Origin of the sequence: Rhodococcus sp. NPDC079359 (assembly GCF_040702585.1) — a bacterium.
Taxonomy (GTDB): Bacteria; Actinomycetota; Actinomycetes; order Mycobacteriales; family Mycobacteriaceae; genus Rhodococcoides.
Genome location: NZ_JBFBLH010000016.1, coordinates 1 through 55,926, shown reverse-complemented (window position 1 = coordinate 55,926; position 55,926 = coordinate 1). Strand labels below are relative to the sequence as shown.

Below are 55,926 nucleotides of genomic sequence, written 5' to 3'. Positions count from 1 at the left end.
GTTGCCCGATCGAGCCCGTCAGGTGGTCGACGGCATGGTGTGGAGCGACATCGTCAAGGTGTATCTGCAGACTTCGAAACCGACGTGGCTCGATTCCGGTGTGCGGGGTTGGCCCGTGGCAGCTTCCGACCGGCCGTGGGAACGACTCATCGACATCACCGGCAACGAGCCGGGCGGGCGCGGGAACGCGTTCTTCTACCTTTCCGGTGCCAACGCAACTGCCTATCTCGCGCAGCCGAAAGAAACCCGCGCACGAGATCTCGTGAACACCTTCAACGCCGACATGTCCGGAATGATCGAGGACGTCGTGGAAATCGGCGAATTCTCCTGGCCCGATCAACCCTGGATCAAGGCCGCCTTCGGCGACACGCCTCTGGACGGCGGCTGGATGCTGGACGAGATGAAGAAGCCCGTGGACCGGCTGCACTGGGCCGGCGACTTCACCACGTTCAAGTCGGGCTGGGTCGAGGGTGCGATCGAGGCGGGCTACGCGCCGCACGCCACGTCGACCCCATGGCACCGGCCGAACACGAGGTCGTCTGAACGAGACCACGAGCCCCCATCCGCGATGACATACCCACTCTTTCTCTCGAACAAGGACTTTCGACGAGGAATCGACCACCACTTCCGGCGCGCCACGATGGAGCCACGCCGAAGTACGCCGCCTGCGGCGAGCAGTCATGACCGGAAGCACGCTTCCCGATACCGGTCACAATTCCTGGAGGCGAGGCCGACCGACGTGGGCGGCGTTGGACGCAGAGCCGTTGATCTACGGCACCGTGATCATCATGACCGTCATGGTGGTCGGGGCCGACGATACCGACGTCGATTTCGGTGACGCGACAGGAATGGTCCTCGGGCCGATGGTCGCGACCGCCGTCGCGCACCTGTTCTCGTCGTGGTTGGGGTACGTGAACAGCCACCACCGCATGCCCGACGGTGCCGACAGACGTCATCTGCTCTGGCACTCAGCGCATTTCCTACTGCTGACGGTGGTGCCGCTCATCATCATCGGGCTCGGACGTGTGAGCGGTCTGTGGTCGGCCTACGGCGCACTCGACACCATTTCCGATCTCGCATTCCTGTTCCTGCTCGTCCTCGGAGCCGCCAGCGGCTGGCATGCGAGCAAGAGACGATGGCGTGGGGCAATCCTCGGAGGTCTGGTTGCCATCGTCGTCGGTTTGATCGTCACAGTTCTCAAGGTCGTACTCGAGCATTGACAACCGAGGAAGAGGATCCGATCATGGTTCTCCGCTCCGCCACTGCGCCCCGCCGGCGCTGGGCCACAATGGCTTTCGCAGTCGCATTCGTGCTGACGGCGTGTTCTTCACCTCAGGAAGGGTTCACCGAGATGGACCCAGGCTCGGGCACGCTCGTGGCCTCGTCCGGCTTCGACGTCCGGCGGGACGGCTTCTCCTTCCCCAACTGGGGACCGCCGACAGCGGAGCATGGCCAAGGGCTCACACCGGCCTCGATGCAATCGCTGTTCGGGGATGCGGTGTGCACTCCGGGAACCGAGAGCGACCGATGCGTTCTCTCGCCGATGGGACGGGTGACCTCGGAGGTGTTCGAGAACGGAATGAACGGTGGTCATTGCTTCGGAATGGCCGCAGTCGCAGGGTTGGCCTACCGCAACTCGATCGACACCTCGTCCTTCGTCGCCCCCGGAGCAACACTGTTCGATGCACGTCCCTCCCCCGCGACCGATGCCGTGATCGCGCGCTACTTCAACACCCGGGAGGTCGAACCGACGGCCGACTCCGAGATGTCCGCACCTGTGGACGAGGTGATCGATCGACTCACGACCGCGTGGGCCGAAGGGCTGGACTATCTGCTCGCCTTCTACACCGAGGACGGAACGTCCGGCCATGCCGTGACACCGATCGCGATACGCGATCTGGGCGACAGCACACGCGGAATTGTCATCTACGACAACAACTATCCCGGCGTCGAGAAGATGATCGTCACCGATACGGCCGCCGATACGTGGTACTACACCACCTCGGCAGACCCCGCCGACGACAGCTACCTGTTCTCCGGTACCCCGGACAATCAGCTGAAGTTGTTTCCGCTGGCCGAGATGACCGGCGTTCATCAGTGCCCCTCGTGCACGGAGGTCGGTGCGCAGGACCAGGACTACCTGGTGCTGGTCACCGACAACACCAACGATCCGGTCGATCTGACCGATGTCGAATGGAGCTTGTCGGTGTCCGACAGTGACCGGGTGCGACGGTCCGCGTTCATCAACAACGACAACACAGCGTTGCTGGAGGCCTCGATCGATACACCGATGCGGCTGACGCTCTCCGACGTCGCGGACAACGAGCGCGATGCCTCGATCGACATCTCCATCCTGTCCGACGGTTGGGTGGTTCGATCGACCTCCCTTCGCCTGCCTGCGGGCGCGTCGATCGTCGCCGAGATCAGCCCTACCGAGCGATCGATGACGCTCACGACCGACACCCCCACCACGAGTGATTACACCGCCGCCACCGAGGATGCTCGGGGATCGCGGTCTGCATTCGTCAGCACCATCGACCTACCCGTCGACGGCGAGCTCGTGGTCGGCCCGACGGATACCGATACGTTGCGCCTCACCGACGGTGCAGGACAGGTGCTGCGGGAGGTAGCGATGACCTGACCACGAACTCGAAGTTGTGGAGTCCATAACTTCGAGTTCGCAGTTGTGCAGACGAAAACGCCCATTTCACCTACGTAACCGCGAACACGGCGCAGACACGACAACGCCGCCGGCTCCCCAGGGGAGCCGGCGGCGGCGTGCAGCGAGATCTAGCGGGAGCTGACGTCCTGGTAGTCGCGCTCGGTGTAGCCGGTGTAGATCTGGCGCGGACGGCCGATCTTGCCGGTCGTGTCCTCGTTCTGCTCGCGCCAGTGCGCGATCCAGCCCGGGAGACGGCCCATCGCGAACAGCACCGTGAACATGCGCGGCGGGAAGCCCATCGCGCGGTAGATCAAGCCGGTGTAGAAATCGACGTTGGGGTACAGCTTGCGCTCGACGAAGTAATCGTCGGTCAGCGCGGTCTCCTCGAGCTTGAGCGCAATTTCGAGGAGTTCGTCGCCGTTGCCGAGCTTGCCGAGGATCGTGTGCGCGGTCTCCTTGACCAGCGTCGCGCGCGGGTCGAAGTTCTTGTACACACGGTGTCCGAAGCCCATGAGCTTGACGCCGTCTTCCTTGTTCTTGACGCGACGCAGGAAGTCCGTTGCGTCGCCGCCCTCGGCCTTGATCTTGTCCAGCATCTCGAGCACGGCCTGGTTGGCTCCGCCGTGCAGCGGGCCCCACAGCGCGTTGATGCCGCCGGAGATCGAGGTGAACAGGTTTGCCTGCGAGGATCCGACGAGACGCACCGTCGACGTCGAGCAGTTCTGCTCGTGATCGGCATGCAGGATGAGCAGCATGTCGAGAGCCTTGACGATCTCGGGATCGACCTCGTACGGCTCGGCCGGGAAGCCGAACGTCAGGCGCAGGAAGTTCTCGACCAGGCTCTTGGAGTTGTCCGGATACAGGAACGGCTGACCGACGGACTTCTTGTAGGCGTACGCCGCGATGGTCGGCAGCTTGGCCAGCAAGCGGATGGTCGAGAGCTCGACCTGCTCCGGGTCGTTGGGGTCGAGCGAATCCTGGTAGTACGCCGACAGCGCGTTGACGGCACTCGACAGCACCGGCATCGGGTGCGCGTTACGCGGGAAGCCGTCGAAGAACCGCTTGAGGTCCTCGTGCAGCAGAGTGTGCCGACGGATCTTGTCGGTGAACTTCTCGAGCTGATCCTCGGACGGCAGCTCACCGTAGATCAGCAGGTAGCTGACCTCGATGAACGAAGACTTGCCCGCGAGCTGTTCGATCGGGTAACCGCGGTAGCGCAGGATGCCTGCGTCACCGTCGATGTAGGTGATGGCCGACTTGGTCGACGCGGTGTTGACGAACCCGCCGTCCAACGTCGTGTAGCCGGTGGTGGCCAGCAACTTCCCCAGCTCGATGCCGTTGTTGCCCTCGGAGGCCTCGGCAATCGACATGGAGTATTCGCCACCGGGATAGGTGAGGGTGGCTTTGGCATCATTCTCAGCGGGCACGAATGGTCCCTCTCGAACTCGTGTAACGGACACGTACTTGAAGCGGACAGTTCTAACGTCGATAGTGAAACTAGTCTCTCGACGCCTCGGACGCCCAGGGAGGGTCGGCACCGGGTCGAGAAACCGTGATCGCCGCTGCTTTCGCGGCGAACTCGAGCGCTTCTCGCCAATCTTCCTTGCTCATCTCTTTCACCGCGTTCGATGTGATAATGGTCTCCTCCTGCAGAAAGCTGAGCAGAGCTCCGTGCACGGTGTCACCAGCGCCGATCGTGTCCACGACGTCGACCGCGACACCAGGGACCGTAATTTCCTCGGATGCGGTGAAGACCGAGATGCCGTCGCCGCCGCGGGTCATGACCACCGCGGTGACCCCTGCCGCGAGCCAGTCGTCGACGGTGGTCCCCTGCGTTCCGAGGCCCAACCAGAACGAGTCGTCCTCGGACACCTTGAGAATGTCGATGCTGGGCAGCCAGGAACGGAAGCGGTCGCGAAACCCGTCGGCCGTGATGTCTCCGCTCGTGCTGTCGATGGCAGCGGGCCGAATGTTCGGGTCGAGCATCGTGAGCTTGCCCGCCGCCCGGGCCCGGTGCAGCAGGCCCGCGTACATCGACGCGCCGGGCTCGTACAGCAGCGACAGTGTGCCGAACGAGAGCACGCTGATCTCGTCGGGCAGATCGCCGGGATCGGCGACGAGGCGGTCGGCTGTGCCGTCGGCGTAGAACGAGTACTCGGCGCTGCCGTCCTCGGCGAGCGTGGTCATCGCCAACGTCGTCGGTTCGTCGCCGCGCTGCACCCACGTGGTGTCCACTCCCGCATCGCGCAGGCTCGCCAGGATCTGCTCACCGAACGGGTCGCGGGAGATCCTCGAAAGATACGCGACGGGCGAACCCAGTCGACCGATCGCGACGGCGACATTGAACGGCCCACCGCCGAGTTTGGGCGAGAGCAGCGGGCCCTCGTGCACCGGAACCAGGTCGACCAACGCCTCGCCGCACACCAGAATGGTCACTTCTCGTACCTCATTCCCCAGGTGCCCGACCAGGATTGCCCCGGATCCAGCACGATCAGATCGATCTCGGAATTCAACGCATCGGGTGGACAGGTCATCGGCTCGATCGCCAGTGCCCGCCCTCGATCGGGATAGGCCTGATCGTTGGCGGGATCGGCGGTGAACACCTGCACCCAACCGAAGCTGCTGTCGGTCCACAGCACCGTCGCGGTGCCGTCGGGACCACGCAGAACATGGCTCGCTCGGCCGTCGGCCTCGGGGAGCGACGCGCTGAACGGGGTGTCGAGCTGCACGCCCTGCAGCGTTCGCGGCTGCCGGAAGTCGTACTCGGTATCGGCAGTCGGCACCGAATTGCCCACGGGCAGATTGCGCACCGAGTCGAGCGGCAGCCGCGTCCCGGCCGAGAGCTCGAGCGTGCACTCGTCGAGCGGCGCGTCTCCCACCCTGACGAACGTGTGAAAACCCATCCCGTACGGCGCGGGTGAATCACCGGTGTTCTTCGCCGACGCGGTGACGGTGAGACCGTCCGCCGACAGCTCGTGCGCCACGGTCACCGTCAGCGAGAACGGCCAGCCCTGATGTGTCCCGACGTCCACGCTCTGCTCGACGCGAGAGTCGGTGTGCTCGTTCAGGGTCCACGCCACCCGCCGGACGAAACCGTGACTGGCGTTGTTGCGCGAAGGCTCGCTGATCTCCATCCGATGCTCGACGCCTTCGAACGTGAACGTGCCGTCGGCCGTTCGATTGGGCCACGGGGCCAACACCAGTCCCGCCGACAGCGGCGGCTTCGAACCCGCCTCCCAGGTCTCGGTGAGCGGTGCGCCGTCGTATTCGAGAACCCTCAGGCCCGCTCCGACGGCAGCGATGTCTGCCCGATACTTACCGCTCGTCAACGAGTAGGTCTGTGCGTCAGCCATGAGTGCCATTCTTTACCACCACACCCACTCGGTATCGGATGAATGCCGGAAGAGCCAACGCGGCGATCGAGACACCGATGACGACCAGCACGCCGCCGCCCGCCGCAGCGGCCGCCGTCCCCACCGACGCCGCTGCGGCACCGTGCAGCACGTCGCCGACGCGCGGACCTCCGGCGACCACCACGATGAAGACACCCTGTAGCCGACCACGCATCTCGTCGGTGGCGACCTGCTGCAGCATCGTGCTGCGGAAGGCCGCCGAGATCATGTCGGCTCCGCCGCCGAGGGCCAAGAACGCCAATGCGAACCACAGGGCGACGGTGGTGGCCCCGTCGGTGGCCGCGCCGACGGCCAGACCGAAGCCGATCATCGCCACGCCCCACACGACGATGCAGATCAGCACCGCCAGGCCCTGCCTGCGCACTCGTGGCAGCCAGCCGGAGAAGACTCCACCCACCACCGCGCCCGCGGACATCGCTGCGAACAGCATGCCCAGCACAGGACCGCCCGACGCCGGGTCGCCGAAGCTCTCGTGTGCGATCTGCGGGAAGAGCGCACGGGGCATACCGAACACCATCGAGATGATGTCGACGACGAACGAGGCCAGCAGCACCTTCTGCGTCGCGAGGTAGGCGAAACCGTCGAACACCGAACGCAATCTGGCGCGCTGACCCGACTTCGCCGGTGGAATCCCCGGCAGCCGGATCACTGCCCACAGTGTGGCGAACAGTGCGATGGTGTCGATCAGGTAGAGGGTCTCGAGCCCGATGTAGTAGATGAGGATGCCTGCGCTGAGCGGTCCGGCGATAGCGCCGAAGTTCATCACCGTCATGTTCAGTGAATTCGCGGCGGGCAGCTGCTCGGCGGGCAGGATTCGCGGGAGGATCGCGCTACGCGTCGGTTGATTCACCGCGAAGAAGGCCTGCTGAACGGCCAACAGCACCAAGATGATCCACACGTTGTTCAGGTCGAGGAACGCCTGCAACCAGAACAGGGCGGAGGTACCGATCAGACCGCAGGTGGTGATCATCAACAGCGTGCGGCGGTCCATCACATCGGCCAGCGCTCCGCCCCACAGACCGAACACGATCAGCGGCACCAGCGCGAAGACACCGGTGAGACCCACATAGGCCGAACTCAGCGTGATCTGGAAAACCTGTTGCGGCACAGCGACGATGGACAGCTGCGCCCCGATGACGGTGACGATGTTCGCCAACCACAGCCGCTTGTAGGCGGGGGTCCTCAGCGGAGTCGTATCGGCAAGAATGCCGCGCAATCCGCTCACGGCTGCAGACGCTCGATCACACCGCTTGCCACTCTCAGGCGAATTCGGTTGTGCATGCGGCTCGTTCGGCCCTGCCAGAACTCGACCGTCTCCGGTTCGACGCGAAAACCGCCCCAGTTCGGCGGAACCGGCACCTCGATGCCGTCGAACGTCGCGGTGACCTCGGCCAGTCGCGCAGCCAGATCCTCCCGCGAGCCGATGGGCCGCGACTGCTCGGACGCCCATGCCCCCAGCTGGGAGCCGCGGGGCCGCGTGCGCCAATAGGTTTCGGTCGTCTCGGCGTCGACCCTCGCCACCGGGCCTCGGACGGTGAGCTGGCGGGCAATTCCGATCCACGGGAACGTGATCGACGCATACGGCGTCGCGGTGAGCGCACGGCCCTTGTCGGAGTCGTAGTTGGTGTAGAACACCACCCCGTCCGCGTCGAAGTCCTTGCACAACACGGTGCGGGTGGCGGGTCTACCCGCCTCGTCGACCGTCCCCAACACGATGGCGTTGGGCTCGGGCAGATTCGCGGCTATCGCGTCGGACAACCACTGCTGCGCCAGCGAACACCACCCGTCCGCCAGAGCATCGACGTCGAGGTCCTCGGGCTCTCCGTAGTCCACCCGCATGTTCGCCAGGCGCTGTTCATCTGCAGACACAAGCCCAGACGCTACTCCCGCGTAGATCCCGGCTATGGTTCTGACGAAGTACGCCCGGATGCGGCGCAGAGCCGGGTGCAGTTGCGACGAGGGAGTCCACAGGCCATGGCTGTTCAACGAGTTCCCGAGGATTTCGTCTCCGGCCTCGAAGGTGTCGTCGCGTTCACCTCCGACATCGCCGAGCCCGACAAGGACGGTGGCGCACTGCGGTATCGCGGCGTCGACATCGAAGAACTCGTCGCACAGAACGTGACCTTCGGTGATGTCTGGGCACTGCTCGTCGACGGCGAGTTCGGTCGAGGACTTCCACCGGCCGAACCGTTCCCCCTGCCGATCCACACCGGCGACGTCCGAGTCGACGTCCAAGCCGGACTGGCGATGCTCGCGCCCATCTGGGGCTACCAGCCACTGCTCGACATCGACGACTCGACCGCCCGCGACAACCTCGCCCGCGCCTCGGTGATGGCTCTGTCCTACGTCGCTCAGTCCGCTCGCGGCATCTACCAGCCCGCTGTACCGCAGAGCCGCATCGACCAGGCCGCCACCGTGACCGAACGCTTCATGGTCCGGTGGAAGGGCGAACCGGATCCCGCCCATGTCGCTGCCATCGACGCGTACTGGGTCTCGGCCGCCGAGCACGGGATGAACGCCTCGACGTTCACCGCACGTGTCATCGCCTCCACCGGAGCCGACGTCGCCGCCTGCCTCTCGGGTGCCATCGGTGCAATGTCCGGTCCCCTGCACGGCGGCGCGCCCGCTCGCGTCCTGCCGATGATCGAGGAGGTCGAGAGAACCGGTGACGCACGCGCTCTCATCACCGGCATCCTGGACCGCAAAGAGAAGCTCATGGGCTTCGGACACCGCGTCTACCGCGCCGAGGACCCCCGCGCCCGCGTGCTGCGCGCCACCGCCAAGAGACTGAACGCACCGCGCTACGAGGTTGCCGCCGCGCTCGAGCAGGCAGCGTTGACCGAACTGCGCGAGCGCCGCCCCGACCGCGCCATCGAAACCAACGTCGAGTTCTGGGCCGCGGTGATCCTCGACTTCGCCGAGGTGCCGGCGCACATGATGCCCGCCATGTTCACCTGTGGCCGTACCGCGGGCTGGTGCGCGCACATCCTGGAGCAGAAGCGCCTGGGCAAGCTCGTCCGGCCGGCTGCCCTCTACACCGGCCCCGAACCCCGCAGCCCCGAGTCCGTCGACGGCTGGGACCTGATCCGGTAGTCGACGGTGTCATGGCACCCGACTAGCCTGTGAGTGCCATATTCCATCGACGCTAGGACGCGCTACTCCATGGCCGATTTGCCGATCATTCCCGCCGATCTCCTGCCCGCCGACGGACGCTTCGGGTGTGGCCCGTCCAAGGTTCGCCCCGAGCAGCTGCAGTCCCTGGTCGACGTCGGCGCTTCCGTGTTCGGCACCAGCCACCGTCAGAAGCCCGTCAAGGACGTCGTGGGACGCGTGCGCAGTGGCCTGAAGGATCTGTTCTCGCTGCCCGAGGGCTACGAGGTCGTCCTCGGCAACGGTGGCACCACCGCGTTCTGGGACGCTGCTGCCTTCGGCCTCATTCGCGAGAAGTCGCTGCACCTGACCAACGGCGAGTTCAGCTCGAAGTTCGCGTCGGTGGCCAAGAACAATCCGTTCATCGGTGATCCCATCGTCGTCAAGGCCGAGCCGGGCAGCGCGCCCGAGCCCACCTCCGACCCGTCCGTCGACCTCATCGGTTGGGCGCACAACGAGACCTCGACGGGCGTGGCCATCCCGGTCAGCCGTCCGGCCGGCTCCGAGAACGCCCTCATCGCGATCGACGCCACCTCCGGTGCGGGCGGTCTGCCGGTGAACGTCGCCGACTCGGACGTCTACTACTTCGCGCCGCAGAAGTGCTTCGCCGCCGACGGTGGCCTGTGGGTGGCGCTGATGAGCCCGGCCGCACTCGAGCGCGTCAGCGAGATCGCTGCCACGGATCGATGGGTCCCGGACTTCCTGTCGCTGCCGATCGCCGTCGACAACAGCAGCAAGAACCAGACGTACAACACCCCGGCCGTGGCGACCCTGCTGATGTTCGCGGACCAGATCGAGTGGCTCAATGCGCAGGGCGGCCTCGATTGGGCCACCAAGCGCACCGCCGATTCGTCCTCACGTCTGTACGACTGGGCCGAGAAGAGCGAATTCGCAACGCCGTTCGTGACGAACCCGGATCACCGCAGCCAGGTCGTCGGCACCATCGACTTCGACGAGAAGGTCGACGCAGCCCAGGTTGCGAAGATCCTGCGCGCCAACGGCGTCGTCGACACCGAGCCGTACCGCAAGCTCGGCCGCAACCAGCTGCGCGTCGGCATGTTCCCGGCCATCGAGCCGGACGACATCACCGCACTGACCAAGAGCATCGACTGGGTCGTGTCGACTCTGAGCTGATCAGCAGCAAGCTCACAGCTACGGCGCTCCCTTCGCGGCCTACACTTGCTATCAAGTAAGCAAGCGTAACGACCTCGGAGGGAGCGCTCGTGTGTACAGGCTCCTGACATTCGCGCTGCGCATTCGCGTGACCCTGCTGTACATCGCTCTTGCGGTGGCGGGCACCGTCGCACTGGGCCGGATCGGCCCGCACGATCGCTGGCACGTGCTGCATGCGGCGAGTACCAATCTGCACAATCTGGGCGACGGCCACCTCGCCACCCTCGTCACGAGCGTCTTTCTCACCGAAGGACGGGTGAACTGGTTGTGGTTGGCGGCGGTCGCACTGCTGTTCGCCGTCGCCGAATGGATCTCCGGTTGGCGACGCTTTCTCGTCACCTTCAGCGCGGGACACATCGGTGCGACGGCACTGGTGGCCGTCGGCCTGCTCATCGGCATTCACAACGACTGGCTCGCGGACTCACTGGCGATGGCCGTCGACGTCGGTGTCAGTTACGCAGCAGCAGCGGTAGCGGGGTCGATGATCAGATACCTGCCGATGCCGTGGTGTGCGGGCTGGGCCGCACTGTGGATCGGCGTCGTCACGATCAGTGGGGTATCGGACCCGACCTTCACTGCCGTCGGGCACGCGATTGCCCTGAGCATCGGCTTCGGCCTGGGCGCACTGTACCGTCGCGTCGATGCATCGACGTTGTCCCACAGGACAATTGACGCAACATCGACCGAATGGGTGCAGCCGAGCCCGCAGCTGTCTACCCTCTGATAGGGAAACGATCGTCGGCAGAAGCGATGCGTGTCGGACACCCGCCGAATACGGCAGGTGAACTAGGCTCGAATTCGACGGTATCGCGAGCCGGCGCGATGAGGAGGTCAAGGTGCGGGACTTACGTGTGGTGGGTCTCGAGGCCGACGGAAAGTTCGTCGTGTGCGCAGATCCCAAGACCGGCGACAGATTCCGGCTTCCAGCCGACGACAAGCTCCGCGCGGCCTCACGCGGCGACATCGCTCGACTAGGACAGATTGAGATCGAAATGGACAGCTTGCTTCGGCCCAAGGAAATTCAGGCCCGTATCCGCAGCGGAGCGACCATCGAACAGGTTGCCGCCGACTCCGGAATGGCCATCAGTCGCGTCGAGGTGTTCGCTCACCCGGTGTTGCTCGAACGCTCGCAGGCCGCGTCGATGGCTCAGGCCGGTCATCCGCTGCGCCACGACGGCCCGGCCGTGCAGACCCTGCTCGAGATCGTCACCCTCGCTTTCCGCGCTCGCGGCCACAATCTCGACGACGCGGCGTGGGACGCCTGGCGCGACGAGGACAACAAGTGGGTCGCGCAGCTCAAGTGGCAGGCGGGCCGCACCACCAACAAGGCGCACTGGCAGTTCCTGCCCGACGGCCACGGCGGCACCATCAGCCCGCTCGACGACACTGCTCACGAGCTGATCGATCCGGACTTCGGACGCCAACTGCGCGGTCTGGCACCGGTGCGCGCACTGACGTCCGCCGAGGACTCCGACGACGACGAGACCTCGCAGCAGAGCTTCGACGAGTACTACGGCACCACCGCCGACAGCGAGATCGACGCCGAGACCATCGAGGTCGAGGTGGACGATGCGCCCACTCCCGAGCCCGAACAGCCGCGCGAGACGGTGACCAGGGAGCCCAGGCCCGCACCCAAGCCTGCAGCCGGTCACACCAGCGGCAAGGACAAGCGCGGCAAGCCGGCCATGCCGTCGTGGGAGGACGTCCTGCTCGGCGTTCGCAGCAGCGGTCACAACTGAGTTCTGCTGTGACCGATGTGCCGCGCGGTGCAGAACCGCCGACGCTCACACCGTAGGCTTCCCAGGAAGTAACGGAGAGAGAGGTGCCGGTAGTGGGGGCCAAAGCATCAACCATCTGGTACGTGGACGCACCGGATCCCATTTCTGTACTCCGAGAGGCCACCACCTCGGATTGGAACGCTGCGACCGCACTCGTCGGACGTCTGTACCCCCACCTGACGGCAGTGCCGCTCGGACAGGGCCCGATATCGACCTCGGCAGGCGTGGACGACGATCACGTCTTCATCGGTTGCTACCCGGGCGTCACCGTGGTCTGCGGATCCAATCTCGCGGTGCCCACACCGTCGACGCTTCCCGAATCCTTCACTCGCCCGCTGGCGTCCGAGCACACCTACCTCGTCGCCTCGGATCCCCAACACGCCTGGGGTGCGTTCGCGTACTGGGAACGCGGCGAATTCCGCCGATCCTTCAGTGCCACTCCGGTGTACATCTACGAGGACGCAGGCCTGCCACTGGTGTGGGAGCGATCGTTCTGGGCCGGTGAGCATCCGCTGATCTATCCGCCCGGAGTGATGCCGGATCCGCAGTCGCTGCCGTTCCACCCTCAGGAATTCGCCGAGGCAGCCAACGCCGAGTGGCTCGGGTTCCGCTACACCGGCGCACCACACGCGGACGAATTCGATCCGAACACCCTGCCGGTCTGCGGCTTCACGATGTACGTCCCGGGGCAGGAACCACCGCCACCGAACCAGCAGAACCGAAGCTCGAACGGCCGTGGCGCACAGGAACCGATGCCCGACGCCCCCGACGAGCAGGCCCCGCGACCGAAGAAGCGTTGGTTCTCGCGCAAATAGTGGCTCGGGTGGGCACAGTTGCACGCAACCACCGCTGATCGACGGGATTCCGCCGAATGTCGCCGGTAGTGCGCATCTGTGCCCGGTGTCGGAGACCGACTGCTAGAACGCCAGCGCCGCCAGTGCCACGAAGCTCAGCATGGAACCGATACCGGCTCCGTACACGGCCCAGCGCCACACCGGTATCGCGAGCCATCGCATGACCGTCGGTGCCGCACCCGCGACGACGATGATGTTCAGACCGATCGCGAGCAGCGGGTGAATTCTGGCCAGTTCCAGACCGAAGGTCGTCAGTGCCACCCCGACGAGCGTCGCCGAGATCATCGCGATCGGGATTCCGGTCCAGCGGACGTCCGGGTTGTGTTCGGTCACGTCAGACGCACACGTTCGTAGAACCCCATCGCGGCGGCGGTCGCAACATTGAGTGAATCGGTACCGGGAGCCATCGGAATGCGCGCGCGAATGTCCGTGGCGCGCATGGCATGTTCGGTCAGACCCGGCCCCTCCGCGCCGAGCAACAACGCCACCTTCTCCCCCGTCATCGCCGCCGCCAGCGACACCGCCGTCGGATTGGGCGTGAGCGAGATCAGCTGAAAGCCGTGTGCGCGAACGCGATCGAGGCCGCGCGGCCACTCGGGCACCTTGGCGAACGGCACCCGCAGCACATGCCCCATCGATACCCGCACCGACCGTCGATAGAGCGGATCCGCGCACGCGGCCCCGAACAGCACGGCATCCACGCCGAGGCCGGCCGCGTTACGGAACATCGACCCGAGATTCTCGTGATCGTTGACGCCCTCGAGAATTGCCACCGTCTTCGCGTCGACCAACACCTCGTCGAGATCGAGGGCAGGCGGCCTGTTCGCCGCCGCCAGCACACCACGATTGAGATGGAACCCGACGACCTCGGCCATCACCTCAGCAGACGTCCGATAGAACGGGACGTCGGAACCCGCCAGATCGTCGCGCAACGCGTCGAGCCGTCGATCCACGCCCAGCAGGCTGATCATCGGGAAGCGCGAGGTCAGCAGTCGCTCCGCAACCAACACACCCTCGGCGATCACCAATCCCTTGCCCTCGGGCAGGTCGGGCCGCCGATCCGACGAGTTGAGATCGCGAAAATCGTCCAGCCGGGGGTCGGAGGGGTCGTCGACATCGATTACATGAACCACCCGCTCATCTTGTCACCCGGCATTTCTGGCAGTCCGTCGGCGAAGGCCTCCCTCTGTATGGAAAAGTAAAGAGCGATGACTACCGACGAATCGATCACCATCCGCACCGCCACCGACGACGACTGGGATGCCGTCGCGCTGCTCGACGCACACGCATTCGGCGAGCACCAGAACGCCGAGGACCTGGCCGAGACGCAGATCCTGACCCAGTCCGAGCACGTGTACCTGGCGTGGGACGGCGAGACCCCGGTGGGTGTGGCCATGCATTTCCCGATGTCGGTCACCGTTCCCGGTGGTGCGCAGGTCGAGGCGTCCGGAGTCTCCTGGGTGTCGGTTGCGCCGACGCATCGTCGACGCGGCATCCTGCGATCGATGTTCACCCAGCAGCACCGCGCTCTGAACGACGCGGGCGCACCGCTGTCCCTGCTCACGGCCAGCGAGGCGACGATCTACGGACGCTTCGGCTACGGGCCGATAACCGAGGAGATCAGCGTCTCGATCGACCGTCGATTCGCGCAGTTCCGCAAGGATGCTCCCCCGGCGACCGGTGTGCGGCTGATCGAATCCGCCGAGGCCGCCGAACTGCTCCCCGACATCTACCACCGCTGGCAGCAGCAGACCGCAGGCGCGCAGCCCAAGCCGCCGATCCGCTGGGAGCGGTTCTTCGCCGACCGAGAGAACCGACGCGGCGGACTGACGGCTCTGTTCTTCATCGTCCATCCCGACGGTTACGTCGCCTACCGACGCGGACGCAACCCGAGCCGGGTGGTGGTACAGGAATTCATCGCGGTGACCGATGCCGCCTACGCCGCGCTGTGGCAGATCCTCGTCGGGGTAGACCTGGTCGACACCATCGAGGTGCAACAGTCACGAGACGAAGCCCTGCCGTTCCTGCTGACCAACAACCGACTGCCGAAGGTCACCGGACACCACGACGCACTGTGGGGCCGCATCATGCACGTCGAGGCAGCGCTCGAGGCACGCACCTACGCTCTCGACACCTCGTTGATCATCGCTGTGCGAGATCCCTTCCTCGATGCGGGCGGTACCTATTCGCTCACCGTGACCGACGGCCGAGCCACCTGCACCCGGGTGGAATCCGAACCGGACATCGAACTCGACATCGACGTGCTCGCGAGCATCTACTTCGGCACCCATCGCGCCCGCTTGTTCGCCGCGGCCAACCGCCTCACCGCACGCAACGACGCGTCACTGCACGCATTGGACCTGACGTTCGGAACCGCGCGCCCGGCCGTCATGGGTTGGGGTTTCTAGACCTACCTGTTCGGCGCATCGAGTGCGGTGGCCGAGCCGCCGTGCATCCAGAGCGCCGCGCCCAGGGTCACCGAGAGCAGCACCGTCACGTAGGCGATGAACTCGACACTGCCGCCACCGCTGGTGGCGTGATAGATCAGCGGTGCCGTACCTCCGAAGAGGGAGTTCGCCACGGCGTAACCGAAGCCGACGCCCAGCGCACGAATGTGCGCTGGGAACACTTCGGCCTTGGCGATGCCGTTCACCGACAGGTAGCACGTGAGGACGAAAAACGCGCACACCAGGATGACGAAGACCGCCGGCGGTGACGTCACTTTCGTGGTGGCCAGCACCAGCACTCCGGTCGCCGGTATCCCCAGTGCCCCGAATACGACGAGGAGCGGCTTTCTTCCGATGCGGTCGCTCAGTGCGCCGCCGACCGGCTGCAGCACCATCAACACCACGAAAGCGGCGAACACGAGACCGGTCGCAACGAGCTCTCCTCTGGCACCGTCCGCAGCGAAGAACGTCTCGCGAACGACAGAGGGCACCGTGACGGTGTAGGTGTAGAACGCGGCACTCCCGCCTGCGGTCAACAAGAACACCCAGACGAGCGGACGCCAGTGATCGCGGAACAGCGCCCTCATCGTGGCGTCTCGGTCCGCGCTCGGTGCTCCCGGTTCACGAGGCGCACGATCGAGTCCGCGAGCCCACCACAACGAGGCGAGGCCCGCCGCGCCTCCCGCGGCGAAGGCGAGGCGAAAGCCCCATTCGGAGATCGCCGCGCGGTCCGTGCTCGCGAGGAGTACGAGCAGACATGCCTGCGCGAGCACGAGGCCGCCGACGATGGTCGCGGCCTGGAAGGAGGCGAAGAACCCGCGATGCCCTCGCGTGCCCGATTCGGAAAGCAGCACCGTCGCCGCCGCGTACTCGCCGCCGGTTGCGATGCCCTGGACGATGCTCACGACGGCGAGGATCACCGCGGCCCAGGCCCCGATCGCGTGGACGGTGGGAGTCAGTGCCAGAGCGACCGATCCGGCCGACATCAGCGTGACCGCAGCGACGAGCGCGAACTGTCGGCCTCGCACGTCCGCGAGCCTGCCGAACAGCCACGACCCGAGCGGCCGCACGACGAAGGTCAACGCGAAGAGTCCGTAGACGTACACGAGTGAATTGGTCGAAGCCGGATCGAAGAACTCGGTCCGAAAGTACGGCGCGAACGTCGCGTAGAGGTACAGGTTGAACCACTGCACCAGGTTCGGTACCGAACCCGCCAGAATGACGCGTACCTGCGTACGACGGTCGGGGCTCACCGGCTCGGTGCGATTCACGTGCTGAAAATACCCGAACTCCCGGCATACCGGGCGCTGTCGAGAGCACATGACTTTTGTCATGGCCGGACCGTGACGGTGTCACCGCAGATGATGATGCGCTGCACTGTTTTCGGTGATCCCGGCCCAGCAGACTTCTAGTCATGAAGCAACCAGACGAAGGAAACCTGTTCACCGATCTGATGGAGCTCGGGCCGGCTCCGACGATGGCACGTGAGATCGTCGTCATCGTCATCAGCATCGCGATCGTCGCGGTGCTGTTCGCAATAGTCGGTACGTCGCTCCCGGCGTTCGTCGCTCTCGGCGTCATCGTCGCCTTCATGGGCGTGCGGTTCGTCATCGGACTCCGCCACTGGGAGAAGCAATCATGACCATCATCGAAGTCGATGGCATGACTCGCCGCTACGGTTCGGGCAAGAACGCTTTCGAGGCCGTGAAGGCGCTCGATCTGAAGGTCGCAGAGGGCGAACTGTTCGGCCTACTGGGTACCAACGGTGCCGGCAAGACGTCCACTCTCGAAGTGATTCAGGGACTTTCACGACCGAGCGAGGGCACGGTGCGGATTCTGGGAATGGATCCGGTGTCCGACCGCCGCAAGGTCCGACCGTCGCTGGGCATCATGCTGCAGAAGGGCGGACTGCCCCAGGATCTGACCACCGCGGAGAGCCTGCGAATGTGGGCGGGCACCTGCAGCAATCCGCTGCCGACGGACGAGGTGCTGGGGCGCGTCGACCTGGCCGACCGCGCCGATACCCGGGTCAAGTTTCTCTCCGGCGGAGAGCAGCGCAGGCTGGATCTGGCGTGCGCCATCATCAGCCGCCCACGAGTGCTGTTCCTGGACGAACCGACCACCGGACTCGATCCCGAAAGTCGCCGCAACACATGGCATCTGATCCAGGAGCTGAAGAACTCCGGCGTGACGATCATGCTGACGACGCACTACCTGGACGAGGCCGAGTCGCTGTGTGACCGGCTGGCGATCATGCACCGCGGCGCAGTCGTTCGCAGCGGAACGGTCGACGAGGTGGTCGCCGACCATCCGGCGAAGATCGAACTGAAGGCCCCGGGCACGGCGTTGCCGTCACTGCCGGGTACCGACATGGACGTCTCGGGAGACACCGTCTCGATCCGGACGTCCTCGGTACAGGACACGCTCACCGACTTGTTGGTGTGGGCGCGCACCAACGGGGTGACCCTGCAGGGACTCGATGCCCGGGCGGCGTCGCTCGAAACCGTATTCCTGTCCATCGCAGACGAATTCGACAATCCAGACTTCACAGACCAGAAGGTGATGAGCGCATGAGCACGATGACCGCCCTGTCACGAGCAGAGTTCACCCTGCTCGGACGCAACCGAGTACTGCTGTTCAACGCGATCGTCATGCCGTTGATTTTCCCCATCGCCCTGCTGATCGTGGGCAGCCGCAGCGACGACGGATTGACCGACGCAGGCGTCGGAGCCGCACTCGAGATCTTCGCGCTGTTCCTACTGGTGTTCATGGTCTACTACAACATGCTCTCGGTCTACGCCACGCGCCGAGACGAGTTGGTACTCAAACGACTTCGCACCGGAGAGAGTTCGGATGTGCAGATCCTGCTCGGACCGGCCATCCCCTCGCTGATACTGACCGTCGTCCTCGGCCTGATCGTCGGAGCAGTGGTGCAGGCCTTCGGCGGACCCGTTCCCACCAACGCGCTACTGGTCGTGGTCGCCCTGTTCGGCGGTGCTGCGCTGTTCGCCGCACTGGCGTTGATCACCTCTGCCTTCACTCGCAATGCGGAAGCGGCGCAGATCACCAGCCTCCCGGTCATTCTGATTGCCATGGCCGGCTCCTCACTGCTTCGTGACGCCCTCCCGGACTCGTTCAGCAGGGTCATCGAATTGACTCCGATGGCCGCGGTCTCGGACCTGCTGAACCTGGGCTGGTTCGGTACCACCACGCCGGGCGACGCGTCCATCGGCTTCGCCGCCACGTTCACCGAAGCCGGAATGCCGCTGCTGGTGATGCTCGCCTGGATCGTCGGCAGCCTCCTGATCGCCCGCACGCACTTCCGGTGGGAACCGCGGTCCTAGATCTCATCATTCGTCGACCGTCTGCAAGGCTGGAGATCATGAAGCTGCACCAGTACCTCAATCCACTGCACGGCTGGAACGACAGCAGTGCAGTGGACAAGGTGCGCGTCTACACCCGCCAGTCGTTCCTGCTCATCTCCGTCGGTGTCGCCGTCGGTGCGATGCTGACATCTCTGCAGTACGACGACTATCGGTCGATGGCGGCAGCAGCAGTGTGTGCCGCCGCCACTTTCGTGGTTGTGCAGCGCACCCCCGCACTCGGCGGCGAGTCGACGGCCGACCCACGAATCCCGTTGGCAATCGTGGCGGTCGCCGCCGTGGTGCTGGTAGCCGGAGGGACCACGAGCAACGCAATCTGGGCCGCCGTACTCGTCACCACTGCGGTCGCGACCCTGATTCCGTTGCGTTGGTCCCTCGCGGCGGCTGTGGCCGCTGCTCTGCTCGCGGCGGCTCTGGGAACCCCGGCGGTGGACACCGTGATCCTCGGCATCTTCATCGCCTTCATGGCCTTCACGGTGCAACTGTCGGCGTGGCTGCTGCGCATCGTCACCGAACTCGACGCCACCCGCGCCGCCGCTGCCGCACTCTCGGTTGCCGAGGAGCGTCTGCGATTCTCGCGAGATCTGCACGACGTCGTCGGACGCGCACTCTCCGCGATAGCGGTCAAGAGCGAACTCGCCGCAACGCTGGCTCGCCGCGGTGACGATCGAGCGGCGGGCCAGATGGACGAGGTTCGCATCCTGGCCCAGGAATCCATGGCCGACGCTCGAAAGCTGGTTCGCGGCTACCGATCGGTCGATGTGGCGTCGGAACTCGACGGGGCTCGATCCCTGCTGTCGGCTGCAGGTATTTCCACCGAACTGGTCGGTGAGACCTCGGTTCTGTCCGAGCGCGCGGCCGAGGCGGCCGCCTGGGTGGTCCGTGAGGGAGTGACGAACATCCTGCGCCACTCCACCGCCACCTATTGCCGAATCGAGCTGACCGACAACAGCATTCGCCTGACCAATGACCACCCCAGTCCATCGTCCGGCCGCGACGACGGCACCGGCCTGAGCGGGTTGCGCGAACGATTGGTCGCAGTCGGAGGATTGCTGAACACGGAGAAGACGAGCGAGGAATTCACCCTCACTGCGACGTTACCGACATCGCCCCAGAAGCCGAGGACCACGCCATGATTCGAGTTCTACTGGCCGACGACGAGAATCTCATTCGTTCGGCGCTTGCGACCATGCTCGACCTGGAGGACGACATCGAGATCGTCGGGCAGGCCGACTCCGGCGAGAAGGCGTTGACCGTCGCGGCCTCTCTCGCCCCCGATGTGGCCGTGCTCGACCTGCAGATGGGCGGGATCGACGGCATCGAGACGGCCCAGAAGATCGCCGAGACGCTGCCCGCGTGCGCGTCGATCATCGTCACCAGCCACGGTCGGCCGGGCTACCTCAAGAAGGCGCTCGAAGCGGGCGTGCGCGGGTTCCTCCCCAAGACCACCTCGGCTGCCACCCTGGCCGAGGTGGTGCGCACCGTGCACGGCGGCGGGCGCTACGTCGACCCCACTCTGGCCGCGGAAGCCATAGGAGCCGGAGACTCTCCCCTCACCCCGCGCGAGGCCGATGTGCTCGAGTTCGCCGCCGACGGCGCGTCGATCGCGGAGATCGCACGGCGGGCCCATCTTTCACCTGGCACCACCCGCAACTACCTGTCCGCTGCCGCTGCGAAACTGGGGGCAGCGAACCGGCACGAGGCATGCGCTCTCGCTCGACGCCACGGCTGGATCTGACTCACCCTCACACCTTCGTGCTCACGGCGACGGTATCGAGGGTGGGGAGCCGATGACCGTCAGCGGGCCGTACCACGGTGATCCGCAAATTGTTGTGCCGCAGTAGATACACGGCCGCGAAGAGGCCGGTCGCCAGAGAGATGGCCCCGCCGAACAGCAACGGTGCCCGCGGATCCAAGGCGTCGGCGAGCCAACCGAGAACCGGACTGCCCAGCGGAGTGCCGCCGAGGAAGCACAGCATGTAGATGCCCATCACGCGTCCGCGCATGTCGGACGGCACCGACATCTGCAGAATGTTCATCGCCGACGTCGTGAACGTCAAAGTCAGGGCACCGGTGGGTATCAGCAGCAGCGCGACGAGCAGGTAGTTGGGCATCAACCCGACGATCAACTCGAAGGCACCGAATGCGATGACGGCACCGATGAAGAGCCGCAGTCGCGGCGCGCTCGCCCGCCGGGCAGCCAGAGTCGCTCCGGCCAAGGTACCGACCGCCAGCGTCGTCGAAAGCAGTCCGTAGGCGTCCGCTCCGCTACCGAACGTGTTGCGCGCCAACACCGACAGGCTCAGCGGAAAGTTGAGGCCGAACGTCGAGACCATGAAGACCGTGGCCAGCAGTACTCGTAGATCACCGCGCCCCCAGACGTACCGAAACCCCTCGCGCACCTGCCCTTTGGCGCGTGGGGTCGGTTCGACGCGGAAGAGCTGACCGACGTTCATCGCCACGAGGGCACCGAACACCGCCGCGAACGACACGGCATTGATGAGGAACACCCAGCCGGTGCCGACGAGGGTGATGAGCACTCCGGACACGGCAGGCCCGACGATGCGCGCCATGTTGAAGGTCATCGAGTTCAACGCGATCGCATTGGCGAGGGTCTCTTTGCCGACCATCTCGATGGTGAACGACTGCCGCACCGGAGCGTCGATCGCGGACGAGCAGCCGAGGATGAACGCGATGACGTAGACGTGCCACAGCTCGACCATCCCCCCGACGTCGAGCACGCCGAGCACGCCGAGCACCAGACCGCATACCGCGGCGAAGACCTGGGTGATCATGAGCAGCTTGCGCTTGTCGTATCGGTCTGCCAGGACCCCACCCCAGACCGAGAGGAACAGTGTCGGCCCGAACTGCAGGGCCATGACGATACCGACGGCGAAGCCGTTGCCGCCGGACAGCGTCAGAACGAGCCAGTCCTGAGCAACCCGCTGCATCCACGTGCCGACCAGCGAGACGATCTGCCCCGACGCCCACAATCGGTAGTTGTGAGTCTTCAGGGCGGCGAACATCGTCGAGCCGGAGGTACGGGAAACAGGGGCCACCGTTCAGATAATAAACCTAGGTAACTACTCGGAGTCGCTCACGAGGGCCCCGATGATCGTCACCGCGTCACGGAGTGTGTCGAGCTGCTCGGGTCCGAGGCCTGCGAGCTGCGCGGTCATCCACGCTTCACGGGCGCTGGCCTCGTCGGCGATCAGTTCTCGACCGGCCGGTGACAGCGAGACGATCACCTGCCGCCCGTCGGTGGGATGTGGGGTGCGCGCCACCAGGCCGAGTTCGGCCAACGATGCGATCACCCGCGTCATCGACGGCGGTTGTACCTTCTCTCGCGCGGCCAAAGCACCCGGCGTCATGTCACCCTCCCGACTCAGCGTGGCCAGAGCCGACAGCTGAGTGAGCGAGACTTGCGAGTCCACTCGCCTACCCCGAAGGTGGCGAGTCAGCCTCACCACCGCAAGCGACAGGTCGCTTGCCAATTCCCGATTGTCCTTCATTACATTTCCCGACGTCACAGCGCAGAGAATACGCCCTGGAACCGACCCTGCATCATGTAACCGCCTCGGTGATGGGTCCGACGGCGAAATATGCGACGAACAGCAACGCCACGATCCACAACAGGGGATGGACCGACTTAGCCCGACCGGAGCCGACGGCGAGTATCACCCAGGTGATGAAACCGACGCCGATCCCGTTGGCGATGGAGTAGGTGAAGGGCATCACCACGATGGTCAGGAAGGCAGGCAACGCGTAATCGAAGCGCCGGAAGTCGATGTCGAGAACCTGCCCGATCATCAGCGCACCCACCACGACCAGTGCCGGAGCGGCCGCTTCGATCGGAACGACGGCCGTGAGAGGGGTGAAGAACATGGCCAACAGGAAGAGCAATCCGGTGACGACGTTGGCCAGTCCGGTACGCGCACCCTCGGCGATTCCGGAAGCCGATTCGACGAACACGGTGTTCGACGACGCCGACGCACCACCACCCACGATGGCTCCGGCCCCTTCGACGACCAGGGCCTTGCCGATGTTCGGCAGTTTCCCGTCCTTGTCCAGTTTCGCTTCCTTGCCCAGACCGGTCATCGTGCCCATCGCGTCGAAGAAGTTCGCGAGCACGAGCGTGAACACCAGCAGGCTGGCGGCGAGCACGCCGATGCGCGTGAACGCTCCGAACAGATCGACGTTGCCCACCAACGACAGATCGGGAGACTGAATCAACTCGGTGGGCAGCTGCGGAACCGACAGGTTCCAGCCCTTGGGGTCGACGCCGTTCGACGGACCCACGTCGGTGACGGCCTCGACGATCGCCGCCAGCACCGTCGTCACCACGATGCCGATCAGCAGACCTCCGCGCACCTTGCGCACCACCAGCACACCCATCAGCAACAACCCGAACACGAAGATCACCGTCGGCCACGACGCGATGGACCCGTCGATGCCGAGCCCGACGGGAACCGTCGTGCCCGCGGCGTCGGGGATGCGGCGAACGAACCCGGAGTCGACCAGTCCGATGAAGGCGATGAACGCGCCGATGCCGGCGGCGATCGCAGCCTTGAGCTCGGCCGGGATCGCGTTGAACACCGCGGTGCGGAATCCGGTCACCGCCAGAAGAACGATGATGATGCCGTCGATCACGACCAGCCCCATCGCCTCGGGCCACGTCACCTGCGGTGCGATCGTCACGGCGAGCAGTGTGTTGATACCCAGGCCTGCTGCGATGCCGAAGGGATAGTTGGCGATGATGCCGAACGCGATGCTCATGAATCCGGCCACCAGCGCTGTCACGGCGGCGACCTGGGCGACCGGCAGGATGTTGCCGAGCACGTCGGTCTTGGCGGCCGCGTCGTCGGCGGAGAAGCTGCCCAGGATCAGCGGATTGAGGACGACGATGTAGGCCATGGCCACGAAGGTGACCACTCCTCCTCGGACCTCGGATCCGACCGTCGAGCCTCGTTCGGTGATCTTGAAGTAGTTGTCGAGTAGCCGCGACGACAATTGCATGAGCGAACGATAAAGCACACCGAAGCACTTGGGTAACCGCAACGGCGCAGCCGAGACACGCAGCAGTGGCGTAACTTGAGTTTCGTGGCCGACCTCCCCCAGATTCCGCGCAGCCTCACCGATCCGGTGCCGGTGTTGGCGATCGGCATCCTCGGCTGGATCCTCGCGCTGGTGGTGTTCACCGCCACCGGAGGTGGGGGCGGCGACGCACTGGCCACGTGTTGGTGCGGCATCGCAGTCGGTGCCGTAGGGTTCGGAATCTTCCTGATGCAGAGAGCGGCGTCACGTCGCGGGAGCAAAACCGCCCAACGCGGCCTCGATTGAGATCAGAATCACGTTAGCCCGGTCACCACAGGTCTCTGACGTGGGCAAACTAACCCCTCAACCGGTTGAGTAACACAAAGTTAACGTGGACCATGGGTTATGTCAGATAAAACAACCTCTTGATCCACGAAAGCCAGGCCATGAAGCTCGTCTCTCAGTACCGCACTCGCCGCAACCACGTCCGCTCGCTCCGCGCCCTCTACGCACGCGCCAACGCTGTCTCCAGCCCGGCCATGCGCGACGAGCTGCTCGTCATCGCACAGCGCTCGGATTTCTCGCGCTGATCAGCCTGACGGCATAGATCCAACCCAGCCCCCACAGGGCACCGAACACCCAGCCGGCCAGCACATCCGTGGTCCAGTGCGCACCCAGGTAGATCCGAGAGAATCCGATCAGCAGGGACGCGACCACAGGTAACACGAGCAGTACCGGCCGATGCAGCCACGGAGTGGACGATCGCAGCATCACCGCGATCGCCACCGTGGCAAGCACCATCGACATCGTCGCGTGGCCCGACGGAAACGAATGGCTCGCAATGTCCACCAGCCGCTCCGGAAGCGGTGGACGCTCCCGCGCGAACGCGAACTTCAGCGCATTCATCAGACCCCATCCGGTCAGCATCGCGCCCGCGATCACGACGGCATCCGATCTGCGTCCGACGCGAAGCAACGCAACGACGCCCACCGCGGACAGCAGAAACATCGACACCGTGTTGCCGAGCGTGGTGATGATCCAGAACATCGTCGTGACCCACCCGACTCGATGCTCGACCATCCAGTCCAGGATCACACCGTCAAACCCCACGAGGTCGCTCCCAACTTTCCGTGCAATGGACCGTTCCATCAGCGGTCACCCACCACGGGACTGTCCGCTCGCCGCTCACGTCACCGGACAGCCGCACCACGAGTTCGCGATGCACCACCACCCCGCCGGACGGCAGCGGTAATCCCATGACCGCACAGGCCGATACGGCTCCGGGTTCACGATCCCAGGAGCTGACCCGTCCCACTCCCAGCACTTCTCCGCTGATCGCCTCCGACGCAGACCTGATGTCGAGAACGTCGGCCAGGGCCGCAGCGGTGTCCATGTCCGAGAGCACGGCGACCTCCGGTGGTACAACGCTCGCCAGCCACGGGGCGTCGATCACCAGCGCATCCGATGCGTCCACGACTGCGCCGCCGAGCGTGCGGACACGATCCGGGGGATCGATGTCCGAGACCTCGATGCGCCGCTCCACCACAGCGGTGGCGATGAGCGTGTGGGTTCGCGCGATCACCGCAGGGGTCGGACTCCGCTGTGGATCCGACAGCGCTGCCAGCAGCACGCGAGCAGTATCGGCGCTGTCGCAGATCGACGCGCTGAGCACCGCCTGTAGTTCGTCGGCACGCGGATGATCCAGTGGATCGAGCAACCCGGCGAACGTCTCGTCCGACGGTGCCCGAAAGCTCATCGGACGCGAACCATGCACTCGCGCATGGCGTCCGATCCACCACGCGGTGTAGCCGTCCCGATCGGCCAGTGCCGCACGGGTGCTCGGGTCGTCCAACAGTACGGTCAGCGCATCGAACCAGCCGTCCGATCGAACGAGGTCGAGATCGCGAACCGCGAGGAGTGTTTCCGGCTCCTCGGACAGACTCGACCACCATGCGGACTCGTCGTCGAGATCGTGATCCGGCCCGGTCGGCAGTTCGTCACGCACCACCGAGAACCCCCACCCGACGCCCACTGCTCGCAGCGCCCGCTCACCGAACCTGGCCACCACCGCAGGCGCGAGCACACCGAACGGCGAATCCTGTATCAGCAGATCCGCCAACGGCGCTCCGGGAAGCAACAATTCGTCGGCGCTGCGCAATTCACCCTCGTCGTCTTCGAGGGGCAGACCGCCGAGCCAACCGGGTAGTTCGCCCGCCTCTGCCGCCAGCGCGAGCACGGCCGAGACCAGACCGTCGACCTCCTCGCTCTCGTCCCAGTCGAGATCGTCCAGCGCAGCCTCGAGCGCCGGGTCGGTGAGCAGCTCGGTCGCAGTCGCGTCGCGGGCACCCAGACGCGACAGCAGCGGACTCACCGACTCCGGGTGCACCAACCTGACCCAGGTGACCGCAGCCGAGGCGTCGGAGCCGATCGCCGTCGTCCGCGGACCGGTCACCGTGCGACCGTCCGCGAGTGGAACAGGCAGCGCAGCAAGCTCTTCCGCAGCCACACCGTCGACCACGAGTGGGGCCAACGCGTCGAACAGTCGCCGCCACCAACTCGGCTCGCGATCGAGCCCACCGACCATCTCCGCCAGCCTCGCCAACCCGATTCGGTGCACACCCACTGCCGCGAGCGCCGACGCATGTCGTGCACCCGACAGTGATGCGTCGACCAGATCGGGTACGACACCTGTCAGCACCTCGGTGAGTTCCTCGGTGGCGTCGGCGACGACGTTCGCCCGCTCGGGCACCAGATCGCGGGCGTCGACACCGGGAAGCCATGGTGCGCAGGACAGTCGACGAAACACGAGTTCACGCAGTGCGCCGTCGACCTCACTGCGGGCGAATCCGACCTCGGGCACGAACGACACCCTGGATGCGGCAGGTAGCGAGGCCACGAAGTCCACGTACCCGTGCGCTACCGCGTCGAACGAGACACCTGGCAACACGCGTCGCCGATCGGGCTGCATCGGCACATCGGCAATGACCAACGCGGGCAACGACAGTAGCTCGTCCGAACGAGTCGGAGCGCGTAACACATCGGGCGCCGCGGGAACGGGCAGACCGTCGACGACCGGAGCGAGCCAACGGGCGGCCGGGGTGGTGAACTGCCGCCAGGTTCGCGCACCGATCGTGATCTCGGACGAATGGTCGTCCAATTCGGTTCTGCTGCAGTCGATCACGACGCCGTCGATCTCGATGGAGTTCAACGCCTCCAGTTCGAGCAGCAGGTCGACGGCCTCGTCCACAAATCCTGCCGCGAACGAATCCGCCGCCACATCGGCTCGCAATGTCAACACGATCTCGGTGTCGAAGCCGTCGGCCGGCGAATCCACGACCGGCCATGCGAGCCGCAGCACCGGCGCGCCGGTGTCAGGCAAGGGCATGCCTCGCTCGGTCATCGCCTCGAGCGTGCGCCGTGCGCTGAACGCCACGCCGCCGCCACGGGAACGCAGCTCGATCTCGTCGGACACCGAACGCACTGCGGTGAACCCGACCCCGAACTGCCCGACGCCCGGGTCCGTCGAGCCCTTGGCCGAGGCCCGCAGCGCCGTGAGGGCGTGCACGCCCGAGACATCGAGCGCTGCACCGGTATTGGCGACATGCAGAGCACCGAACTCATCGGTCCACACGGCCAGCCGACCCGGGACGCCGGCGCGCTGCGCGGCGTCCGCCGCGTTCTGCGCCAGCTCGGTCAACAGACGATCGCGGTAACCCCCGCGCACCAGATCGGACTCGGACGCCGAGTCCTCCCGAAGCCGGGTGGGAGAAGAACCCCACGCCGCGAGAATCGACTCCCGCAGCGACCCGGTGTCGAACGGATCGATCAGCTCGGAGATGCCGAAGCTTCTTCCTGCGCAGCACGATCGGTCGTGCTCGACGCATCATCGGCGACGGGTTCGGCCTCGTCGACCGCAACGACCTCGTCAGCCGGCTCTTCGGAGGCAGTCTCTTGTGGAGTCACCGACGCCTCCGGGGCAGCCTCGTCCGTGTCGGCCGTCTCGACGCCGTCGGTTGTCTCGGCAACAGCAGCAGGCTCGACCGGAGCGACCGGCGACGCGATGACGTCGAGTGCCGCGTCGTCGTACGGCTCGAATTGCGGCGATCCGGCTCCGGTGGGGAGTTCGGTGTCCGAATGAGCTCCGCAGCCGTACTCGGCGTGCACCACGTGTCCGTCGGCCGCGAATTCGTTGCCGCACACCCCGAATGCGGCGGACATCGACCCGGCGATGGGGAGGTAGAAGCCACACAGCCCGCAGGTCGACGGCGCAGCCTTGGCCATCTCGGTATCGGGCCCGAAGTCGCCGTCGTGCCAACGCTGCGCGGCGTCGAGGCGTCCTTCGAGGCTGATGACCTTGCTTCGGCCGAGGCCGATCTCGCCCGCCACCTCGTCGATGGCGGGGTCACCGGATTCGACGTACCCGGGAACGAGCCGGGGATCGTCCTGGCGCGGAGACAGCAGATCGCCGGGGCCCAGGTCGCCGGGACGGATGCGCTCGTCCCAGGGCACCCAGGTCGGTGCCACGAGAGCGTCGGGGCCCGGCAGCAGAACCAGCTCACTGACCGTGGCGTGATCCGCGTCCTCCGGGGCGGCGACCACGACGGCCCACTGCCATCCGCGGTACCCCTCGAGATCGCTGGCGAACCGGTGCGTGGCCGCGCTGGCGTCTTCGGCGGTGACCCCGAGGTACTCGCCGATACCGCCCTCTCCCAGGTCGAGCAGAGCCTGCCGCGCGAGGTCCACGGCATCGGCCAAGACGGGGCGGATGGAATCGAGCTCTGGAGAAGATACGAAACTCACACATTCAGTTTGCCGCATCGGCTCGGTGACGCCCAGTTCGGGCTGCCATCATGGGTGCAATGACCGTCCGTGCTCGCACCTACGCTGCCCTCGTGGCCTCGCTGCTGGCCGTGTCCGCCTGTTCGTCGACGACGCAGCCGACCCCGGTGACGTCCGACTCGGTTCCGACACTGACCACCGAGATCCTGCGCGAATACGACCGTGGCAACGACGCATTCACTCAGGGCTTCGAGATCGACGGCGACGTGCTCTACGAGGGCACCGGATTGGAAGGCTCCTCGTTCGTCAGGCGGACGTCGCTCGAGACCATGACCGAACTCGATCGCGTGGATCTGCCGTCCGACCTGTTCGGCGAAGGCATCACCGTCGACGGCGACACGCTGTGGCAGATCACCTGGCAGGACGGTGTCGCGATCGCCCGAGACCGGGACACTCTGACAGAACGACGCCGAGTGAACTACGAGGGCGAAGGCTGGGGGCTGTGCACGCAGACGCCGGACAACCGCCTCGTCATGAGCGACGGCTCGTCGACCCTCACCTTCCGCGACCCCACGTCGTTCGAGGCCGAGGGCACCGTGAACGTCACACTCGACGGCAATCCGGTGGAGCGCCTCAACGAACTCGAATGCGCCGACGACGGATCGGTGTACGCCAACGTGTGGCAGACGTTCGACATCATGCGCATCGACTCCGAGACCGGCGCGGTGACGGCCGTCATCGACGGCACCCCACTGTGGGATTCGATGTCGGACTCCCAACGAGGGGGTGCCGACGTGTTCAACGGCATCGCGCAGATCCCCGGCACCGACCGGTTTCTCGTGACCGGCAAATACTGGCCCACGATCTTCGAGGTGCGATTCACCGATACCGCGCCGGTAGGACAGAATTGACACCGTGACCGATCCACGTCTCCCCCACACCCCACCGGGTGCGGACGACCCACACCAGGATCACTCCGCGGGCTCCGCTCACGACCCCGAGCAGAACGATGCTCCTGACCGACCCGGTCACTCCGCAGGCTCCACTCCTGACCGACCCGGTCACTCCGCAGGCTCCGCTCCTGACCCACTCGAGCACCCCGGTCTGGCCAACTACCCGGCCGCAACTCCTGTGACTGCCCATGTTCCGAGCCGCCGCGAGCCGTTGCCGCCGTTGCACCCGCCGCGTACCGAGCAGATCACCGCGGCACGCGGCAAGGCCGGCGCACGCAAGCCGCCGCCGATGCCCAAGAAGCTGACCGTCACCCGCGTCGCCGCCATGCGTGGACGCGAGCTGACCGGCAAGGGAATCGCATCGTTTCAGCGAGCCGCGAAGGCCGACGGTGCCGACAAGTCCGGTCTGACAGCACTCACGTACGCGACCATGGCGAACTTCGCATCGGATGCCGCGTTGGCGATCGCATTGGCCAACACGCTCTTCTTCTCCGCCGCCACCGGTGAGGACAAGACCAAGGTCGCGCTGTATCTCGTCATCACCATCGCGCCGTTCGCGTTGATCGCCCCGCTCATCGGTCCGCTGCTGGACCGATTGCAGCAGGGCCGACGCATCGCGCTCGCCACGTCCTTCGGGTTGCGCACCGTGTTGGCGGTGGTGCTGGTGTTCAACTTCGACAGCTGGGTGTTGTATCCGGCCGCGCTCGGCATGCTCGTCCTGAGCAAGTCTTTTGCGGTGCTCAAGAGCGCGGTGACTCCACGGGTACTGCCGCCGGAGATCGACCTGGTCCGCGTCAACTCACGTCTGACGGTGTTCGGTCTGCTCGGCGGCACCATCGCGGCCGGGGCGGTCGCCGGCGGCATCGCATTCGTCGCGGGTTCGCCGGGAGCCCTGTGGTTCGTCGCCGCGATCACCGTGCTCGGTGCCTACCTGAGCATGCGCATTCCGTCCTGGGTGGAGATCACCGAGGGTGAAGTGCCCGCAACCTTGAGTTACCACGCCGATCAGCACGGTGATCGCGATTACGCCGGAAGCGGGGCTCCCACCGAGAACCTCCGCCGCACGCCCCCGTCGCCCCCGGCGTCGAGCAGCGCCAAGAACCGCAGACAGCCCTTGGGCCGGGCGGTCATCGTCGGGCTCTGGGGCAACGGCACCATCCGGATTCTCACCGGCTTCCTGACGCTCTACATCGCGTTCGTCGCCAAATCCCGTACCGAACACGAGCCGCTTCAGCAGGCCGCGATGCTCGGACTCGTCGGAGCCGCCGCCGGTCTCGGCAACTTCTCGGGCAACGCGCTCGGAGCCAGGATCAAGCTCGGCCGGCCGTCCCTGGTGGTTCTTCGCTGCACCCTCGCAGTCACGGTCGTGGCCGTCGTCGCCGCGGTCACCGACAGCCTGCTCACCGCAGCGGTGGCAGCGCTCGTCGCGTCGAGCGCCAGTGCACTCGCCAAGGTCTCCCTCGACGCGTCCCTGCAGGCCGATCTGCCGCCGGAATCGATCGCGTCGGGATTCGGCCGATCGGAAACCGTCATGCAGCTGTGCTGGGTCCTGGGCGGCACGCTCGGCGTGCTGCTCCCCACCGAGTACTGGCTCGGTTTCACCGTGGTCTCGGTGTTGCTTACGATCGGGCTCGTGCAGACATTCCTCACCTACCGCGGCAGATCACTTCTGCCCGGCTTCGGCGGCAACCGCCCCGACCACGTCGAACAAGAAGTGTCCGACGGTTCCTTCGGCGAAAACGTGACCAAGTGAATCTCGCTCCCCGCACCAAGAAGATCGCGGCCCTGGTCGCCGCAGGTCTGCTCGTCGTCGCCGTTGCGTTCGTCGCGGTACTCGCGCTGCTGATCGGGAACGCGCCGGACAAGGAACCGACCGTCTCCGCCTACGCCAACGGGCGAGCCGTCGACGTGGAGCCGTACCTGTACTGCGCCGTCAGCGACCCGCTGTGTACCAACGTCGGAGAAACAACCGAGATCCAGGTCGGCAAGGCCCCGACGGTGCAGCTCTCGCTTCCCGAGGCCGTCTACTCGGCACCGTGGGTGCTCGCCCTGGTCTACGGCGACGACAGCGGAAACGTCGTGGAGGACAGCGCGTTCAACGAACCGGGAACCAGGCTCAGCGTCACGGTGCCCACCACGGACGACAGCGGCCGAACCCTGCTCGGGATCGAAGTGCGTCTGCCCACCGGCATCATCGACACCGACACCAATCAGGAGGGCTTCGTCAGCCACGCCATCTGGTCGATCGGCACGCTGCCGTAGGTCGTTCCCGAGATCAGCTGTCGAGCTCGCGGGCGACGGCCCGGACCACCTCGGAGATGCGTTGCGCGATCTTGCGGTCCGGGTACTTGCCCTTGCGGAGCTCGGGCTGCACCGTCGCTTCGAGCAGCGTGATCATGTCCTCGACCATCCCGTGCAGCTCGTCGGGAGTGTGCTTGCGCTCGACGGGTTCGCGGCGGGTGCTGCCGGTGTTCTGACGCACCGACGGCGCCGGCTCGAGCACCTTCAGGCTCAACGCCTGCGGTCCGCGACGGCCTGCGGCCATCCCGAACTCGACTCGCTGACCGGCTTTGAGGCCCTCGACGCCCTCGGGCAGCGCCGAGGAACGCACGTAGACGTCCTCGCCTTCCTCCTGCGAGAGGAATCCGAATCCCTTGTCGACGTCGTACCACTTCACCTTGCCGGTCGGCACTGAGCTCACCCGTTCATCTGTTGCTGTGACAGTTGCGTTGTCCGTGGGACCGATGTTCGGCCCGCACAAGTTTCGCGCCCCACGAGGACGTAGGACGCGAATACACCAGTCTAGCGCGGTGAGCCCGGATAGAGCATTCGAGTTGTTCACCGCACCGCGCTCTTCACAGCGTCGCGATTCGCACTACCGTGGTCGATGTGGACACAACGACCCGTAAGAGCAGCACCGCTCTGCTGCGCATCGCGCTGGCCCTGTTCGCGATCGGCCTCGTCGCCATCGTCGCGATCCTGATGTTTCCGATCTTCTCCGACGCGAAGCCCCCACTCGGGCTCTACCTGACGGCCATGTTCTCCGCGCCGACCGGCTTCGTGCTGGCGCTGGGGTACGCGCTGGCATCCGGACGACGGGCGCGCTGACCATGCGGTTGATACTGAACGTCATCTGGCTGGTCTTCGGCGGCCTGTGGCTGGCACTGGGCTACTTCCTCGCCGGGCTGCTGCTGTGCATCCTGATCGTGACCATTCCGTTCGGCATCGCGTCGTTCCGCATCGGCGTCTACGCGCTGTGGCCGTTCGGGTCGACGATCGTCGACAAGCCGGGGTCCGGATCCGGTGCGCTCGTCGGAAACGTGCTGTGGCTGATTCTGGCCGGTTGGTGGCTGGCCCTGACCCACGTGGTCACCGCCGTCGCGATGGCGATCACCATCATCGGCATCCCGTTGGCGATCGCGAACCTGAAGATGATCCCCGTGTCCCTGATGCCCCTCGGCAAGGACATCGTTGCCGTTCGGTGACCTCCGGAACCGGTTCCCGTCGATGTGACTTCCATCACATCACGCTCCGGTAACGGACAGGCAACGGACAGAGGTTCAATGCCCGGCACGTCCACTAGCTGGGCCGACTCGAGCGACCCGAAAGAGGTACAAAATGTGCTCTCGGCGACGCCCCGAAATCGACAGTTACCAAATAGTGACGTAAGGCGGGAATTTCAGTACGGTCAGCAGCGGCCGGAAAGTTCGGCCGAATTCCGGCCCGCAGCGCCAAACCTCGTCCCGCGGGAACCGGAACACCCTCGACGATCACCCAGGGGACGAGGACGGGGGACCCACGTCCTCCACGGACAACCGGGAAGTTGTAGCGACTCACGAAGCCGCACCGACTTCCCTTGGGGTGAAGCCCAATTGCCCACTCGCAGGAGTGTGTGAGACGGCCGGGCTACCTCTCAGCCCGAACCCGACAGCTGACCTCGCAGGCGCGTGTGGAGAGGATTTCAACTCGTATGAGCGGACGTCATCGCAAGCCGAGCACCACTGGCAAGACCGTCGCAAAGGTCGCAGTCACCGGAGCCATCATGGGCACCGCGAGCATCGCCTTCACCGGTACCGCGAACGCGGCACCGGATTCCGACTGGGACCGCCTGGCACAGTGTGAAGCCGGCGGCAACTGGGGCATCAACACCGGCAACGGCTACCAGGGTGGGTTGCAGTTCTCCCCCAGCACCTGGAACGCGCACGGCGGCCAGCAGTACGCGGCCACGGCCAACCAGGCCAGCCGTGAAGAGCAGATCGCAGTCGCAGAGAAGGTCCTCGACTCGCAGGGCTGGGGCGCATGGCCGTCCTGCTCCTCGAGCCTCGGCCTGAGCAGCGCGCCCACCGAGCGCAGTGTTCCGGTCACCCCCAAGGCACCGGAAGTTCCCGCGTTGCCCGACCTGACGTCCATCCCGGCAGTCGACAACTCGGCCGAGGTCGTCGAGGGCATCGTCACCGCCGTACAGAACCTCACCAACGATCCGCAGATCGCCTCGTTCGTGCAGAACGCGGCTCAGGGCATCCAGCTCGATCCTCAGATCGTGAACTTCTACCAGGCCAACAAGGCGTTCCTGCCCCAGTAAGCGCCCGGAGACGGTTCAGCTCGTACGAAAGAAGCCCCCGACGGATTGTCGGGGGCTTCTTCGTGCTCGAGGGCCGCGGCTAGCGATTGACCACGGTCACAGGATGGGCGTAGGGAAGGTCTTCGACGGGCAGCGGGAACTCGGTGTCCTCGCCGAAGGGCGACAAGCCACCCGAGCGAGCGGACGAGAGTTCGGTCACCGCGTGGTCACCGCGAGCGGTTTCCGGCCAGCCTGGATCGACATAGGGCTTCTTCGACTTGTTCACCATGCGCCTATTTTGACACCTGCCCTGCGGCAAGCACCAGCCCAGGTCTCTAATCTGATAGACGATGACCGACACGACTGCGCACCGACACACCGATACGCCCCCGGATCTGCCTCGATGGATCGCAGCTCGCAGCGACGCCGAGCTGATCAGGGCCATGTCGCTGCGTCCGGATCTGACCGCGCCGCCGCCCGCATCCCTTGCCGTACTGGCCGGACGGGCCGAGCAGCGCCGATCGATCCTGCACACCGCGGACACCCTCGACACCCTCGCTCTGACGGTTCTCGAGATCCTCGCCATCGAAGAGGCGTACGAGCGCCCCGTCACCCGCGCCGCGCTGCTGGCCGTGGTCGCCAAACGCGCACCGGCCAAGAGCGTGGACAAGGCACTGTCCCAGCTGCGCGAACGCCTGCTGGTGTGGGGCGATGCAGCAGGCTTCCGCATCAGCGCCGCAGCGGCGGACGCGGTGCCGTGGCGCATCGGTCGCGCACTCGACCCGGTGGACAACCTCACCGAGGCCCACATCACCGCGGCCCTGGCCGAACTCGGTGACGGCGAACGCGGCCTTCTCGACACCCTCGCCAGATCGTCCCCCACCGGCCGCACCCGCGACGCAGCACCGGGCACGCCGCCGGATCGCCCCGTCCAGAAGCTGCTCGCCGCAGGTCTGCTGATCTGGTTGGACGAACAAACCGTCGAGCTGCCCGTCCAAGTGGGCCAGATCCTGCGCGGCGAACCGATGTCGGACCCGCGCTCGCTCGCCGAACCCAAACTCGACACCAACACGTATTCGCTCGCCGACGTCGACGCCGCTGCCGCAGGAGAGGCGCTGGAGCTGGGTCGGCACTGCGTCGCGGTGATCGAGGCACTGTCCGCTTCGCCTGCACCCGCTCTGAAGGCCGGCGGACTGGGAGTACGCGAGCTCCGCAAGATCACCAAGGCCACCGGCCTCGACGACGATCGAGTGAGCGTTCTCGTCGAGTTGCTGGCCGCCGCTCACCTCATCTCGAGCGGAACACCGGACCCGGTTCCTGCGTCCGACAACGGCGACGACTACTGGGCCCCGACACCGGCGGTCGAGGCCTGGCTCACCGCCGCCCCGGCAGCGCGCTGGCACACCCTGGCCTCGGCCTGGCTCGAAGTGCCGCGGGCACCCTGGGTCATCGGAATGCGTGACCCCAACGACAAACCCATCGCCGCCCTGTCCGAGGAAGTCCGCTCTCCGGCCGCACCGCGGGATCGACGCATGATCCTGGAGTTGCTCGCAGAACTCGGCAGTGGACACGCAGCGCAGCCCGCCGACCTCGCCCGCACCCTGGCCTGGCGTCGACCCCGGTGGTCCGGACGCTTCGGCGTCACACCCGTCGGACATGTTCTCGCCGAAGCCACCGCTCTCGGCATCGTCGCCCGCGGGGCGATCTCGACCCCGGGCCGCTCCCTGCTGCACGACGGCAATGCCGAGGCAGACATGCGCGCTGCCCTGCCCGAGCCCATCGACTACGTCCTGGTGCAAGCCGACCTCACGTTGGTGGCACCCGGCCCGCTCGAGCCGGACCTGCAGGATCGAATCGAACTGGTCGCCGACGTGGAATCCGCGGGCGCGGCCACTATGTACCGGATCAGCGACACCAGCCTGCGCCGCGCTCTCGATGTGGGACTGACCGCCTCCGAGCTGCACACGTTGTTCGCCACCCACTCGAGAACGCCGGTTCCGCAGGCCCTGACCTACCTGATCGACGACGTGGCTCGTCGGCACGGCCGCCTACGCGCAGGCGTCGCCGCGTCGTTCGTCAGGTGCGAGGACCCGGCACTGCTGGCCGAGGTGATGGCGTCCCCGGCAGCCGAATCGCTGGCCCTGCGAGCGCTGGCTCCGACCGTCGCGATCTCACAGGCCCCGCTCGCCGAAGTACTGACGGTCCTGAGCGGAGCAGGATTCGCGCCTGCGGGCGAGGACTCGTCCGGCACCATCGTCGATCTGCGTGCCCGCGGGTCGAGGGTGTCGGCGCGGCGGCCACGCCAGGCGTTCCGCACTCCGGCCGTCCCCACCGAGGAACAGCTGGGTTCGTTGGTGCGCGGGATGCGCGCTGCCGACAGAGCGGCAGGCAACGGCGGCGCCGTGGTGCGCGCCGACGGGTCTCGGGCCAGCAGCACCGCGACGATGACGCTGCTGCAGACCGCGGCGAAGGTCAAACGGAGCGTGAGCATCGGCTACGTCGACGCCCAGGGCGTGGCAACCCATCGCATCGTCGATCCGATCAGCATCGGCGGTGGCCAACTCGACGCGTTCGACCCCGCCACCGGTGGGGTTCGGCGCTTCACCCTGCATCGGATCACCTCGGTCGCATTGGTCGAGTAGACCGGGCTCACGTGCACGCACGCCCCTACCTGTGGACAATGGAGAAGTTGCGCTCTTTCGGGCGCAGCAGATGTCTCTAGGAGGAACCGTGACCGACGGCCCGCTGATCGTCCAGTCCGACAAAACGCTGTTGCTCGAGGTCGATCACGAACTCGCGGGTGCAGCGCGGGCGGCCATCGCACCGTTCGCGGAGCTCGAACGTGCCCCCGAGCACGTGCACACCTATCGCATCACCCCGCTGGCACTGTGGAACGCACGCGCCGCGGGCCACGACGCCGAACAGGTGGTCGACGCGCTGGTGAATTTCTCGCGTTACGCGGTGCCGCAGCCGTTGCTGGTCGACATCGTCGACACGATGGCGCGCTACGGCCGGTTGCAGTTGGTCAAGAGCCCGGTGCACGGCCTGGTGCTGATCAGCCTGGACCGCGCGGTGCTCACAGAGGTGATGCGCCACAAGAAGATTGCGCCCATGCTCGGCGCGATGGTCGACGAGGACACGGTGATCGTGCATCCGAGCGAGCGCGGCCACGTGAAGCAGATGTTGCTCAAGATCGGCTGGCCTGCCGAGGACCTCGCCGGCTACGTCGACGGCGAAGCTCACCCCATCGAGCTCGACACCGAGGGCGGCAACTGGACGCTGCGCGACTACCAGGAGATGGCAGCAGATTCGTTCTGGGCCGGCGGCTCGGGAGTCGTCGTACTGCCCTGTGGCGCAGGCAAGACGATGGTCGGCGCGGCCGCTATGGCCAGAGCCAAGGCCACCACGCTGATTCTGGTCACCAACACCGTCGCCGGTCGCCAGTGGAAGCGCGAACTCATTGCACGCACCTCGCTCACCGAGGAGGAGATCGGCGAGTATTCGGGAGAGCGCAAGGAGATTCGCCCTGTGACAATCGCCACGTACCAGGTGATCACGCGTCGTACCAAGGGTGAGTACAAGCACCTCGAGCTCTTCGATTCCCGCGACTGGGGATTGGTGATCTACGACGAGGTGCATCTGCTCCCCGCGCCGGTGTTCCGCATGACAGCCGATCTGCAGTCGCGTCGACGCCTCGGCCTCACCGCGACGCTCGTCCGCGAGGATGGCCGCGAGGGCGACGTCTTCTCGCTGATCGGGCCCAAGCGCTACGACGCACCGTGGAAGGACATCGAGGCGCAGGGCTGGATCGCGCCGGCCGAGTGCATCGAGGTTCGCGTCACCCTCACCGATGCCGAGCGCATGTCGTACGCCGTGGCCGAGCCCGAGGAGCGCTACAAGCTGTGCTCGACGGCGCACACGAAGATCGCCGTCGTGAAATCGATCCTCGCCAAACACCAGGATGCTCCGACGCTGGTCATCGGTGCCTACCTCGACCAGTTGAACGAGCTCGGTGAAGCGCTGAACGCTCCGGTCATTCAGGGCTCGACCAAGAACAAGGAACGTGAAGTGCTGTTCGACGCGTTCCGCAAGGGCGAGATCCAGACGCTCGTGGTGAGCAAGGTGGCGAACTTCTCGATCGACCTTCCGGAAGCCTCTGTGGCAGTCCAGGTTTCGGGAACGTTCGGCTCCAGGCAGGAAGAGGCTCAGCGCCTGGGCCGACTGCTCCGGCCGAAGCACGACGGTGGTCAGGCCCACTTCTACTCGGTGGTCTCCCGCGACACCCTCGACGCCGAGTACGCAGCCCACCGTCAGCGCTTCCTCGCCGAACAGGGCTACGCGTACCGCATCACCGACGCGGACGATCTGCTCGGTCCGGCGATCTGAGACTTCGGGTCGGCTCGGTGCCGTGCTAGGAATACCTGTGTGCGCAAGTTCGAGTTCCCTGTAGACGTAGCCCACGCGAAGTCGGTCAACGAGACGTTCACCGAGCTTCGCCGGTTGCGGGCCTCCGCAGCGCTCACCGCCGTGTTCCTCATCGCACTGGGAGCGTGGTTCGTCTGGATCGCCGCCCCGTGGTCGTACATCCTCGGCGCGGTGTTCCTGATCGGCGCAGCCACCTCGGTCTGGGTGATGCTGTGGGCACCCCGAAAGATGGGTTCCATCGAATCGCAATATGCCGCAGGCGATCTGGTGCCGGCGGTGGTGGCCGAGAAGTTACCGGGTGGAGCGATACTGCTGGCCCTGGTCGACATCGCGAAGCCCGAGGTGGACGAGCCGCATTACGTGCTGATCACCCGCGTCGTCCGGGCCCTGCCCGGACACGCCGTCGAGCGGGGCGCACAGGTCCCTGCCGTGTCGGTTCTCGCGGACCGTGGCCGAAACACCGGAGGGCGAGCGTGGCAGTTGGCCTCGGTGATGCCCATCGCCTGGGGAACCACCGATCCGGCGGTCATCACGCGCGCCGTCGAGAAGATCACCGAGGGCGAGTGGGCGTTGCTGCACGCCAACATCGGCCTGTCGGAGAAGGTCCGCACGGCCAAGAACCAGCAGCTGCTCATCGACCCGGCGGATCTTCCCGACGACCTGCGCTAGAGCCTGCAGCGACCCACTAGGCCAGTGCAGCGATCACGTCCCGCTCGAAGAGTTCGATACCGGAGCGTTCGTAGGCCGCTTCGGGGAAGTAGAAGATGCCGTACGTCATCCCTTGTTCCTGCAGCGCCGTCAGGTTCTCCACGATCTGCTCAGGAGTTCCCACTGCGGGCATGCCGCGGTACGCGTCGAGTGCGCTGTGGGCCTTGTCCGCACCCACGTACTCGGTCAGACGAGCCTCGAGGGCGCGCAGCTTGTCTTCCACCTCGGCCTCGGTCTCCGCGACGACGACGTTGTAGTTCGCCGACCGGACGATGGCATCGAAGTCGGTACCCACCGCTGCGCAATGCTCGCGCAGCAGAGCGGATTTGGCGGCGAAACCGGTGGGGGTTCCGTCGAAGTTGGTGTAGTTCGCGTACTTCGCGGCGATCTTCAGAGTCACCTTCTCTCCGCCGCCCGCGATCCACAGCGGGATGCCTCCCTCCTGCAACGGCAGGGGCCGCACCACGGCACCGTCGATCTCGTAGTACTTACCGTCCAGGAAGACCTCTCCGGCCGTCCATGCCTGTTTGAAGATCTGCACGCCCTCGTCGAGCCTGCCCAATCGCTCTCCGGCAGAGGGGAACCCATAGCCGTAGGCGCGGAACTCGTGCTCGTGCCAGCCGCCTCCGATGCCCATCTCGACGCGGCCTCCGGAGATGATGTCGACTGTGGCAGCAACTTTGGCGAGGTATGCCGGGTTGCGGTACGACATCGCGGTGCACATCTGGCCGAGCCGGATTCGCGAGGTGGTCGCGGCCAGAGCGGACATCAGCGACCAGGCCTCGTGCGTCGCCTCGTCGGTCGCGGTGGGAACGGTGTGGAAGTGGTCGTAGACCCACAGGGATTCCCACAAACCGGCCTCGGCAGCGAGCGCGTGATCGCGCATCGCACTCCAGTGCTGGGCAGGGTCGATGCCGACGAGATCGAGACGCCACCCCTGTGGCACGAACAATCCGAATCGCATGACAGGCACAGTACAGACGCAGGGCGAAAGACCGGTTCCCGTCTGTGAACTACGCTGCAGGAATGTCCGAGTTGTTCCCCTCGCGCACAGTGGCACGGTTGCGCCCGTTCGCGTCGACGATCTTCGCCGAGATGACCGCACTCGCCGTCGAGAAGAAGGCCGTCAACCTCGGGCAGGGCTTCCCCGACACCGACGGCCCACCAGCCATGCTCGAGACCGCGCGTGAGGCCATCGCGAGCGGCCTCAACCAGTACTCCCCCGGCCCTGGCATGCCGGTGCTGCGGGCAGCCATCGCCGACGACAGGGCGGCCCGATTCGGTCTGCGCTACGACCCCGATTCGCAGATACTCGTCACCGTCGGTGCCACCGAGGCGATCTCGGCGACACTTCTCGGCCTGATCGAGTCAGGTGACGACGTCCTGCTGATCGAACCGTTCTACGACTCCTACGCGGCCGCCATCGCACTAGCCGGTGCCACTCGAACCGCGGTGCCACTGGTGTCCGACGGCAACGGATGGACCGTCGACACCGACGCCCTCGAACGCGCCATCGGGCCCCGCACGCGCATGCTGATCGTCAATTCCCCGCACAACCCCACCGGCACGGTCTTCGACCGGGACACCACGATCCGCATCGCCGACATCGCCGTCACCCACGATCTGCTGGTCCTCACCGACGAGGTCTACGAGCACCTCACCTTCGACGGCACGGTGCACACGCCGATCGCGACACTGCCCGGGATGTTCGAGCGCACCGTCACGGTGTCGAGTGCCGCCAAAACCTTCAACGCCACCGGATGGAAGACGGGCTGGGCGCTGGGGCCTGCCGAATTGATCGACGCCGTCCGCGCGGCCAAACAGTTCATGACCTTCGTCGGCGGCACTCCCTTCCAACCGGCCGTCGCCTACGCGCTCGAGCACGAGCAGGCGTGGATAGCGCAGATGCGCGACGGCCTGCAACGCAAGCGAGACACACTCTCGGCCGCTCTCGCAGCGACAGGTGCCGATGTGAAGTACAGCGCAGGAACGTATTTCGTCTGTGCCGACATCGCACCGATCGGACGCGGTGACGCCTACGAGTTCTGCCGCTCCCTGCCGGATCTGGTGGGCGTCGCGGCGGTTCCGGTCACGGCGTTCGTCGACGAGCCGGCTCCATGGAAGTCGTTGGTGCGCTTCGCTTTCTGCAAGCAGGACGAGGTTCTCGCCGACGCGGCCGAGAGGCTACGAAAGTTGTGACTGCGCAACCGACGATCCCGGCCTACTTCGTCAGGCAGGCCGTCGACCTCGCGACGAGGAGCGGAGTCGACCTGACCTACCCGCTGTCGATGGCCGGCATCGGATCCACCATCCTCGACAATCCGGCCGAGCGTCTGACCACCCGGCAGGTCACCGCATTCACCCAGGCGGTCTGGACGATGACCGGCGACGAACTGTTCGGTCTCGCTGCAGTACCGGTGCGGCGCGGGAGCTTTCGCGTGGTGTGCCAGACCCTGATACACACCGAGAACCTGCAGGCTGCACTGATTCGAATGTCCGAGACCATGCGGGTACTGATACCGGTACGCCCCATGACGATCGATCGAACCGAAGAATCCACGGTCCTGACGGTGCACGTCACTCCCACCACCCACCTGAGCCCGGAAGGCAACGAACTCGCCGAGCGACTGCTGACCGACTTCCTGCTGATCCTGCTGCACCGATTCGCGGCGTGGCTCATCGGCAACCGGGTCAAGCTTCTGTCGGTGCAACTGCCCTACCCGCTACCGGGCCCCGAGGCGGGAAAGATGTACGACGCCATCTTCGGAACCCACGTGGAGTTCGGAACCGAGCTCGCCACACTGGAATTCGACAGCGCGGTGATGCGGGCACCGATCGTGCAGACCGAGGCGACTCTGGCGGAGTATCTCGCGGAGTCGCCCAATCTGCTGTTCTCGTCCCGAGATTACGACAGCACTGCGTCGAGCCAGGTTCGCCGTGCCCTGGAAACCGGATTCAAAGGTGGCGCACCGGGAACCGACGAAATCGCGGCGATGCTGAACATCAGCCCGCCACACCTGCGCCGAATTCTCCGACAGGAGGGCACCTCCATCAACCAACTGCGAGAAGAAGTGCTGCGCGATGCAGCGATTTCCGGTTTGAGCCGCGGAGACAGCGTCGACGACATCTCGACCAGGTTGGGGTTCTCCGAGCCCAGCGCCTTCCGTCGAGCCTTCAAGCGATGGACCGGCCAGACCCCCGGCTCGTACCGTCTCAGCTGACGCAGAACTCGTTGCCCTCGGGATCGGTCATGGTGATCCAGACACTGGGGCCCTGATGTCCTCGATGCAGTACCGACGCGCCCCGTGCTTCCAGTTGTGTGACCATCGATTCACGCTCGTCGCCGACGCGGATGTCGAGGTGCAGCCGATTCTTCACCGACTTCGGCTCGGCCACCGATTGGAACAGCACCCGCGGGCTGTCGGGCGACTCGGGATCGGTGATTCCCGCGCCCGCCTGCCACACGAGAACACCCTCGAAAGTGGTCGTGTCCTCCTCGCGCGCATGCCCCGCGGCGACCATCTCGCGAATGAAGTCCTCGTTGCTGGGTTCGGACTGCCAACCCAGCGTCTGCGCCCACCACTTCGCCAGTGCATGCGGGTTCGCACTGTCGACGACCACCTGAAATCGATATCCCATGACGGCACGGTACCGCCGCACACTGGAAATGGGAACACACGTTCGATACAGTGACGGTCATGTCGCTCGCCATGCAGGGCTCGTTGTTCGGTGACGCCGACGGTGGCGTCGGGTCGCTCGAGTCCGTCACCCGTCGCGAACTCACACGCGGGGCGTGGGTGGACGTTCGGCCGGGTTGGTTGTCCGATACCCACCTGTTCGATTCACTGGTGGACTCCGTCGAGTGGCGGGCCGAGCGCAGGCAGATGTACGACCGCGTGGTCGATGTCCCGCGCCTGGTTCGGTTCTACGCCGAGCGCGAGCGGTGGCCCGACGCCGCACTGTACGACGCGCGCGATGCCCTCGACGAGCACTACCGCGCCGAACTCGGAGAATCGTTCGCCACCGCCGGACTGTGCTACTACCGCGACGGATCCGACAGCGTCGCCTGGCACGGTGACAACATCGGTCGCAGCGCCACCGAGGACACCATGGTTGCGATCGTATCCCTCGGTGCCTCACGGCAACTCATGCTCCGACCGCGCGGCGGTGGAACGTCGTTGAAGTTCACGCTCGGTCACGGCGACCTGGTGGTGATGGGTGGCTCGTGTCAACGAACCTGGGAACATGCCGTACCCAAGTCCACCCGCGCGACCGGCCCACGCATCAGCGTGCAGTTCCGACCGCGCGGGGTCCGCTAGCGCGAGGCCCGGCGCTTCTCCACCGCGGCCGCAAGTGTGTCCAATTGCGTTGCCGTGGTGGTCCAGTCGAGGCAGGCGTCGGTGATCGACTGCCCGTACACCAGATCGTCACGGTGGCCCAGCTCGAGATCCTGACGCCCCGCGACCAGGAAGCTCTCGAGCATCAGACCTACGATGCCGTGTTCGCCTGCCGCGACCCGTGCTGCCACGTCGGTGACCACGTCGACCTGCTTGTTGTGGTCCTTGCGGCTGTTGCCGTGGCTGGCGTCGATGACGACTCGCTCCGGTAGGCCCGACTTACGCAGGCGTGCAACGGTATCGGCGACCGATTCGGCATCGTAGTTCGGCCCGTCGACGCCGCCGCGCAGAATGACGTGACAGTCCGGGTTTCCTACGGTGCGGATCAGAGCCGCCTGGCCGTCGAGGTCGGTGCCGGGGAAGACGTGGCTCGCGGCGGCAGCGCGGGTACCGTCGACCGCGACCTGGATGTCGCCCTCGGTGGAGTTCTTGATCCCCACCGGCATCGACAACGCACTGCACAGCTGGCGATGCACCTGACTGGCCGCAGTCCGCGCACCGATTGCGCCGTAGCTGACCAGGTCTGCGATGTACTGCGGGGTGATCGGGTCGAGGAACTCGCACCCGACCGGCAGGCCGAGCGCGGAAATATCCAGCAGCAGTTGACGTCCCACGCGCAGGCCGGCATTGATGTCGAAGCTGCCGTCGAGGTGCGGATCGTTGATCAATCCTTTCCACCCGAGCGTCGTCCTCGGCTTCTCGAAGTAGACCCGCATGACGATGTGCAGGCGATCGCCCAGTTCGGACGCCTTGGCCGCGAGGCGTCGGGCGTAGTCGAGGGCAGCATCGGTGTCGTGCACCGAGCACGGGCCGACGACGACGATCAGTCGATCGTCACGGCCGTCCAGCACGTCGACCACGCCGGCGCGGCCGCTTCTGACGGTGGCAGAGATGGCGTCGTCCACTGCATGGTCGCGGCGCAGCACCGACGGAGCAACCAGCGGACTGATGCTGATGGTCCGCTGATCATCGAGAGGTGGGGTGTCGAGAGAGAGTGTCATGACGGGTCGTTCCTGTTCCCAGGCCGGCTCCTCATGCTCCACACGCACTTCGAGCCGGTCTGTATCCGGCTCGTGGGGTGGAGGGTCAGCGCATGGCGTCGCTGGCTGACCCACCCGGGGCCGGCCTGCTAAACCAGAAATACGTGCGCTGCATGAAAAGCACCGTAGCAGATGAACGAATCGCGGACCTCAGCCCGATCAGGATTAGGCTAGCGTTACCTGCTTACGCCCGCCCTGTGAAAGAGAACGAAGTGAAACGTCTACTCGTGGCCACCACGATCGCCGCGGTCACCGCACTGACCACCGTCGCCTGCGGGGGCACCGCCGAGCAGACGGCCGGTCCCTCCACCAGTACGGCCTCGGCCACCGCCGACGACAGTGCCACGGACGCACCCGGCCCCACCGGCATCCCCGACGGGATGGGTTCGGGTGCCGCGGACGGAGTGTTCCCCCGCACGGTCGGCCACTTCGGCGGCTCCACCGAAATCCCCGCCGAACCGAAGAAGATCGTCGTCATCGCCACCGGCCAACTCGACGCAGCCCTCACTCTGGGCGTCGTACCCACCGGAGTCGCCTACGGAGACGGTGCCGCTCTGGTCCCGGATTACATCAGCTTCTGGTTCCCGCAGTACGCGGACCGGATGGACCGGTTCGTCGACGTCGGCAACCGGCAAGAGGTCGACATCGAGGCCATCGCCGCCATCGAACCCGACCTCATCCTGGCGAACGAGGCCGGTTCCGAGGACATCTACTCGACGCTGTCGACCATCGCGCCGACCGTACTCACCGAGGGCACCGGAGTGAACTGGAAACAGGACTTCCTGCTTCTCGCCGACGCGTTGGGCCGCACCGAGCAGGCACAGAGCTTCGTCGACACCTTCACCTCCGATGCTGCGGCACTGGGTGATTCGTTCGCGAGCGGTGACGCACCCACGGTCTCGTTCGTCCGCTTCACCGCCGACCGGGCACGCGTGTTCGGCATCCCGTCGTTCGCGGGCTACATCGCCTGGGACGCCGGACTGGCCCGACCGGAAAGCCAGCAGTTCGACAAGACCTCGCAGGACTTCAGCGAGGAAGAAATTCAACTGGCGAACGCGGACTGGGTGTTCGTCTCCAGCCAGGACGCCGAAGCCGATTCGAGCGCCGCGTCGTACACCACCAACCCGCTGTGGACCGGAATGAGCGCGGCCACCGAGAACCACATCGTCCGAGTAGACGACGATCCGTGGTACCTCAACGCAGGCCCGACGGCGGCAACCATCGTGCTCGACGGCCTGAAGAACGCCCTGCAGAACTGACCCTCATGTGCACGGAACCTCGTAGCAGGCTACGAGGTTCCGCTCACATCGGACAGATAGGTTGCGCACAACTCAACCGTGCACTACTGTTCTCGAAGTGGCCAACGAACTCGCACTCGACCGTCAGGTGTGCTTCGCGTTGTATTCCGCTTCGCGGGCTACCACCGCGGTGTACCGCCCGATGCTCGACGAGCTCGGCGTCACGTACCCGCAGTACCTCGTACTGCTGGTGCTGTGGGAACAGGACGGGCGCGGCGTCAAGGACATCTGCGCCGAACTCGATCTCGACACCGGCACTCTGTCGCCGATGCTCAAGCGGCTCGAAGGTCTCGGATTCATCGAGCGCCGACGCCTGAGCACCGACGAACGTCGCGTCGAGATCCACCTCACCGAGGCCGGAAGTGCCATGCGCACGAAGGCACTCGACATTCCACGCAAGCTCGCCGAGAAGACCGGCATGAACGTCGACGATCTCGTCAAACTCAAGGAGTCGCTCGACGCATTGACGAGCGCTCTGCATCACACCGATTCCGGCAAGACAGAAGGAGCATCATGAAGACGATCTACACCGCCGAGGCACTGGCCACCGGTGAAGGCCGAAACGGCCACTCCCGCACTTCCGACGGACGGCTCGATCTCGATCTCGCCATCCCCGAGGCCATGGGCGGCAGCGGCAACGGCACCAACCCCGAGCAGCTCTTCGCCGCCGGCTACGCCGCATGCTTCCACTCCGCACTGCAGATGGTGGCACGTCAGGACAAGGCCGACGTCACCGATTCGGCCGTCGGCGCTCGTGTCGACATCGGCCCCAACGACGCAGGCGGCTTCCAGCTCGCCGTCACCCTCGAGGTGACGCTGCCGAACCTGAGCCGCGAGAACGCACAGGCATTGGCCGACAAGGCCCACCAGGTGTGCCCGTACTCCAACGCCACCCGCGGCAACATCGACGTCACCGTCACCGTCACCGAAGACGAGTAAGGACTCATCACCATGAAGGCACACGAAATTCACCTCGCGTCCCGCCCACAAGGCTGGCCGACGGAGGACAACTTTCGCGCGGAGGTCGTCGATCTCCCCGAGCTCGCCGACGGGCAGATCCTCGTCCGCAACATCGTGATGTCGGTCGATCCGTACATGCGCGGCCGGATGAACGACGTCAAGTCGTACGTCCCACCGTTCCAGCTCGACGCTCCGCTCGACGGCGGCGCAGTCGGCGAGGTCGTCGAGTCCAAGGCCGAGGGCTTCGCTGTCGGCGACGCCGTTCTGCACGGCAAGGGGTGGCGCGATCTCGCCGTCGTCCCGGCGAAGGGCGCAAGCAAGGTCGACCTCGACGCCGCGAAGGCCTCGGCATACCTCAGCGCACTCGGAATGACCGGCACGACGGCGTACGCAGGCCTGACCGAGGTCGCGTCGTTCAAGGAAGGCGACGTCGTGTTCGTGTCCGGCGCAGCCGGTGCCGTCGGATCGCTCGTCGGCCAGATCGCCAAGGCGCTCGGCGCATCTCGGGTCATCGGCAGTGCGGGCTCCCCCGCCAAGGTGGCTCGCTTGCTCGAGCTCGGTTTCGACGCGGCATTCGATTACCACGACGGGCCGGTCGCCGAGCAGCTCCGCAAGGCGGCACCGGACGGCATCGATGTGTACTTCGACAACGTCGGCGGCGAGCATCTCGAAGCTGCCATCGGTTCGATGAACAAGTACGGCCGAATTGCCATGTGCGGAGCCATCGCTCAGTACAACTCCACCGAGCCGACGCCCGCGCCGCGCAATCTCGCGCTTGCCATCGGCAAGGAACTGACGCTCAAGGGTTTCATCGTCGGCTCCTACGCGCACCTCACGGAGGAATTCCGCACGAAGATGACCCAGTGGTTGGACAGTGGCGCAATCGAATTCGACGAGACAGTCGTCGACGGTCTGGAGAACGCTCCCTCTGCGTTCATCGGACTGATGAAGGGTGAGAACACCGGCAAGATGGTCGTCACCATCTGAGTCGGACCCGAAAGGTTCTACCGCAGTCCACACCCCGGTCGGAATTTCCGACCGGGGTGTTTCCATGCTCAAGCAGGTTAGAGTCGATGCATGCCCGCCGCTCCCCTGCCGTTGCGCGACGGTCTCGACCCCACCCGGGTGCGAATGCCGGACAATGCAACCGGGGTGACCGTCCTCGAGCATCTGCGCGCCCGGTTCCCCCAGGACGCAGCCAGGCTGACCGAGAAGGTCGCCGGCGGCGAGATCGTCGACGCGGCAGGCGTACCCATCGATTCGACGACGGTCGCGAAACCGCGATCGGACATCTATCTTTACCGCGATCCGCCGGTGGAGCCGACGGTGCCGTTCTCCCTCGACGTTGTCCATCAGGACGAAAACCTGCTCGTCGTCGACAAGCCGCACTTCCTGGCCACCACCCCACGCGGCGCCTACGTCGCGCGATCTGCCCTCGTCCTGCTCCGACGCCGGTTCGACCTGCCCGAACTGAGTCCGGCGCATCGCCTGGACCGACTCACCGCCGGCGTTCTGGTGTTCACCGTCAGGCAGCAGGCTCGGCGGCCGTACCAGGAGTTGTTCGCTCAACGCGCGATCACCAAGCAGTACGACGCCATCGCCCCACTCGCCCAGGACCTGGACTTTCCGCTGACCGTACGCAGCCGAATCATCAAGGAGCGCGGCGTTCTCCAGGCCCGCGAGGTACCCGGCGAGCCCAATGCGGACACTTTCGTGGAACTCGTCGACACGCTCGGAACCCACGGCCTGTACCGATTGCATCCGCGAACCGGAAAGACCCACCAACTTCGAGTTCACATGTGCTCGTTGGGAATTCCGATCGTCGGCGACAATTTCTACCCGGCGTTCCGCGATGTCGCGGACGACGATTACTCCGACCCTCTCCGCCTGTTGGCCCGTTCGATCGAGTTCGTCGATCCGCTCAGCGGCCTGGTTCGACGGTTCGAGAGCGATCGGAGCCTCGAACCACCTGCGATGCAGCAGATTCGGCCGTGATGTCGGCGATCTCGGCGGTACGCACCGTGATGCGATGCGAAATGACTGCGAGCGCGAACAATCCGATCGCAACGTTGAACAGCGCGGCAAATCCTTCCTGAGCGAAGTCCACGAGGGCGTTGAGCAGAGTGAATATCAACGCGGACACTCGGAGGATGCGCAGAGGCCAGAGCGGGCCTTCCGGGCGCAACCGCAGCATCGCCGGCAGCGCCGTGGCGAAGGTGAGGCAGGCACTGACGAACAGGATTCCGCTGGCAATTCCCATGCCGTCGATGTCGATCGTCAGGTCGCGCCGATCGATGTCCAGGTCCCCGATCACGAGTTCGACGATTCCGAACACCACTCCGGCCCCGGAGAGCAGAACCAGTCCCCAGCCGACGACGGGAATCCACCGGGGGCTGGTGAAGAAGGCGGGGATCAGCCGGGGAACGAAGTTCCACAGCGAGTGGGTCCGCGACGTCGACGAACGACAGCGACCGAGCAACAGTCTGATCCCGGCCACGGTGTCCGCGTCGGCCCCCTCGGCCTCGGCGCGCGCGAGCATCCGTAACGCCCAGTCGCGCCGATGCTCGGGCAGTCCGTGCGCGACGCCGTCGGCGGCGATCGCAGCCGCATTGGCCAGCGATTCGTCGACCGAGGGCCGGCGGAACTCCCGGACGATCCTGCTGAACACCAACAGCAGGACCACCAGGACGTACATGATCTCCGACGAGGGTCCGTAGAAATAGTCGTTGTCCTTGGTGACGAATTTGCCGACTTCGTCGAGGAACAACCCGAATCCGATCCCACCGAGCAGCACGGTGAACACCCGAACGCCGAACCCGATGAACATCCACCCGATCAGCAGCGCGAGCATCATCGCCGCTCCGCCGTACAGGGCATGAGCGATGTGCAGCGACTTTCCCCCCACCTGGGGATAGTGGGTCAACTCCAGGTATGCCCTGGTGATCAGAATGGTCGCGATGGCCACGACCATGAATGCCTCGGATGCGGGGCTGCCGTAGGCGTCGCGAATCATGCCACTGCGGTATGTGGTCCCCGAACGACCCGTCATCGATCGATTATGTGCCGCCCGCCGCGCCCACGGGCGGTTTTCGGTCGTCTCTGTTTCCCGGTTTGACAAATTGGGTTGCCGAAACTGCAATGGAGTCATGGACGACACGAACAAGGGCCTGGACGAGGTCATCGCAGGCCTCGGTCCCCGCCTCAAGCGCATCAGGATGGAGAAGAACACCACCCTGGCCTCACTGTCGGACACCACGGGAATTTCGATCAGCACACTGTCACGGCTCGAGTCCGGTGACCGCAAGCCCAGCCTCGAATTGCTGTGGCCCATCGCTCGGGCCCATCAGATGAAACTCGACGATCTGGTGACTGCGCCTCCCGTGGCGGATCCTCGGGTGCGCACCACGGCCACCGTTCGCGAGCATGTGACGATCCTTCCCCTGACGCTGCGTCCCGGCGGCCTGCAGGCGTACAAGCTTCTGATTCGCCCGGAGAGCTCGGAGCCGCGTCCCCGAACCCACGAGGGGTACGAGTGGTTCTACGTCCTCGACGGCACCCTGCGGCTGATTCTCGGCGAGCACGATCTGACGATGAAGGCCGGTGAGGCAGCCGAATTCGACACTCGTGTGCCGCACTGGTTCGGTGCCGTCGGAGACCGGCCGGTCGAGCTTCTGAGCTTGTTCGGACCCCAGGGCGAGCGGATGCACGTGCGGGCGAAACCGACGGTATGAAATGTCATGTCCGTGTGAGACAGTGAAGCCCGCTCGACCCCAGTGACCGCTTCGGTCATCCGCACCGACCACACCATCTCGAGGAAAAAGATGACCGACAGACTGCCCGAATCGCCTGCATCTCGCACTCACGTGGACATCGCAACCGGCGTGCTCATCGGGATCCACGGCGGCTCCGTCGCCGACGCCATCGACGAGCTGTTCACGACCGCGAGAAATCACCGGGTCAGTCTGTTCGAGCTCTCTCGCACACTCATCACCGTCGCGGAGGGCCGCGACATCGAGCGATCCTCCGCAACCGATGCGGTGTACGAGGTGTGGGGCTCGGCACTCGGCCGTCGAGGCGCGGAGACGACCTTCGGTATGGTCACCGATTCCGCAGCTGTCTGATCGAACCCGGGAGTCAGCCGCGAACGGATGGATCGCTGCGTAGCTCGGGAAAGCGCGCCGTCATCGCATCGATGTGTCGGTACATTTCGTACAGCTCGGTGCGGAGCGCCGACGCCTCGGACTCGAATGCTCGGGCCTTGGATTCGGCGCGATCCGCGCGAGCTCGAAATGCCTTGGACTGCGCCAGTTCGATGGAGGCCGAACACGTCTCGATGTGTTCGGCCAGTCCTCTCGCGAACACCTTCGCCTGCTCGAGGTTGACGGCATAGTTGTCGTCTCGCGGAGCCGGTGACGCCGCGCCGTTCGCTGTGCCCATGGAACTCGTCACCCTCGATCGTCGGCCGGAAATTCTTTCGCGACTCTACGCTCGGCGTCGAATGCTTCGTTCGTGAACCGGTGTCAGCCGAAGACGAGCGCCAGGACCACGGACGCCGAGGTGGCGGCGATAGCGATCACGATGGTCGCCGCTATGGCTCGCTGTCGCACCGTGCGGTAGCTCGCCCCCGCACGAGCACCGGCGAAGTCGTCATCGTCGGCATCGAGTTCGGAGTCGTAGAAGTCGTCCGAGTTCAGCCCGTCCTCGTCGAAGTAGACGACGTCTCGCGGCGGCACCCACTGTTGTCCGTTGGCTTCGATCGCGGCCCCGAGCCGTTCGAGCCGAATCCGCGCACGGGTGGGGTACCAATCGGACGGCGCGTGGATGGGCAGGGCCCGCGCCATCATCAGAGGCGATCTGTACTGCTTCTCCAGTGCGGCGAACGCAGCGGACGCCGTCGGATCGTCGTCGGACTTGTCGGTGAGAAACCATGCCGCTCCGGCAGCCGCACGATCGCCGAGTACCAGATACGTGTACGCGAGCAATTCGAGAATGCCGGGCGATGTCGGGTTTCGGACCAATGCGCCGACCAGTCGATCCCTGGCAGCGATGCTGTCTCCGCGCGCCAGATCCTCCTGCGCTCGATCGATCACGTCCACGCGTCGACAATAACTCGTGGACGCGAAAAAGCCCCTGCCGGAGTACCGGAAGGGGCTTTCATCGTGCTTGTCGATACATGTGCTCGTCGATCCACACCGTGGTGGCCAGGGCCGGGATCGAACCGGCGACCTTCCGCTTTTCAGGCGGACGCTCGTACCAACTGAGCTACCTGGCCGGGCGGCACCGGTACTACAATGCCATCGCAATGCCGATACTTTCGTATCGATGTTGCGACCCTGACGGGACTCGAACCCGCGACCTCCGCCGTGACAGGGCGGCGCGCTAACCAACTGCGCCACAGGGCCTTGCTGTTGTTGCCGCGCTATTTCTAGCGTAGAAACTCTCCGAACTGCAAATCCGCACCTCGCGGAGAGCGAGACGAAGAATGCTGTACTGCCGACCGGGTTGTCAAACCGATCTCTTCCTACGTACCCCCTACGGGATTCGAACCCGCGCTACCGCCTTGAAAGGGCGGCGTCCTAGGCCGCTAGACGAAGGGGGCCCGCCGAACTGCTTCGACGTTACCCTCAACGGCGTTCCGTTGGGAGCTGGGATAGCTTAGGACACTTTCGCTGTAAATCTCAAACCGGCAGGTCAGAGGCGGTTTTTGCGCAGTTTTCACTGTAGTGATCCCACCCGTGCAGTTTGAACTCGGCGAGCCAACGCTCCGACGCCATCGCTAGCAGTACGACCTCGACGGATTCTTCGAACCGCTCGCGCAGATCTGCGTTGTCGGCCACCAGATCCGACATGTAGCGCTGACCCGCCATCGACGCTGCGAGCACTCGCACGAACTTGGTCGCGTCGAACTCCGGCTTCAGGTCACCCATCGCCAGAGCACGCTCGGCCTGCGCGAGCCCCTGAGCGCCCCAGACTCGACCGCCGCCCGAATGGACCTCCGCGTAGAACTCCGGCTCGACTATCAGCCGGAACTCCGCGCGCACGATCACGTCGTTCTGGAAGTTCTGTGCGATGTCGTCCACGATCCCGCGGATGACGTAGAACGGATGCGCAGTGGTGTCGGCCCACTTCTCCGTGATGGCGACGTACCGATCCAGTCCGGCAGCGAGCACAGCTCGGGCCAGATCTTCCTTGGACTGGAAATGGAAATACATCGCGCCCTTGGTGGCATTGGAGCCCTCCAAGATGGTGTTGACGGATGCAGCTGCGTATCCGCGTTTGGCGAATTCCGCCGCCGCCGCCTCCACGATGGCCGCCCGGGTCCGCCGTGCGCGCTCTTGTTGTGCCATGAATTCCGTGCCTCCGAGCCCCGAGCGCCCTGCGTATCCGCAGGTAGTACAGATAGAGAGTACTTCACCCGAACGACATGCGAGTCGACTCACCTACGGTTCGCTTCGACACATACACCCGACAGAAAAATCGGTTAGGCAACCGAAACAAGCCGAATGGTATGATCTGCGCGGCTCGAGTGCGCTGCAGGGGGTGCGCACTCGAGCCGCACTTCTGCGCCCCTCCCCGCGCCGAACCACACGCCGACCCAGTCGCTTTCGGCGGTGCCCGAGACACCGTCCGTTCCCCACGAACCGAACGGTCGACGCGTCGCCCACGCCGCTCCGGGAGCACGGACAACTTTCGGTTGAAAACCGAATTACATTTCACGGTAACGGATCTCGAGCACGAACTGCTTCGCCTTGCTCGTTAGCATTTCAAATCTGTTGCCCACCAAACGAATACGTCGTCGGTGCCGAGCGCATTCGGTCAAATCGATTGCACGGTAATCGATATGAGAAAGACCGCTCGGTAACGTTTCCGACACGTTCACGGTCTTCGACCGAGCTCGCGCCCGCGCTGACTTACTGTGAAATACACCACAGGGGGAGATCGGCCGATCCGAGACGAGTGAATGCCATGAAGGTATCGATCTGCGCATTTCGTTCCATCACGACAGTGATTGCGGTGGCCGTGCTCACGCTCTCGACGACCGGAACGGCGACCGCCGACCCTCTGGGCAACTTCGTGGCACCCGTCGCCGATCCAGCTCTCTACCTACCCACCCCACTGGGCGAGCCCTGGTTCGATCCGCCCGCAGGCTACGAACAACAACCTCCCGGGTCGGTGCTGGCAACCCGACAGGTGACCGTCGGGCCGCTGTTCACGCCGGTCACGTCGACGCAGATCCTGTTTCGTACCAACGACTCCAAGGACCGGCCCGTTGCTGCGGCCACCACCGTGATCGTGCCGACCGCACCGTGGACCGGGTCCGGAAGCCGGCCCGTCGTGGCGTACAACATGGCCATCAACTCACTCGGCAACACGTGCGCACCGTCCTGGCTGCTTCCGCGCGGGTTGGCCCGGGAGATCCCGGCAGTGCAGGCCTTCCTGGCCAAGAACTACGCCGTCGTCGTCACCGATCACGAGGGGCCACGGCAGGCGTACGCCGCCGGACGCATGGCCGCGCACGCGGTACTCGATGCCCTCCGAGCGATGGTCCGGCTACCCGAGCTCGGTTTGCCCGCGTCGTCTCCCATCGCTGTCACGGGGTATTCGGGTGGGGCGATCGCCACAGGTTGGGCGGCGCAATTGGCGCCCTCGTACGCGCCCGACGTCAACCTGGTCGGCGCGGCGTTCGGTGGTCCGCCGACCGACTATCGGATTCTGCTGACGTCGATGAACGGAACTGCGGCATCGACGCTCTTCCTGTCCGCAGCGCTCGGAGTGGCCCGCGAGTACCCCGAACTGTTCTCGCTGATGAACGCCAACGGACTGCGACTGGCCACCGTCGCCAAGGACATGTGCGTCAGCCTGCTCGCCCCCGGTGGACTGGTGGCCCCGATCCCCGTGCAGGCGCTCTCGGACATTCCCAACGTCGACCGCACCGAGATCGCCGAGAGCGTCATCGCCGCAACCCGCCTCGGCGGCGACCTCGCCCCCACCATCCCCACGATGATCTACCAGGGACAACAGGAGTTCTGGATTCCACGACAGGGAGCCGAGACCCTCTACGACGAGTGGTGCGCGCAGGGTGCGAACGTCAGACTCGAGGAGTATCTCGGCGAGCACCTGATCGTCGCGTTCAGCGGCATCCCGGGCGCGTACGCCTGGATCGACGACCGACTGGCCGGCATTCCGGTGCCGAGCGGATGCAGCAGCTTCGGACGCTGACCCCGGTCGGCACCACTGCCGGGGGTACTGCCCGTCGGCACCGCGCGGCCCATTACACTTTCGAGCCGCGCCCCTATAGCTCAGTTGGTAGAGCTACGGACTTTTAATCCGCAGGTCGTAGGTTCGAGTCCTACTGGGGGCACCACACAACGTCCGGGTAACAGTGATCACACCTGTCCGGAACGTACACTCGGACGTAACGATCGGCCGAGGCCGAGCGACGTGCAGGGGGAACTGCAGCGGTCGTGAACTCGCGGAAGCCGGTCGGAGGATCGGCGCTCCGGGGGCACATCGCGTCGATCGACACCGAACATCACGACCGCCGGAACAGCAAGTGAACAGGCTCGACACGGTTCACACCGAACCTACGGTGCCGTAAGCTGGACCGGTCGTACGCAATCTATGGAGGCGATCTAATGGCGAGGGATCTGACACAGCTCGAGCTTCTGCAAGAGCTGGTGCCCACTGCCGAGGACAATGTGAACCGTCACATCTCGATGGCGCGGGAGTGGCACCCTCACGACTACGTCCCGTGGGACGAAGGTCGTAACTTCGCCGCACTCGGCGGCCAGGACTACGACCCGGAGCAGTCCAAACTCTCCGACGTCGCACAGGCCGCGATGATCACCAACCTGCTCACCGAGGACAACCTGCCGTCCTACCACCGTGAGATCGCCGAGAACTTCTCCCA

60 protein-coding genes, 4 tRNA genes and 1 riboswitch (1 of these 65 only partly in view) are annotated in these 55,926 nt (G+C 65.5%); of the genes, 38 read left to right on the top strand and 26 right to left on the bottom strand.

The features are described from left to right. The 3 genes in view from AB0362_RS24980 to AB0362_RS24970 are tightly spaced (at most 23 nt apart) and all read left to right on the top strand, a layout consistent with a single transcriptional unit that may run on beyond the window. Positions 1-838: the final stretch of an NAD(P)/FAD-dependent oxidoreductase gene (locus AB0362_RS24980; protein WP_317532584.1), read on the top strand. 938 nt of this gene lie to the left of the window's left edge; the window shows 838 of its 1,776 coding nt (coding positions 939-1,776); the start codon falls outside the window, past its left edge; the stop codon is at positions 836-838. Continuing rightward, on the top strand, positions 789-1,220 hold the full coding sequence (locus AB0362_RS24975; RefSeq protein WP_317532583.1) for a hypothetical protein: 432 nt from the start codon (positions 789-791) through the stop codon (positions 1,218-1,220). The genes AB0362_RS24980 and AB0362_RS24975 overlap by 50 nt, the downstream gene beginning before the upstream one ends. A 23-nt stretch (positions 1,221-1,243) precedes the next feature. Next, positions 1,244-2,641 (top strand): hypothetical protein, encoded by a 1,398-nt coding sequence (locus AB0362_RS24970; protein WP_317532582.1) that lies wholly within the window; start codon positions 1,244-1,246, stop codon positions 2,639-2,641. Positions 2,642-2,790: 149 nt separating this feature from the next. On the opposite strand, the gene AB0362_RS24965 is transcribed toward AB0362_RS24970, so the two are convergent. From AB0362_RS24965 to pdxH, 5 genes are all read right to left on the bottom strand, one after another. Continuing rightward, positions 2,791-4,089 (bottom strand): citrate synthase, encoded by a 1,299-nt coding sequence (locus tag AB0362_RS24965; RefSeq protein WP_094633051.1) that lies wholly within the window; start codon positions 4,087-4,089, stop codon positions 2,791-2,793. A 70-nt stretch (positions 4,090-4,159) separates the two neighbouring features. Beyond that, positions 4,160-5,098, bottom strand: coding sequence for a carbohydrate kinase (locus AB0362_RS24960; RefSeq protein ID WP_317532581.1), 939 nt, complete (start codon positions 5,096-5,098; stop codon positions 4,160-4,162). Next, the gene (locus tag AB0362_RS24955) at positions 5,095-6,024 is read right to left on the bottom strand and encodes an aldose 1-epimerase family protein (protein WP_317532580.1); all 930 of its coding nucleotides are present in this window, start codon (positions 6,022-6,024) and stop codon (positions 5,095-5,097) included. Before AB0362_RS24955 ends, AB0362_RS24960 begins: the two co-directional genes overlap by 4 nt. After that, positions 6,008-7,300, bottom strand: a complete 1,293-nt coding sequence (locus tag AB0362_RS24950; protein WP_317532579.1) for an MFS transporter — start codon at positions 7,298-7,300, stop codon at positions 6,008-6,010. The genes AB0362_RS24955 and AB0362_RS24950 overlap by 17 nt, the downstream gene beginning before the upstream one ends. Beyond that, complete coding sequence (pdxH, locus tag AB0362_RS24945; protein ID WP_317532686.1) at positions 7,297-7,914, bottom strand: pyridoxamine 5'-phosphate oxidase; 618 nt, start codon at positions 7,912-7,914, stop codon at positions 7,297-7,299. The genes AB0362_RS24950 and pdxH overlap by 4 nt, the downstream gene beginning before the upstream one ends. A gap of 135 nt (positions 7,915-8,049) precedes the next feature. Between pdxH and AB0362_RS24940 the strand changes: the two genes are divergently transcribed. From AB0362_RS24940 to AB0362_RS24920, 5 genes are all read left to right on the top strand, one after another. Next, positions 8,050-9,168, top strand: a complete 1,119-nt coding sequence (locus AB0362_RS24940) for a citrate synthase 2 (RefSeq protein WP_094639391.1) — start codon at positions 8,050-8,052, stop codon at positions 9,166-9,168. A 69-nt stretch (positions 9,169-9,237) separates the two neighbouring features. Further along, positions 9,238-10,359: a phosphoserine transaminase gene (gene serC, locus AB0362_RS24935; protein ID WP_149405047.1), complete on the top strand. Its 1,122-nt coding sequence runs from the start codon at positions 9,238-9,240 to the stop codon at positions 10,357-10,359. A 91-nt stretch (positions 10,360-10,450) separates the two neighbouring features. After that, positions 10,451-11,122, top strand: a complete 672-nt coding sequence (locus AB0362_RS24930; protein WP_366236213.1) for a rhomboid-like protein — start codon at positions 10,451-10,453, stop codon at positions 11,120-11,122. Positions 11,123-11,234: 112 nt separating this feature from the next. Beyond that, positions 11,235-12,137 (top strand): septation protein SepH, encoded by a 903-nt coding sequence (gene sepH, locus AB0362_RS24925; protein WP_366236211.1) that lies wholly within the window; start codon positions 11,235-11,237, stop codon positions 12,135-12,137. 92 nt (positions 12,138-12,229) lie between these two features. Further along, positions 12,230-12,991, top strand: coding sequence for a hypothetical protein (locus AB0362_RS24920; protein ID WP_094639387.1), 762 nt, complete (start codon positions 12,230-12,232; stop codon positions 12,989-12,991). A gap of 102 nt (positions 12,992-13,093) precedes the next feature. Here the strand turns inward: AB0362_RS24920 and AB0362_RS24915 are convergent, their stop codons facing one another. Together AB0362_RS24915 and AB0362_RS24910 are read right to left on the bottom strand one after the other, a co-directional pair. Next, positions 13,094-13,363 carry a DUF2537 domain-containing protein gene (locus tag AB0362_RS24915; protein ID WP_366236209.1) on the bottom strand — a complete coding sequence of 90 codons (270 nt, stop codon included), beginning with the start codon at positions 13,361-13,363 and terminating at the stop codon, positions 13,094-13,096. Then, on the bottom strand, positions 13,360-14,163 hold the full coding sequence (locus AB0362_RS24910; RefSeq protein ID WP_366236207.1) for an RNA methyltransferase: 804 nt from the start codon (positions 14,161-14,163) through the stop codon (positions 13,360-13,362). Before AB0362_RS24910 ends, AB0362_RS24915 begins: the two co-directional genes overlap by 4 nt. A gap of 75 nt (positions 14,164-14,238) precedes the next feature. Here AB0362_RS24910 and AB0362_RS24905 point away from each other — a divergent pair, with 75 nt between their 5' ends. Continuing rightward, entirely contained in the window at positions 14,239-15,438 is a 1,200-nt protein-coding gene (locus tag AB0362_RS24905) for a GNAT family N-acetyltransferase (RefSeq protein WP_300516945.1), read from the top strand. A gap of 2 nt (positions 15,439-15,440) precedes the next feature. Here the strand turns inward: AB0362_RS24905 and AB0362_RS24900 are convergent, their stop codons facing one another. After that, positions 15,441-16,748 (bottom strand): MFS transporter, encoded by a 1,308-nt coding sequence (locus AB0362_RS24900; RefSeq protein ID WP_317532576.1) that lies wholly within the window; start codon positions 16,746-16,748, stop codon positions 15,441-15,443. 143 nt (positions 16,749-16,891) lie between these two features. Between AB0362_RS24900 and AB0362_RS24895 the strand changes: the two genes are divergently transcribed. Genes AB0362_RS24895 through AB0362_RS24875 form a run of 5 tightly spaced genes read left to right on the top strand, consistent with a single transcriptional unit; the run spans position 16,892 to position 20,598 of the window. Beyond that, the gene (locus AB0362_RS24895; protein WP_176460371.1) at positions 16,892-17,119 is read left to right on the top strand and encodes a hypothetical protein; all 228 of its coding nucleotides are present in this window, start codon (positions 16,892-16,894) and stop codon (positions 17,117-17,119) included. Next, entirely contained in the window at positions 17,116-18,051 is a 936-nt protein-coding gene (locus AB0362_RS24890) for an ABC transporter ATP-binding protein (protein ID WP_366236204.1), read from the top strand. The genes AB0362_RS24895 and AB0362_RS24890 overlap by 4 nt, the downstream gene beginning before the upstream one ends. Then, on the top strand, positions 18,048-18,821 hold the full coding sequence (locus AB0362_RS24885) for an ABC transporter permease (RefSeq protein ID WP_366236202.1): 774 nt from the start codon (positions 18,048-18,050) through the stop codon (positions 18,819-18,821). Before AB0362_RS24890 ends, AB0362_RS24885 begins: the two co-directional genes overlap by 4 nt. A 38-nt stretch (positions 18,822-18,859) precedes the next feature. Beyond that, complete coding sequence (locus AB0362_RS24880) at positions 18,860-19,996, top strand: histidine kinase (protein WP_317532575.1); 1,137 nt, start codon at positions 18,860-18,862, stop codon at positions 19,994-19,996. Then, positions 19,993-20,598 (top strand): response regulator transcription factor, encoded by a 606-nt coding sequence (locus AB0362_RS24875; protein WP_269594822.1) that lies wholly within the window; start codon positions 19,993-19,995, stop codon positions 20,596-20,598. Before AB0362_RS24880 ends, AB0362_RS24875 begins: the two co-directional genes overlap by 4 nt. A gap of 7 nt (positions 20,599-20,605) precedes the next feature. On the opposite strand, the gene AB0362_RS24870 is transcribed toward AB0362_RS24875, so the two are convergent. From AB0362_RS24870 to AB0362_RS24860, 3 genes are read right to left on the bottom strand one after another with little or no spacing between them, the layout of a single operon-like run. Beyond that, entirely contained in the window at positions 20,606-21,886 is a 1,281-nt protein-coding gene (locus AB0362_RS24870; RefSeq protein WP_366236221.1) for an MFS transporter, read from the bottom strand. A 57-nt stretch (positions 21,887-21,943) separates the two neighbouring features. After that, positions 21,944-22,372: a MarR family transcriptional regulator gene (locus AB0362_RS24865; protein ID WP_037188786.1), complete on the bottom strand. Its 429-nt coding sequence runs from the start codon at positions 22,370-22,372 to the stop codon at positions 21,944-21,946. A 52-nt stretch (positions 22,373-22,424) separates the two neighbouring features. Further along, positions 22,425-23,876: an NCS2 family permease gene (locus AB0362_RS24860; RefSeq protein WP_068047858.1), complete on the bottom strand. Its 1,452-nt coding sequence runs from the start codon at positions 23,874-23,876 to the stop codon at positions 22,425-22,427. Positions 23,877-23,960: 84 nt separating this feature from the next. Here AB0362_RS24860 and AB0362_RS24855 point away from each other — a divergent pair, with 84 nt between their 5' ends. Together AB0362_RS24855 and AB0362_RS24850 are read left to right on the top strand one after the other, a co-directional pair. Beyond that, a complete protein-coding gene (locus tag AB0362_RS24855) occupies positions 23,961-24,200 on the top strand; it encodes a DUF2530 domain-containing protein (protein WP_082898832.1) in 240 nt (79 codons plus the stop codon). A 140-nt stretch (positions 24,201-24,340) separates the two neighbouring features. Continuing rightward, on the top strand, positions 24,341-24,484 hold the full coding sequence (locus AB0362_RS24850; protein WP_156516107.1) for a hypothetical protein: 144 nt from the start codon (positions 24,341-24,343) through the stop codon (positions 24,482-24,484). On the opposite strand, the gene AB0362_RS24845 is transcribed toward AB0362_RS24850, so the two are convergent. The 3 genes from AB0362_RS24845 to AB0362_RS24835 are packed head-to-tail and all read right to left on the bottom strand — an operon-like array spanning position 24,453 to position 28,712. Further along, complete coding sequence (locus AB0362_RS24845) at positions 24,453-25,004, bottom strand: phosphatase PAP2 family protein (RefSeq protein ID WP_317532574.1); 552 nt, start codon at positions 25,002-25,004, stop codon at positions 24,453-24,455. The genes AB0362_RS24850 and AB0362_RS24845 overlap by 32 nt on opposite strands. Then, the gene (locus AB0362_RS24840) at positions 24,994-27,723 is read right to left on the bottom strand and encodes an ATP-binding protein (protein WP_317532684.1); all 2,730 of its coding nucleotides are present in this window, start codon (positions 27,721-27,723) and stop codon (positions 24,994-24,996) included. Before AB0362_RS24840 ends, AB0362_RS24845 begins: the two co-directional genes overlap by 11 nt. Next, on the bottom strand, positions 27,720-28,712 hold the full coding sequence (locus tag AB0362_RS24835; RefSeq protein WP_317532573.1) for a DUF3027 domain-containing protein: 993 nt from the start codon (positions 28,710-28,712) through the stop codon (positions 27,720-27,722). The genes AB0362_RS24840 and AB0362_RS24835 overlap by 4 nt, the downstream gene beginning before the upstream one ends. A 32-nt stretch (positions 28,713-28,744) precedes the next feature. On the opposite strand from AB0362_RS24835, the gene AB0362_RS24830 reads away from it, so the two are divergent. From AB0362_RS24830 to AB0362_RS24820, 3 genes are read left to right on the top strand one after another with little or no spacing between them, the layout of a single operon-like run. Continuing rightward, positions 28,745-29,584 carry a glutaminyl-peptide cyclotransferase gene (locus AB0362_RS24830; protein ID WP_317532572.1) on the top strand — a complete coding sequence of 280 codons (840 nt, stop codon included), beginning with the start codon at positions 28,745-28,747 and terminating at the stop codon, positions 29,582-29,584. A gap of 4 nt (positions 29,585-29,588) precedes the next feature. Further along, positions 29,589-31,379: an MFS transporter gene (locus tag AB0362_RS24825; protein WP_317532571.1), complete on the top strand. Its 1,791-nt coding sequence runs from the start codon at positions 29,589-29,591 to the stop codon at positions 31,377-31,379. Continuing rightward, positions 31,376-31,888 carry a DUF2771 domain-containing protein gene (locus tag AB0362_RS24820; RefSeq protein WP_094639375.1) on the top strand — a complete coding sequence of 171 codons (513 nt, stop codon included), beginning with the start codon at positions 31,376-31,378 and terminating at the stop codon, positions 31,886-31,888. The genes AB0362_RS24825 and AB0362_RS24820 overlap by 4 nt, the downstream gene beginning before the upstream one ends. Before the next feature lie 13 nt (positions 31,889-31,901). On the opposite strand, the gene AB0362_RS24815 is transcribed toward AB0362_RS24820, so the two are convergent. Next, positions 31,902-32,318 carry a cold-shock protein gene (locus AB0362_RS24815; RefSeq protein WP_008719325.1) on the bottom strand — a complete coding sequence of 139 codons (417 nt, stop codon included), beginning with the start codon at positions 32,316-32,318 and terminating at the stop codon, positions 31,902-31,904. A gap of 197 nt (positions 32,319-32,515) precedes the next feature. On the opposite strand from AB0362_RS24815, the gene AB0362_RS24810 reads away from it, so the two are divergent. From AB0362_RS24810 to AB0362_RS24800, 3 genes are all read left to right on the top strand, one after another. Next, on the top strand, positions 32,516-32,734 hold the full coding sequence (locus AB0362_RS24810) for a hypothetical protein (RefSeq protein WP_082898830.1): 219 nt from the start codon (positions 32,516-32,518) through the stop codon (positions 32,732-32,734). A 2-nt stretch (positions 32,735-32,736) separates the two neighbouring features. Continuing rightward, positions 32,737-33,111 (top strand): YccF domain-containing protein, encoded by a 375-nt coding sequence (locus AB0362_RS24805; protein ID WP_037187421.1) that lies wholly within the window; start codon positions 32,737-32,739, stop codon positions 33,109-33,111. 269 nt (positions 33,112-33,380) lie between these two features. Then, a riboswitch (cyclic di-AMP (ydaO/yuaA leader) is annotated at positions 33,381-33,588 on the top strand. Between the two features lie 8 nt (positions 33,589-33,596). Then, complete coding sequence (locus AB0362_RS24800; RefSeq protein WP_317532570.1) at positions 33,597-34,208, top strand: transglycosylase family protein; 612 nt, start codon at positions 33,597-33,599, stop codon at positions 34,206-34,208. Between the two features lie 79 nt (positions 34,209-34,287). On the opposite strand, the gene AB0362_RS24795 is transcribed toward AB0362_RS24800, so the two are convergent. Then, positions 34,288-34,476, bottom strand: a complete 189-nt coding sequence (locus AB0362_RS24795) for a hypothetical protein (RefSeq protein WP_008719333.1) — start codon at positions 34,474-34,476, stop codon at positions 34,288-34,290. A 61-nt stretch (positions 34,477-34,537) separates the two neighbouring features. Here AB0362_RS24795 and AB0362_RS24790 point away from each other — a divergent pair, with 61 nt between their 5' ends. The 3 genes from AB0362_RS24790 to AB0362_RS24780 all read left to right on the top strand — a co-directional run bounded on the left by AB0362_RS24790 (position 34,538) and on the right by AB0362_RS24780 (position 39,281). Continuing rightward, positions 34,538-36,829, top strand: coding sequence for a helicase-associated domain-containing protein (locus tag AB0362_RS24790; RefSeq protein ID WP_149405029.1), 2,292 nt, complete (start codon positions 34,538-34,540; stop codon positions 36,827-36,829). A gap of 88 nt (positions 36,830-36,917) precedes the next feature. Further along, on the top strand, positions 36,918-38,573 hold the full coding sequence (locus AB0362_RS24785) for a DNA repair helicase XPB (RefSeq protein WP_094639782.1): 1,656 nt from the start codon (positions 36,918-36,920) through the stop codon (positions 38,571-38,573). A 39-nt stretch (positions 38,574-38,612) separates the two neighbouring features. Next, complete coding sequence (locus AB0362_RS24780; protein ID WP_317532569.1) at positions 38,613-39,281, top strand: DUF3239 domain-containing protein; 669 nt, start codon at positions 38,613-38,615, stop codon at positions 39,279-39,281. A gap of 16 nt (positions 39,282-39,297) precedes the next feature. Here AB0362_RS24780 and AB0362_RS24775 read toward each other — a convergent pair whose 3' ends face one another. Beyond that, on the bottom strand, positions 39,298-40,284 hold the full coding sequence (locus tag AB0362_RS24775) for an LLM class F420-dependent oxidoreductase (RefSeq protein WP_317532568.1): 987 nt from the start codon (positions 40,282-40,284) through the stop codon (positions 39,298-39,300). Between the two features lie 62 nt (positions 40,285-40,346). Here AB0362_RS24775 and AB0362_RS24770 point away from each other — a divergent pair, with 62 nt between their 5' ends. Together AB0362_RS24770 and AB0362_RS24765 are read left to right on the top strand one after the other, a co-directional pair. Next, the gene (locus AB0362_RS24770) at positions 40,347-41,519 is read left to right on the top strand and encodes a pyridoxal phosphate-dependent aminotransferase (RefSeq protein WP_317532567.1); all 1,173 of its coding nucleotides are present in this window, start codon (positions 40,347-40,349) and stop codon (positions 41,517-41,519) included. Beyond that, entirely contained in the window at positions 41,516-42,541 is a 1,026-nt protein-coding gene (locus AB0362_RS24765) for an AraC family transcriptional regulator ligand-binding domain-containing protein (RefSeq protein ID WP_317532566.1), read from the top strand. The genes AB0362_RS24770 and AB0362_RS24765 overlap by 4 nt, the downstream gene beginning before the upstream one ends. Here the strand turns inward: AB0362_RS24765 and AB0362_RS24760 are convergent. Further along, positions 42,534-42,959: a VOC family protein gene (locus AB0362_RS24760; RefSeq protein WP_317532565.1), complete on the bottom strand. Its 426-nt coding sequence runs from the start codon at positions 42,957-42,959 to the stop codon at positions 42,534-42,536. The genes AB0362_RS24765 and AB0362_RS24760 overlap by 8 nt on opposite strands. 59 nt (positions 42,960-43,018) lie before the next feature. On the opposite strand from AB0362_RS24760, the gene AB0362_RS24755 reads away from it, so the two are divergent. After that, positions 43,019-43,639 (top strand): alpha-ketoglutarate-dependent dioxygenase AlkB, encoded by a 621-nt coding sequence (locus tag AB0362_RS24755; protein WP_317532564.1) that lies wholly within the window; start codon positions 43,019-43,021, stop codon positions 43,637-43,639. Here the strand turns inward: AB0362_RS24755 and AB0362_RS24750 are convergent. Further along, a complete protein-coding gene (locus AB0362_RS24750) occupies positions 43,636-44,718 on the bottom strand; it encodes a 3-deoxy-7-phosphoheptulonate synthase (protein WP_317810635.1) in 1,083 nt (360 codons plus the stop codon). The two genes, AB0362_RS24755 and AB0362_RS24750, sit on opposite strands and share 4 nt — an antisense overlap. A 251-nt stretch (positions 44,719-44,969) precedes the next feature. Between AB0362_RS24750 and AB0362_RS24745 the strand changes: the two genes are divergently transcribed. The 5 genes from AB0362_RS24745 (at position 44,970) to AB0362_RS24725 (ending at position 49,010) form a co-directional block, all read left to right on the top strand. Next, positions 44,970-46,016 (top strand): iron-siderophore ABC transporter substrate-binding protein, encoded by a 1,047-nt coding sequence (locus AB0362_RS24745; RefSeq protein ID WP_366236192.1) that lies wholly within the window; start codon positions 44,970-44,972, stop codon positions 46,014-46,016. A gap of 97 nt (positions 46,017-46,113) precedes the next feature. After that, a complete protein-coding gene (locus AB0362_RS24740) occupies positions 46,114-46,572 on the top strand; it encodes a MarR family transcriptional regulator (RefSeq protein WP_317548255.1) in 459 nt (152 codons plus the stop codon). Further along, positions 46,569-46,994, top strand: coding sequence for an organic hydroperoxide resistance protein (locus AB0362_RS24735; protein WP_366236191.1), 426 nt, complete (start codon positions 46,569-46,571; stop codon positions 46,992-46,994). The genes AB0362_RS24740 and AB0362_RS24735 overlap by 4 nt, the downstream gene beginning before the upstream one ends. A gap of 12 nt (positions 46,995-47,006) precedes the next feature. Beyond that, positions 47,007-48,002 carry an NADP-dependent oxidoreductase gene (locus tag AB0362_RS24730; RefSeq protein ID WP_366236190.1) on the top strand — a complete coding sequence of 332 codons (996 nt, stop codon included), beginning with the start codon at positions 47,007-47,009 and terminating at the stop codon, positions 48,000-48,002. A gap of 90 nt (positions 48,003-48,092) precedes the next feature. Further along, the gene (locus tag AB0362_RS24725) at positions 48,093-49,010 is read left to right on the top strand and encodes a pseudouridine synthase (RefSeq protein WP_366236189.1); all 918 of its coding nucleotides are present in this window, start codon (positions 48,093-48,095) and stop codon (positions 49,008-49,010) included. Here AB0362_RS24725 and AB0362_RS24720 read toward each other — a convergent pair. Beyond that, positions 48,937-50,064 (bottom strand): hypothetical protein, encoded by a 1,128-nt coding sequence (locus AB0362_RS24720; RefSeq protein ID WP_366236187.1) that lies wholly within the window; start codon positions 50,062-50,064, stop codon positions 48,937-48,939. The genes AB0362_RS24725 and AB0362_RS24720 overlap by 74 nt on opposite strands. Positions 50,065-50,161: 97 nt before the next feature. On the opposite strand from AB0362_RS24720, the gene AB0362_RS24715 reads away from it, so the two are divergent. Next, on the top strand, positions 50,162-50,746 hold the full coding sequence (locus tag AB0362_RS24715) for a helix-turn-helix domain-containing protein (RefSeq protein WP_149405019.1): 585 nt from the start codon (positions 50,162-50,164) through the stop codon (positions 50,744-50,746). A gap of 90 nt (positions 50,747-50,836) precedes the next feature. Continuing rightward, entirely contained in the window at positions 50,837-51,136 is a 300-nt protein-coding gene (locus tag AB0362_RS24710) for an ANTAR domain-containing protein (RefSeq protein ID WP_143536687.1), read from the top strand. A 13-nt stretch (positions 51,137-51,149) separates the two neighbouring features. Here the strand turns inward: AB0362_RS24710 and AB0362_RS24705 are convergent, their stop codons facing one another. From AB0362_RS24705 to AB0362_RS24680, 6 genes are all read right to left on the bottom strand, one after another. Continuing rightward, positions 51,150-51,452, bottom strand: coding sequence for a hypothetical protein (locus tag AB0362_RS24705; RefSeq protein WP_149405017.1), 303 nt, complete (start codon positions 51,450-51,452; stop codon positions 51,150-51,152). 83 nt (positions 51,453-51,535) lie between these two features. Continuing rightward, positions 51,536-52,111: a DUF6584 family protein gene (locus AB0362_RS24700; RefSeq protein ID WP_366236185.1), complete on the bottom strand. Its 576-nt coding sequence runs from the start codon at positions 52,109-52,111 to the stop codon at positions 51,536-51,538. Between the two features lie 99 nt (positions 52,112-52,210). Further along, a tRNA-Phe gene (locus AB0362_RS24695) sits at positions 52,211-52,287 on the bottom strand. A gap of 56 nt (positions 52,288-52,343) precedes the next feature. Then, positions 52,344-52,417: transfer RNA gene (locus tag AB0362_RS24690), tRNA-Asp, on the bottom strand. Positions 52,418-52,541: 124 nt separating this feature from the next. Continuing rightward, a tRNA-Glu gene (locus tag AB0362_RS24685) sits at positions 52,542-52,614 on the bottom strand. Between the two features lie 79 nt (positions 52,615-52,693). Beyond that, positions 52,694-53,362, bottom strand: a complete 669-nt coding sequence (locus AB0362_RS24680; RefSeq protein WP_068047934.1) for a TetR/AcrR family transcriptional regulator — start codon at positions 53,360-53,362, stop codon at positions 52,694-52,696. Positions 53,363-53,981: 619 nt separating this feature from the next. Between AB0362_RS24680 and AB0362_RS24675 the strand changes: the two genes are divergently transcribed. The 3 genes from AB0362_RS24675 to AB0362_RS24665 form a co-directional block, all read left to right on the top strand. Continuing rightward, positions 53,982-55,235, top strand: a complete 1,254-nt coding sequence (locus AB0362_RS24675) for a lipase family protein (RefSeq protein WP_366236183.1) — start codon at positions 53,982-53,984, stop codon at positions 55,233-55,235. Between the two features lie 69 nt (positions 55,236-55,304). Continuing rightward, positions 55,305-55,380: transfer RNA gene (locus AB0362_RS24670), tRNA-Lys, on the top strand. 271 nt (positions 55,381-55,651) lie between these two features. Next, the coding region (locus AB0362_RS24665; protein ID WP_366236050.1) for an acyl-ACP desaturase at positions 55,652-55,926 on the top strand (275 nt) is incomplete at its 3' end.

What these genes read in the sequence shown, in the direction of transcription:
- AB0362_RS24735 (WP_366236191.1), top strand. Translation starts at nt 46,569, where the DNA reads ATGAAGACGATCTACACCGCCGAGGCACTGGCCACCGGTGAAGGCCGA.
- AB0362_RS24880 (WP_317532575.1), top strand. Translation starts at nt 18,860, where the DNA reads ATGAAGCTGCACCAGTACCTCAATCCACTGCACGGCTGGAACGACAGC.
- AB0362_RS24875 (WP_269594822.1), top strand. Translation starts at nt 19,993, where the DNA reads ATGATTCGAGTTCTACTGGCCGACGACGAGAATCTCATTCGTTCGGCG.
- AB0362_RS24790 (WP_149405029.1), top strand. Translation starts at nt 34,538, where the DNA reads ATGACCGACACGACTGCGCACCGACACACCGATACGCCCCCGGATCTG.
- AB0362_RS24940 (WP_094639391.1), top strand. Translation starts at nt 8,050, where the DNA reads ATGGCTGTTCAACGAGTTCCCGAGGATTTCGTCTCCGGCCTCGAAGGT.
- AB0362_RS24705 (WP_149405017.1), bottom strand. Translation starts at nt 51,452, where the DNA reads ATGGGCACAGCGAACGGCGCGGCGTCACCGGCTCCGCGAGACGACAAC.
- AB0362_RS24895 (WP_176460371.1), top strand. Translation starts at nt 16,892, where the DNA reads ATGAAGCAACCAGACGAAGGAAACCTGTTCACCGATCTGATGGAGCTC.
- AB0362_RS24680 (WP_068047934.1), bottom strand. Translation starts at nt 53,362, where the DNA reads ATGGCACAACAAGAGCGCGCACGGCGGACCCGGGCGGCCATCGTGGAG.
- serC (WP_149405047.1), top strand. Translation starts at nt 9,238, where the DNA reads ATGGCCGATTTGCCGATCATTCCCGCCGATCTCCTGCCCGCCGACGGA.
- AB0362_RS24730 (WP_366236190.1), top strand. Translation starts at nt 47,007, where the DNA reads ATGAAGGCACACGAAATTCACCTCGCGTCCCGCCCACAAGGCTGGCCG.
- AB0362_RS24885 (WP_366236202.1), top strand. Translation starts at nt 18,048, where the DNA reads ATGAGCACGATGACCGCCCTGTCACGAGCAGAGTTCACCCTGCTCGGA.
- AB0362_RS24850 (WP_156516107.1), top strand. Translation starts at nt 24,341, where the DNA reads ATGAAGCTCGTCTCTCAGTACCGCACTCGCCGCAACCACGTCCGCTCG.
- AB0362_RS24775 (WP_317532568.1), bottom strand. Translation starts at nt 40,284, where the DNA reads ATGCGATTCGGATTGTTCGTGCCACAGGGGTGGCGTCTCGATCTCGTC.
- AB0362_RS24770 (WP_317532567.1), top strand. Translation starts at nt 40,347, where the DNA reads ATGTCCGAGTTGTTCCCCTCGCGCACAGTGGCACGGTTGCGCCCGTTC.
- AB0362_RS24720 (WP_366236187.1), bottom strand. Translation starts at nt 50,064, where the DNA reads ATGACGGGTCGTTCGGGGACCACATACCGCAGTGGCATGATTCGCGAC.
- pdxH (WP_317532686.1), bottom strand. Translation starts at nt 7,914, where the DNA reads ATGCGGGTGGACTACGGAGAGCCCGAGGACCTCGACGTCGATGCTCTG.
- AB0362_RS24675 (WP_366236183.1), top strand. Translation starts at nt 53,982, where the DNA reads ATGAAGGTATCGATCTGCGCATTTCGTTCCATCACGACAGTGATTGCG.
- AB0362_RS24710 (WP_143536687.1), top strand. Translation starts at nt 50,837, where the DNA reads ATGACCGACAGACTGCCCGAATCGCCTGCATCTCGCACTCACGTGGAC.
- AB0362_RS24725 (WP_366236189.1), top strand. Translation starts at nt 48,093, where the DNA reads ATGCCCGCCGCTCCCCTGCCGTTGCGCGACGGTCTCGACCCCACCCGG.
- AB0362_RS24890 (WP_366236204.1), top strand. Translation starts at nt 17,116, where the DNA reads ATGACCATCATCGAAGTCGATGGCATGACTCGCCGCTACGGTTCGGGC.
- AB0362_RS24755 (WP_317532564.1), top strand. Translation starts at nt 43,019, where the DNA reads ATGTCGCTCGCCATGCAGGGCTCGTTGTTCGGTGACGCCGACGGTGGC.
- AB0362_RS24870 (WP_366236221.1), bottom strand. Translation starts at nt 21,886, where the DNA reads ATGTTCGCCGCCCTGAAGACTCACAACTACCGATTGTGGGCGTCGGGG.
- AB0362_RS24805 (WP_037187421.1), top strand. Translation starts at nt 32,737, where the DNA reads ATGCGGTTGATACTGAACGTCATCTGGCTGGTCTTCGGCGGCCTGTGG.
- AB0362_RS24830 (WP_317532572.1), top strand. Translation starts at nt 28,745, where the DNA reads ATGGGTGCAATGACCGTCCGTGCTCGCACCTACGCTGCCCTCGTGGCC.
- AB0362_RS24800 (WP_317532570.1), top strand. Translation starts at nt 33,597, where the DNA reads ATGAGCGGACGTCATCGCAAGCCGAGCACCACTGGCAAGACCGTCGCA.
- AB0362_RS24865 (WP_037188786.1), bottom strand. Translation starts at nt 22,372, where the DNA reads ATGAAGGACAATCGGGAATTGGCAAGCGACCTGTCGCTTGCGGTGGTG.
- AB0362_RS24795 (WP_008719333.1), bottom strand. Translation starts at nt 34,476, where the DNA reads ATGGTGAACAAGTCGAAGAAGCCCTATGTCGATCCAGGCTGGCCGGAA.
- AB0362_RS24955 (WP_317532580.1), bottom strand. Translation starts at nt 6,024, where the DNA reads ATGGCACTCATGGCTGACGCACAGACCTACTCGTTGACGAGCGGTAAG.
- AB0362_RS24835 (WP_317532573.1), bottom strand. Translation starts at nt 28,712, where the DNA reads ATGCGGCAAACTGAATGTGTGAGTTTCGTATCTTCTCCAGAGCTCGAT.
- AB0362_RS24970 (WP_317532582.1), top strand. Translation starts at nt 1,244, where the DNA reads ATGGTTCTCCGCTCCGCCACTGCGCCCCGCCGGCGCTGGGCCACAATG.
- AB0362_RS24760 (WP_317532565.1), bottom strand. Translation starts at nt 42,959, where the DNA reads ATGGGATATCGATTTCAGGTGGTCGTCGACAGTGCGAACCCGCATGCA.
- AB0362_RS24905 (WP_300516945.1), top strand. Translation starts at nt 14,239, where the DNA reads ATGACTACCGACGAATCGATCACCATCCGCACCGCCACCGACGACGAC.
- AB0362_RS24860 (WP_068047858.1), bottom strand. Translation starts at nt 23,876, where the DNA reads ATGCAATTGTCGTCGCGGCTACTCGACAACTACTTCAAGATCACCGAA.
- AB0362_RS24750 (WP_317810635.1), bottom strand. Translation starts at nt 44,718, where the DNA reads ATGACACTCTCTCTCGACACCCCACCTCTCGATGATCAGCGGACCATC.
- AB0362_RS24715 (WP_149405019.1), top strand. Translation starts at nt 50,162, where the DNA reads ATGGACGACACGAACAAGGGCCTGGACGAGGTCATCGCAGGCCTCGGT.
- AB0362_RS24975 (WP_317532583.1), top strand. Translation starts at nt 789, where the DNA reads ATGACCGTCATGGTGGTCGGGGCCGACGATACCGACGTCGATTTCGGT.